Genomic DNA, 57671 nt, shown 5'->3' with positions numbered 1-57671 from the left:
CAGATAGTTGAACATCTCCGAGAGACGAATCTGAATCACTCCAAAGCTAAAAACAGACAAAACCAGCGTCACTGCCACATATAAACCAGTGACTAGCGCCATCCGAGTCACATCTGTCGTTGTCCAGCGTTTGGCTGAACGGGTATTATTTTTTTCCATGTTCTATTTCTCCTTTGCAAGATAATTTTATCTTGGTAATGACTGCGACCAAAGGATGGGAAGAAAATTCCAACTGAAGTGCCGCAGAAGGTTGTGAAAAAGCTGCCCTGCAACAAGTAATAAGAACAGTCAAATAAAAATAGCTCCTCCTATTTTTCATTTGGTTGGACTTATTACCGCAGTTGCAAGCTTTTAAACACTGTTTATATTAGAAGGTTGTGAAAAAGCTGTCTGACATCAAATGCCGGGAACAATCATCAACTTTCTTTTATCATCAACCATTTGGTTCTCTCTTTATTTCTTATCATACAGAAGCTTGAAAAAAACACAAGGTTATTTTAGCAACCAGCCACCATCGATTGGAATAATCGTTCCTTGTATATAGCTTGCTTGAGGAGAGGCAAGAAATAATGTCAGCTCCGCTACTTCTTCCGGCTGTGCCCATCGCTTGACTGGTGTTTCATTTGCCACCCACTCTGCCATCTCACCTTTCCCTTCAAAATCAGCCGCATTCATCGGCGTTTGGATGGCTCCTGGAGCAATTCCTTTTACTCGGATCCCCTGCTCTGCGTAATCCAGAGCGAGTTGTTTGGTAAAACCGACGATTGCATGTTTCGCACTTGTATAAGCGATCCCACCTCCGCCAGCAACCAAACCCGCAATTGAAGCCATGTTGATGATTGTTCCGCTTTTTCGGCGGATCATATCAGGAAGGATGATGTTTGTTAGATGATACATGCTTTTCACATTCGTTTCATAAATCAGATCCCACAGCGATTCGTCAGTTTCCATCAAGGATTTGTATGCATCTAGTATCCCCGCAGTATTCAATAAAATTGTAACTTCACCAAAATGATCCTGGCATTTCGATACCGCTTGTTGGAGTTCCTTCCTCTGTCGGACATCCCCTAGTGCGTAGGCAAAAGTTTCAGGAAATCGAAAAGAAAGTTCTTCCATTTTTCCAAATTTTTGATCTAATCCAAAAACAAAGGCATCTTGTTCCAGAAAAGCTTGGGCTTGCGCGGCGCCAATACCAGAAGCAGCTCCTGTAATAAATACGACCTGTTTAGCTAAATCTGGATAACGGTTTTTCATTCTACGATTGCCCAATCATCTGCTAAAATATCGCAAACTGTAGGAGCAAAGCTAGAAAAACCTTCATCACTTGTTTTGATCAATAAGTAAGGCGTCACCGGACAGCCATCAAATTCATCATCGGATACGAGAACAACATACAGCTCAAATCCACTCCATCCTTTACGAATAATCTTTGCACCTTTTTTCAATTCTGGTAAAATTTCTTCAAATGTCATCTTTATTCTCCTTTTTTTGTTATTGTTTTGATTGTTTTTGAATCATTTCAAATTTTTGAGATAGCTGAATGTAATCTATCAATTTTAATTCTTCGGTCACAATAAAATAGTCAAGATCCGCCCACGGTTTTCGATGAACTTTACTTGTTGAAATCAGAAGATCTACTTCTCTTCCCCGATAATCCGTTGGTAGAAAAATCAGCTGATAATCATTACGGAAAAACGTCCGTAACCCCTCCTCTAACAGTTGCTCTTCAAATAATGGAAAATCTGTCATCAAGAGGATCGTGATCTTTGGAAGCTGTGGAGTAAAGGCTCCTAATGTTTTAAACACAGTCAGATACCGTCCCATCAAAAACGCATGATTTTTAAACGCCAGATGATTAGGCTGTTTGTGTCTGCTTTCAAAAAAGCGTACTAACCATTGTTTTAATTCCTTGTTTTCAATGACTAAATGATTAATGAAGTCACTACTGTTTCCATCAATCGTTTCTTTTGCGTTAGGAAAAAGATAGGCGAAAAAATGACTACTGAACAAATAGTTTTCTGCCTCAAAGGTCAGATCTTCCGCTGGTAGCTCCTGCTCTTCTTGATAAAGAGAAAGAGCTGCTTTTGCTTCAGAAAGAGCTGCAAAAGGCGGTGTTTCTGCTTGTTGATGGAAATCAAAAATTTTCTTCCGTATCTTAGGATCACTATAATATTCTTCACGCGTCATCAGAACAAGAAATAATGCGCCTAATTCGTCTTCTACTTGAAAATAATTAGGAAATACCGGCTCCATGACTTGGCAGAATCGTTGGAACAACAGATTGTCTGCGATCAGCCGTCTTTTTTCTCATTCAATACCACATAATGCTTCTGTGATTTTCTTAAAAAAAAGGCACCTAGCATGTATTCCAAACGTCTTTTTTTGATTTCATTCAAACGAACATTGAAAAAAGCCATGATATGTTCTGCCATATTCTTTACGTCCATTTGAGAAATCGTTTCAAACGGCCAGATTTTCCCTCGAAACAACTGCCAGAATGTCATATGCAAGTAAAGTCGAATGATTTCTTCTTCGCCTTGCGCGATATATGTACCTCGTTGCAGACGAATGCCATAAGTTTGCAGTTGCTGTTTCCATTCATTGATTTTTCGATGAGCAGTGGATTCACTAATGTAATGCTTTTGCGCAAATTGGTACATCGTGTGGAATTCTTCAAAAAAATGTCGTGCAGCAGCTGGAATTTCAGCGTACTTTGCACGAGATAGATCAAAAAACGCTCATGTTCAATCGAATCGAGCGCATCATAAAAGTTATAACCAGAACGGTGATTTTTTGTAAACAAAGGGTGCGTCTTACCGCTAAACTGCTGATAGTTTTTAGACAGCTCGTTTAGGTATTTCGACACACTGCGGGCATCCAGCTGAACAACTTGCGCTAATTGTGCAGCAGTATGCCAAGCTTGATCCTCAAAACTTTCTAGGAGGAGAATCTTATAATATAGATCTTTATCAAATTGTTTAAGATACTCGGAAGACAAATACACGTCTTTCCCTCCTTTTTTATGCTAGAACGTTTTGGTTATTGTAGCATAAAATAGTGGTTTTCGCATCAAAACAAGCCAGCAAAAGGCTGAAAGAATAACGGTAGCAACAAAACGGTCAATATTCCATTTACGCATATCGCAAGCCCTGAAATGATCCCTTCTACTTCGCCAATCTCGATTGCTTTTGCTGTACCGATAGCATGAGAAGTACTTCCTAACGCCACACCGCGAGCAACGGGACTTTCAATCTTGAATAAGCGGAAAATATGAGTAGCGATCAGCGAGCCAAAAATACCTGTAGAGACAACAATTGCAAGAGTCACGGCATTCACCCCGCCCATCGTATGAGACAAATCGACAGAAATAGCCGTCGTTACAGATTTCGGTAGTAAAGAGATGACCATCTCTTTATGAAGAGAGAAAAAATAACCGATCCCTACACTAACCAAGCAATTTGCGACTATTCCTGCTAAAATCGCAGCCATTACAGGATAAAAATTTTCTTTCAGCAAACGGAAGTTTTTATAAAGCGGAATGGCAAGTGCCACTGTCGCAGGAGTAATCAGCATAGTCAAAAAATTGCCGCCGATATTATACTCTTTATAGCTGACGCCAGAAAAATGCAAAAATAAGATAATAACAACAATCGATAATACGAGAGGATTCAAAACAGGCAGTTTATATTTCCGCAAAAATTTGTCAGATAATACGTACACTCCTAAAGTCAAACTTAAGCCAAATAATGGATTCACAAAAAACTCAGTCAATTTGATTCTCCTCCATTTCGTTTACAGATACCCTGCTTGCTTTTTTCTTACGGACATAGCCTAGCAAAGCTTCTACCCCTTCTGCCGTTTTTCCCGCTGCGACCATCGTGACGATGGAACACACGACGACTGCCCCCAGTAAAATAGGCCATATCGAAGCGATATCATCGAAATATTCCAATAAACCTACACCAGCTGGAACAAATAAAATAGCTAGATTATTCAATAAAAAATCACCAGTTGCTCCGATTTTTTCAGGATCAACAAGATGCATTTCAAATGCTAAAAATAAAAAAAGAATACCTAAGATACTCCCAGGAATAGGTAAATGAGCAAAAATTCGGATACCTTCTCCTAATACAGAAAAGAAAATAATAATGAAAAACTCTTGAAAAATTTCATCAAACAACACTCCTTACGTATAGCTTTCATTTTACTAACAAACCTTTTCTGAAAGTTTCAAAACATGCTGTTTCTAAGATACAATTTTTGAGAAAAAAAACGTTTTTTTTTTGGTATATTTATAGTTAAGCTTGGTGATTTGTGGAGAACTTTTAAAAAGAGTTGGAGTTTTGCTGTTGGTCTGGTTTCTTATACGTAATGGAAATCATTTTTTTATTCACATTTGTTAAGACTGCAGAAATCCTTCCGACACGAAACACTGCACCGAGGCTTTTCGTGTTGATGTTTCTTTTTTTTTGCATTTTTATAACATTTGGAGGTATTTATGGATTACTCACTAATGACCCGTCTTGCGGCGGAAATGATTGGTACAGCATTACTAATCGTGCTAGGTAACGGTGCTGTAGCAAACGTAGATTTAAAAGGTACAAAAGGATATGGCAGCGACTGGATGCTGATTGCTGTCGGATATGGATTTGGGGTTATGATGCCGGCAATGATCTTTGGCGGAATCAGCGGTAACCACATCAACCCAGCATTTACGATCGCCTTAGCGTCTAACGGATTGTTCCCTTGGGCTGAAGTTGTTCCTTATATCATTGCACAATTGATTGGTGCAGCGATCGGACAATTGATCGTAGTGGCTTGTTACAAACCTTACTACGACCAAACAGAAGATGTAAACCATGTGTTAGGTACATTCTCAACAATCAACAGTGTTGGTTCTAAATTCAATGGTTTCGTCAATGAATTCTTTGGTTCATTCGTTTTATTCTTTGGAGCTTTAGGTATTACAAAAGCACCATTCTTCCAAGATAACCTTGGTACAGCTCACTTAGCACTTGGTTTCCTTGTATGGACATTAGTTGCTTCACTTGGTGGTCCTACAGGTCCTGGCCTGAACCCAGCTCGTGACTTTGCACCACGTCTTGTACACGCACTACTTCCATTGAAACATAAAGGTTCTTCTCAATGGGGATATGCATGGGTACCCGTTGTTGCACCTATCTGTGCTGGTGTCGTAGCAGTATTCTTATATAAATTATTATTTATGGCTTAATTAAAAGCTAAATAAAAAAACTTGGTACAGCGATTGCGTACCAAGTTTTTTTATTTTTAGAAAAAGCAGACGGACTTTCTAAAAGAAATTCTCTATTCGATCCTGTCGATGATTTCTTCAGGAAAATCGTCTATTTGCTTGTCAATTTTGCTGTCTTTGTATTTCTCTTCTTGGATAGTCAACAAAATCTTTGTAAGGTTCCCCCAGTCTACTGCTCTTGGCGGATCAAGCCAAACTACTACTTGAGACACACTTTCTTCATATAAATTGTTTCTATTCGTGATTATAACATCCGGAAAATCAGACTTTCCAGCCTCTATCACTTCCGTATTCAGATTAATATACAAACTTAAATTTTTCTTGATAAATCGATTATAGGCAGCACCATAAGAAAAATCGATAATGATTTTTACTGGCTCAGAAACCAGTTGAACGGGTATGTGATTGATCAATAACAATAAATAACTGAAAAAAAGAAAAAATTTATCTTGAAGCAACTCTTTGTGTTTTGACATTAGATCATTCATATACTCTAACAGATAGCAATAAAATGTAGGATAGTTTTGATTAAAAAAAGAAATATCTAGTGGAAATTCATCCGATTTATTAAGGGTATAATGCAAAAGTTTAAAATGTATTTTGGTTAACTCATTTTGGATCGATTTTCTCGTTTCTTTCGGTAACCGTTTGAACCGTTTTTCAAAACTTTCAATGAACCGCTCATTCAACCATTCGATTGTTTCATCTTCTTTTTTCCTCAAATACTTTTGATCTAACTTATCATGGAGATAAAGCCACGAGAGTGTCTTACAGATAAAAACAACTGATTCTGTCTCCAGTACTCCTTTTAGATAGAAAAATCCTATATCTGAGAAAAACAGCGGCTGATTGTTGGCAATATCTAAAGAATCTTCTTGTTCAGACAATAGATTGATTGCTAAAAAGTGGAATAATTTCTTTTTTTCATAAGCGGAAAGAGGATAATACCGATTTAAATTTTTTACCATTTTTTCTGTTTTTATAATTATAGGTAGCGAATACAACTTTTCAACACTTATTTCTGTTGAGTTAAAAAGATTATATAAAAAAAGGCGGATGTTTTTAGGATTTCCTGTCAACTTTCTCTTCTCAAAAAAAATTTGATACTTTTTTAGATTTCTTTTCAGCCCTTGCAATACTTTATAAGCCACAGAATAACTCACATGATGCTGTTCAGCAAAATTTTCTATTGAGATATATTTTTCCTGAAAGAAAGCCAATACCATTTTCATGGATAAAGAATCTGTTATATAGCGAGATAATAGGGCATTACTAGAACTTTTACCATTGATTTCCAAACATATCACCAATTCACTAACAGTTAGACGAAAGTTTTTCTCTAAATCGAACATTTGTAAATCATGTTTTAGCTTATCGATAGTTTTTTTCAAGAGAAATGTCGATAACGATAGTTTCTCTTGAATATCCGAGATTGATTCTGATAAATTTGAGCTTGCTTCTAAATATTTAAGTAATGAATAACTTCTATAATCTTCCTTGCTTAAAAAAAACTCATAATTCATTAGCGATCAGCTCTTTCTACGTATATTGCTGTTTCCATTCCTTCACTGCTACTATCCCTTCTTATTCGTATTTCCTACATCGTCCCAACTGTACGCTACACAAACTGGAGGATCCGTTTATTGACCATTCTTGCTGTTAGACCTATTATAATGATTATATCATTTACTTATAGGCATCTACGCTAATACAAAAGCGTTTTATACTATCGAAAAAGAACGTAAATATCACGCAATAAGGAAAATATTTATTATTTTGATCTTACTTTTCTTTCTCTTCTTTCTTTCTCAAAATAAACCAAAGGATAAGTATTAAAACGAACAACAAGAAAATCAGCGCTTCTAAGATGTAGATCCAATTATTGGCCTTTTTAATCGTCACATCCTTCGTATTCAATTCCTTGGCTTCTTTCTCGTCTATCATAAACGCTTTTTCAAATATCCATTGGTCGGTATAGTTGATGATGGTATTTTCTTTTTTCTTGAGAATTTTCCGTTTTCATTTTCATTTCCTAGAATGGTCATTGTGAGATGATATTCGCCTGGAGTTAGTGGCTGACCATTCAAAGCTGTTGGAAAAGAAAAGTTTGTATTCGGCGCAATCTGCAATCCTTCTTTTTCCTCCTGATATAAAACTTCAGAATGCCCTTTTTTTGTAATTTTTGTTTCAATAACTACCTGATTGATATAGGTTTTTTGATCATTTTGAACGTTTGCTAAAATGACATTTCTTGCATTGATTTGATCAGGTTTAACTTCATGGAGAACTAAGTTAGGAGCAACTTCATTCAGTGTCTGTCGCATTAACAAGGCAACAGTATAGGCGTATTCATTCTCAATCGATAAGCTTTGATCCTTGTTTTCTGTTTGATCCTTTTCCGTCACAATTTCTTTGAATGTGATCCCACCGGCCAATACACCATCGAATCGATCTTTTGGCATCTTAGCATGAAAAACCACGGTTTGAACGCTTTTAGGTTCCAGTGTCACTGTCTCTGGATAACTCACATAGTCGATCAGATCAAAGATTAGACTTTCGTCTTTTTCAATCTCATTTTTTCCATATTCAACCATCACGTTTGAATTAGTCGTTGCGCTATTCACAGAAATGTCGATTTTCACTTCTTTTTCCGTATCATTTCTCAATTCTGCTTTTAATTCTACTTCCTGATCTGGAACAAGTTGGAGATCGAAATAAGTTTTTCTTTTATCGATTTGATTCTCCGAAGTTATTGGCGTCACCGAAAAATTGAATGCACTAGCTGTCACTGGTAAATGGTTAAAAAGTGTCCCTATAATAACTAGGAGTGTTACAAATAATTGCTGTTTTGGTTTCAAGTAAATCGCTCCTTTCATCATATGTAAGAAAAGATGGGAACAAAAGCGTGTCTCTGCCATTTTAAGCTGTGCAGGAAATAAGTATTTATGGTTCCTGTTGTCCTTGGTGCACCATGCTTTTGTCCTCATCTTCTCTTTTTATTAATTTTCTGGAACATCTGCAAGAATCCAGGATAGTTTCCCCTCAAATGTTCCAATCCTTTGATTTTCTACAGGAATATCTATTCTGATTCCATGTTGAGATGTAGAATCTAAAATAGCAGACAAATCACTTTCGCCTTTTTGGTCACTTTCAAAAATCGTAACAGCAGATGACCCTATAACCGTTGTCTCTTCAGAAGTAACAAACGAAAGAGCTTCCGGGAGTTCAAACGTTCCATTTGTAAGAACTTTTTCTTGTTTCAGTTGTAATGTCCAACCTCCAGAAGCCCGTTCATCCATGATTTTCAATCCACCTGAGAACTGCCCAAATACACTTAATGGTTTATTGGATATTTTGTGTTGCCCAAAATCAACATACTGAGGAGCCGCTGAAAGATAAAGCTTTCCTTTTCTGTAATAAAAATAGATATCCGCTGTATTTTCGGAAAAGACACCTTCTGTATTCGCTGAATCAGAGTCAAAAACATATCCCTCAATATCAATAGGAAATTCTTTATAATTCTCTCCGATTTTTCCAGTGATTGTTTTCATTTCTGCGAGATCATTTTGACTCTCTTTCTCTTTATAGTAAACATGGACATCTATTTCCTTCAGCTTCGCAATCGTCAGACTTATATCATTTGACTGCTCAATTAACTTTGCATCCTCAAGATATTCAAAGTGCATAGTGAGTACCTTTTCGGGAATGACTTCTCGCAAATCTGTTTCCAACTCAATAATCAATGTATCTCCAAGAACAAAATAATCTCCTAGATTGAGTGTGACTCGGTTTCCTGTTATCAGGATATCTTTGGTATCAACTTGATTTCCGTTGATCAAGATACGCTCAGGAATATTTAATTCTTGTGCTAGGTCTATACTAGTCTCCAATTTCTTATCTTCAAGAAAATTCCCAGTAACTTTCAATGTATTTCTGATAGTTATCTTATCGTTTCTTTCAACTTCAGCGATGGCCCCATAATCACTATCATTGACTTTTACATCAGCTGTTGATGACACATTAGATGGAAGTTGCGTCATAGCAATAGCGTTTTCTTGAAAAAATGTACCTGTTGAAGAAGTAAATCCCCAATTTACTTGTGTAGAACCGAATTGACTGATGAGATCAGGTACAATGTGAGAAGAGCGTCCGACACCTTCCAGATCATAGGTGAGACTTCTTTGAGACGCGTCCCATTGAATGATTAATGTACGCCATGTACCATCAGAGAGAAAGGTAGGTGCTACTGTTACGCCAGTATGCTCTCCGGAATAATTGTTGTTATTTGGTTTAGGAGTGACAAAGGCGACATGCCCATGTCCCTTATTATCGGCAGTTATTTCACGATCCATTCGATCAGAAGAACCACTATTTTTATATGTGTCGAACTCAATCGAGAGTGCATTTGCGACATAAGGCTGTCCTGATCGAGTCGAATAAGAACCAATTCCCATACCTGGGGAACCGATAACTTGACTGGGATCATTAGCCATTCTAGAATCACCAGTCAATGTAAAAGTCATACCATCTCCTGCTTTATCTCGTTGATTTCCTAAATATAAATAACATTTAAATGTAAAATCTGAGCGTAAATCGATTTTATTGTTTGACCAAATAGCTCCTCTTTGAGACCTCTCTGCTGGATTCAGTTGCAATAGCTTCCCGTTTTCCAATATGGACGTGCTGGTACCGATAGGTTGTTGAAAAATCTTATCAATAGAAATAATATTGGGATCATTAGGCAGCCCCACTCGATAAGTCGGGGCATTCTCCAATGGCTGTTTGATTAACTCTTCAGATTCTTCTTTGTCAGTGGTCTCTTTACTGTCAGTAGTACTTAAATTCTCACTGCTTTCTTGGATCTGGCTGGATTCTGTTAAACGATCGAGTGTCGAAGCCTCTTTGCTTTCTTCGACTCTTCTATTATCACTGACCAACTGATTCGATTCCAAAGAATACCCTATAATCGGAAAGATATTAGTCGCTAATAGACTGCTTAAAATGAGCACGATCCTTCTCTTTTTCACTATATCTTTTCCTCCTGATCGTTGAATTCCCAGATGAACTGTTCCTGTCCAAACTAATATAGCTTGGCCTTTACCAACCTTTGTTTAGATTGTCTTCACAAAACCGTTTGACTACATGCTTATTTTCAACTGTTCTTGTAAGTAAACTAGTTATTGGGTGTATCTTCTAATGTCCAAATTAATTTAGTAGAATATTGTTGCGCTAACTTGACAGATGTACCAGGTACCGAAAGCTGTACCGCATCTTTATTTTCATTTTCATTCGCACCAAATCGATAGACCCAAGTCCCCACACCTGTTCCTGATTTAGCATTGATTGCTAACGTATTATTTCCTCCTGGTGTCAGCGTTAATTCAGAATTGACCGTTTCAGGTGTATATGTTGGGTCAACCAAAGAAACAGCTTGTCCTTTCGTAAACTTCAGCTGTGCTCCAACTAGTTCGTCCCCACTGGCAGTTTTAAATTGTTCTGGTTGGGCTACACTTAATTTCCACCCAGATAGTGTTCCTCTTTTATCTGTCACTTGGACATATGTCGGTTTTTTAGAACCATCAGTCATTTCATCAGCAGATGCATAATACGTTTTATCTGCAGTAGAAATTTTTTGAGTCCCAAATTTGAATTTTGATCCATAGTCAATCGATAATGCTCCTCCTGTTCCAGGACTTGGAGGGTCTACTGGATCGACAGGGACGTTGGGATCAGGATCTTCCGGATCAACTGGAGGAGTTATTCCCTCATCTCCTGCTTCAAATGTGATTGTTCCGTCTGTGTTATATTCCTTTGGGTATACTTCAGCTGCAGAGACGAAAGTCGTACTTACTGCCATACTGAATAACATCGTTGCCACTAATATAGTTTCTTTTTTCATCATTGCCATTCCTCTTTCTTTTTTAATAAATATACAATCGATCCATAGCACATGTTTGCTTTACGGAACTTATGAGAGAGAAGAATATCGTTCCGTATCTGCTCATATATGTCGATTAGTTGTTAGATGATTATCAGTCCGTTTTGATTCTTATTTTTCTATTGCCGCTTGATGCAATTAAAATTAAAACTATAGCTGTCATAGTCTTTAAAATCATTTGTACATCTCACACCCCCATCCATCAAATATGACTTGACTGTCAAGACTGCAATCAATAGTTATTATAAGTAAATAAAAAATACATATTATATTATTTTTTGACAGTATCAGATAAAAAAAGAATAAACGCTTGCATCTAGTACTCCCTATGTTATGAATCGATTGATCAAATAAACATTCGCTGACTATTCTTCACAGCAAAAAAGCAGCATATCCACAATAAATGGATCTACTGCTCTTACTTATCCTTATAATTAACAGGGATTTTCTTTGTCGTTGATGATATTCCATCACTCCCGTAATAATAACAGAAAAAATATTAGAACCTATTAAAATCAATAGGTGTCGCGGTTTCCTTCAATACGGTATTTAAGCTTTCGATATTTGCTCGTCCTTGTGTATTCATCCATTCAATTGCTGCCTCTTTTCCATCAAGGACATAATGTTTGATTCCATCAGCCCAAGTGGCACGACCACAAAGAACACCGTTGAAAGTAGAACCGGCATGTTTTGCAAAATGTAAGGTTTCTTGGAACAATCCAGAGGTTACACCAGCACTCAAAAAAACGTAAGGCAGAGGAGTAGATTCAGCTTGTTCTTTGAAAAAAGCTGCTGCTTCTGATTTTGTATAAATAGCTTCATCTATCCCATACCCTTCGACATATTTCATATTGACTGGCACTTCTACTTTTAGTGCATCCACCCCGTAACGTGTTTTAGAGAATTCTTTCATCATTTCAATCACTTTATGGGGTTTTTCGCGTGCATATTTTTTCGATGTTGAATCAGGAATGGTTGCATCGTAAGACAGCAATTCTAGAAAGAATGGTAACTTCTCTGCTTGGCACTCCAAACCAATTCGTTCAATAAAGGCGTGCTTTTGATGATTGATTTCTTCAGATTCATCAATATCATAATATAGCAGTGTTTTACATGCATCCGCACCAGCTTCTTTCAAGCGCTTGACTGACCAAGAAGCTAACAAATCTGGGAGGCGTCCAGGAGTGGAGGTATCATAGCCGGTTTTCTCATAAGCTAACAATAATCCTGAATTTTCGTTCTTTACATCAGCAGCAGGTAGCCCGTAGTCTGGATCTAATAAAATAGATGATGCATATTCCGTTAATTCAGAGGCAACGATTTTCTTAAATTCTACAATCTCTGTGTCTTCTGCTTCACTTCCCTTGAATTGAGCAATCATTTTCTTCAATGCACCACGTTGGTCGATTGCTAAAGCACCAATTATCCCCTCGCTACTACATAAGCGATTGATAAATCGTCGTTTTTCTTCATTCAAATTGATATCCTCCTAGACTTCTTTTATTTGTATCTGCTTAATTAATGTATGATAATTTCCTAACTCAATATAACCCGTGGTTTCTTCTTGTGCATTTAGTATTCCCAGAGCATTTCCTTGCTTCAGCACCACATCAACTGATTTTTCTTTTTCAATAGCAACCGCTAAACCAGCTAACATTGCATCACCAGAACCTACAGGGTTTACGGCTTTGATTGAAGGAATCATCACATGATAGAATCGATTCGAATTTTTAGCAAATGCACCTTTTCTACCCATCGAGACTACAACCCAGTCAATACCAGCAAATAACGGATCCGATGAAGCTACTTTCAGTTTCTTCACATCTGTAGTGATAGGCTGATCTAATAACTCCGCTAGTTCTTGTATGTTTGGCTTAATCAAATACGGTTTAGACTCTCCTTTAAGTACTGTCATCAATGCTTCGCCAGAACAATCTAACATGACCGGCTTGGGTCTGCAGACTTGTATCATTTGCTGGTAAAAATCTATCGGAAGTCCTTGAGGCAAACTACCAGAAAAACAAATAACATCAGCTTTTACTGCCAATTTTCCTAAATGATTGAGAAAGTCAGAAGCCTCTTGTGTAGAAACAATTGGTCCACTTTCTAAGATTTCCGTCTGCTGACCTTCATGTAAAATAGCGATGCAATTTCGTGTTTCGCTTTTGATGGACAAAAATTCATGAAGGATATTATCTTGTGTTAACCTCTCTTTGATTTCTTCCCCTAAAACCCCACCAATTAATCCACTCGCCATCACTTCTGCATCTAATTGTTTCAAAATGCGTGTGACATTCAATCCTTTCCCACCGACTGTTTTTTTCACATTTTTCACACGATTGACTGCATCTAAACTAAATTCTGTTAATGGATAAGAAACATCGATTGAAGGATTCATCGTAATCGTTAGAATCATTGATTAGCCTCACAATCTTGGTATTCATCGCGATTCCATTTTTCGATAAATTCATCAAAAAAATTCGGATCAATTTGATACTCATTAGCTTTTTCGATTTGTTTGATTTTAGCAATCAGTTGCTGGTTCTCATCCGTTTCTTGATATTTTGCCTGAATGAAAGCATCAAGAATATCACAAATCAAAAATTCTCCAGTAATCCGAGCGCCAAACCCGATCACATTTGCATCCAATTGTTCTTTTGCATAGATAGCTGTTGTCATATCACGCACTAATGCGCTCCGAATACCTGGAACTTTGTTTACTGCATTATTGATTCCTACCCCGGTCCCACATAAACAGACCCCTAGATCTGCTTTTCCCATCACTACTGCTTCTCCTACTTTTTTCCATAAATAGGATAATGAGTCCGTGTGAAATCATAGGTTCCCATGTCTAATACTTCATGTCCTTTTGCTTTCAAAAAATCTGATAGAGCCATTTTAGTATCTGTGACGATGTGGTCACAACCAATTGCGATTTTCATACTTTCTCCTTTTTTATGCCATTTTATTCAACATATCTACACGAACTTGATGTCTACCACCTGCGTAAGTTGCTTGTAAAAATTCCTTTACGATTGATAACGCTAACTCTTCTCCTACGATCTTCGACCCAAGAGCAATCATGCGAGAATTATTGTGCTCTCTAGTCATATAAGCGCTACGTTCGTCTGAAACTACTGCTGCAATCATCCCTTTGACTTTTGTTGCTGAGATGAAGCTTCCTACTCCGTAACTGTCTACTGTAATACCTAAACTTCCTTCATTATTCATTAGATCATTCGCGACGGCTAAAGCAGATGCTACAAAATCTTCAGAAGGTGTCTCACTTTTATCTGCTATCATAAATCCTTTTTCGATTAGATCTTTCTTGATCACTTCTTTCAGTTGCATTCCATCTTTATCCGAACCGATTACTATACGCATCTTCTTACCTCTCTTCCTTATTCAAGCAATTTGCTGTTGCTGATTTTCTTATACCAATAGGCACTTTTTTTCGCATATCGATTTTGATTTTTAAAATCGACATAAAATAAACCATAGCGTTTCTTATAGCCATTTGTCCATGAAAACACGTCCATCAATGACCATACAAAGTAACCTTCTACATTTACCCCGCGCTCAATAGCTTTTAAAATGGCTTTCAAGTGTACGAAAATATAAGCGATTCGAGAATCATCTTGCACTTGCTTGTCACATAACACATCTTTTTCGCCCATTCCATTTTCTGTTACATAGATTTTTTTATAGTTTGGATACCGTTCCTTGATAAAGACCAACATATCCTCTAGCCCTTGCGGATAAATTGGCCAATCCCAGTCTGTTGTTGGAACTTCAGGGTTATTGACTCTTTCTCCAACCCCTTTCAATGCAAAACGACTACTTCCTTTTTCTCCCGTACCGTTGTGATGGATAGTAGATTCACCAATATAAGCTTTTACGAAATGGCTAGCATAATAATTGACTCCAATAAAATCAATTTGATCAGCTGCATAAGCTAATATCTCAAATTCTTCACATGTAGTCTTCAACACTCCTTTATTTTCGCGAAGAATTTCTTCAATGTTCTCCAAAGTATCTTCAGCGTAATGTCCCCTATAAGTAGCATCTAATAAAAATTGATTTGCTAAAATATGTTCTTTTCTTGCAGAACGTGTATCTTCAAGATGATTAGTGATACCATATTTTGATTCCAAGATGTGGACAATACCGATTTCTCCTAGGTACTCCGCCTTTTTATACTTTTCAACTACTTTTGCATGAGCAACCATCATGTTATGCATAGCTTGGATTGCTTTTGGAAGATCGTATTTTATATTCGGTGGAAAATGACCAATAATGTATTGACCAGCTACTACAGACCAAGGCTCATTGAACGTGATCCAATAATTTACTTTGTTCCCATATTCTTTGAAACAAAACTCCGCAAAATCAACATAAGCAATAATCGTTTTTTGAGAAAGCCAATCGCCCTTTTCGAACAAAGATAAAGGGGTGTCAAAGTGATGCAAGGTAACAAAGGGTTCCACTCCATTAGCTATACATTCATCAATCAATTTGTGATAAAACTGGACACCGGATGGATCAAATTTTCCGACACCTGAAGGAAATATCCGTGACCAAGCAATAGAAATACGAAGACCATTGATACCGAATGTACGGCATAATTCTAGATCTTCTGGGTATTTATGATAAAAATCACTTGCTAGACTTGGATCAAACATACCTTGCTCTTTTAAATAATCATCCCAATAATTCTTCCCTCGATTTCCTTCTAATAGTGCACCTTCTGCTTGAAAAGCAGCTGTCGCAGCACCAAAAACAAAATGCTCCGGAAACTTATTCATTCTTTACCTCCTTAAATTAAATTCTTAAAAACAAAATCTACTGCTTGATTCGGCGCTTTCGCTAAAGCCACATACTCCGCTCCACTAGTAGAAACAGCTTTTGTTTTGTAATTTTTTACATCTTCTTCCAATTCTTTAAACATTGAAGCCATTTGTGGAGCTAAAACGATCAAATCAAATTCATTGATTAAATCTTTGTGTTGCCCATAAGCCATTGCTGTAGATTCAATATCGATAGCTCGAGCTTTAGCACCTTTTTTGATTGCATTAGCCAACATAGAACTTGTTGCACCATTTGCACATAGAACCAATACATTTTTTTGACCACCTTCTTCCATTAACCCTGTAGTCACTTGTTCAGCTATAGGAGGTTCTTCTGTAAAAATCGGTTCAGCCTTTACTTCCTCAAGGGTTTCTTTTGCCACTAATTCATTGTCATATGCTTTGAAAAATGGAAAATATATTAAGAAATCAACGATCAGTAATAGTATGACTAATAAAACTGCTAATCCAGCAAATCCTGTTCCTAAAATCAAACCAATTGGTCCAGGCGTTGTCCATGGCAAATTATAAATAAATCCATCCATCCCTAAAGTATCAACGAAAAACTTAAAAATCCACACATTTAAGATTGGCGCAGTCACAAAAGGAATAAAGAAAATCGGGTTCAAAACAACTGGTGCACCAAACAGGATCGGTTCATTCACACCAAATAACACAGGGATAGCAGAAGCACGACCAATCGTTTTCATTTGCTTCGACTTTGCCAAAAAAGCAAACATGAATGTTAGGATAAGCGTAGCCCCTGTACCACCTAAAGTAGCGACAAAATATTGGATCCCTTGAGAAAGAATCCGTGGTGCATGTTCACCACTTTGATAGAGCTGAAGATTCGCTTCAACATTTGTAATATAGATTGCCGCAACTGCAGGTTCTACGATAGAAGGTCCGTGGATACCGACAAACCAGAAAAAAGCCATTGCCCCAAAAATCAATGCCAGTCCTAAATATCCATCTGCAGCACTAAAAATTGGCTGGAACAATTCAATAATCTTTTCTGAGAATCCTGTTCCTGCTAAATGCCTGAACCCTAAGTCGAATAACCAAAAAAAGACAGTTGCTAACGTGATTGGGATAAGATCTTTGAATGTCTGCGAAATATTCCCTGGAACTTCTTCAGGCATTTTTACAGTGATATTGTTTTTGACACAGAAACGATAGATGTTTGGGACAATAAATCCGACTACAAAAGCTGTCAACAATCCTTTTGTTCCCATAAAATCAGAAGAGAAACCGCCTTCAATCGCATCCACGCCAATAATCACAAATCCAATAAATGCTGCGATCATCGTTGAAGTAGGATTGATTTGATTGGTTTTAGGTAGTTTATTATTAAAAGTCTCCGTCAAACTTTTTGTCACAGTAGCTGCCATAAGCAAACCTAGAATACCCATTGATCCGTTGTAAGCCTTCATTAGAATCGTTTCGATTGATGTATCCCAATGGAAACCGAAAGCATTTGGAACATAAGCAGCTAACAAAAAGAAACTTGAAAAAAGAATCACTGGTATAAGGCTGATAAAGCCATCTCTAATCGCTCTCAAGTAAGGATTATTCGAAATCTTTTCAAAATGAGGTTTCATCTTTTCGATTGTTTGTATCAGCTGTTTCATACTGCTTCTGCCCCTTACGCTTTTTTGTAGATATTGAATAAATGTCTGATCGTATCTTTCAACAACATCGTCGTCATCAAGTGATCTTGTGCATGGACCATGATAAAACCGATTTCGACTGATTCACCGTTTGCTTCAGCTGCTAACATTTGTGTTTGAGATTTATGTGCCTGCATCAAACTGGTATGAGCTTCTTCTACTAGCCGCTCTGCTTGCTCAAAATTTTTCTTTTCCGCTTCTTCAAGCGCTTCCATTAATTTGGATCGTGCTTCTCCTGCAAATGCAACTACTTCAAATCCAATCATTGCTGCTTCTTCTTTATTCATCGACTTCTCCTTTTTGTTTATTTTTGTTTGTTTTTGTTTCTTCCAAACATATCATAAAAGAAGAATCCATTCCTGTCAATAGCAGATTTACTGTTTAAAATTGACTTTATTTTCAAAATATAATATGTTTAATTCGGACATAAAAGAAGGACTTGAACGAGGGGCAAGAAAAAAATGATAAAAGAAGAACGTCAAAAGTATTTGATGGATTTATTGAGCCAATATAAATTCTTAAAAGTAAGAGACATCGTCAATGAACTTAAAATAACTGACATGACTGTTCGCAGAGACTTTCAAGAATTAGAAGATAAAGGACTGATCATTCGTGTACATGGCGGTGCAAGAATTATTGAAGACAATAAGAACGATATACTTACTGAGCTAAGCCATCGAGAAAAACAACATATCCATCTCAATGAAAAATTGGAGATTGCAAAGATCATTGCTGAGAATATATTCGAAGACGAGACTGTTTTTTTGGGTGCAGGTACAACCATCGAACTGGTCTATGAGTTTTTAACCGTGAACCATGCCAAGATTATCACGAATTCCATACATGTATTCGACAAATTCAAACATGATTCAAGATTTGAATTGATTTTGATTGGCGGTTCTTATCGGAGTAAAACTGGTGCATTTGTGGGAACGATTGCAAATGATTTTATTTCAGGAATCCATGTGATGAAAAGCTTTATCGGAGTAAATGGATTAGATACATCTGCTATCTATACTTCAAATGAAGACGAAGGATTAACTCAAAAATGTGCGTTGAATATTGCTGAACAGAGATTTATTGTTGCTGATCACCACAAAATAAATAAAAAAGATTTTTACAGTTTTTATTCTTTAAAAGACGCTGACTACCTAATCACTGACTCAATGATTACTGCGGAAGATCAAGAAATATTTGGAAAGAAGATCCCTATATTATCTTCTAAGGTACGACTTGATTTATCTTGAATAGAATGAGTTTTCCACTATTGCTTTCTCTCATGATGCCATAGATATAGAAAAACAAAAAAACTTGGTACAACATTCGTGTACCAAGTTTTTTTGTTTTTCTAGAATGGTTTATCGATCAATCATACACAGGTGTAACTGTTTCTTTCAATACGAAATGATCGTCATCGCTTGTTCAAATTCTTCTTGCAAATGTTGTGTTTGATAGGCATGAAAAGCTGGGTGATGGGCACGCAAGAGTACACGTAATTTCATAGGATCATAGCTGTCTAACAACTGTTCTTTCAAAACAAAATCACGAGTCAGTTGCCATTCATAATAATAACCGAATGGTCGACAACTATAAATTGCTCCATGGATCAACTGATCTTCGAACCGCCGATGCGTATGACCAAAAACTACTTGTTTGATATTTGAGTAATGGTCTAGTAATTTTCCGAATGATTCTGATCCTAAAAACGCATTTAATTTGTTCCAACGCTCATAAGGAGCAGATTGATACACGATAAATGCTCGTTTAGGAACGAAATGAGTGGATAGAATGACCTCAAGTTTTTTTGCTTCCAACTGGTCTAGCAAATTTTTTGCAGCTGCAAGCATTTCTGCATTGACCTCGAGATCTGTTTTCCCACGCTGGATGAATCGATCATACCAATACAAACGTTTCATTCGTACGATTGCATCGTAATCTTTCAATTCAGAAAACTGATAGTCGTACCAGCCATTCATCCCTAAAAGAACGGTCTGCTCATTTAAAGCAATATACCGTTCATTTAAAAAATGTGGGTCTGGAAAATGGTCCATCATCTGTTCATTGGGCACATCTGCCAACTCGTGATTGCCGAAATGAAAGGTCGTAGATAATCCTTTATTGACGAAAAATTCGACAACAGCTAGGCAACGATCTACTTTATTGGCCGTATCTCCGGCTAGATGAAGCCGAGTGATCTTGTGCTTTTGCAAAACTTGCCAAAGCTGCCTCAGCTCTGATTCGCGGAATTTATTGATGTCCACATGTAAGTCGCTGATGATCGCCAATTTTCCCATTTTATCCCTCTAGTCTTTTCGAACAACTTGCAAGTTGCCTTTTCTCAAGCCGCTGGGTCCTTTTAATTGTAAACTATTATAAGTTGGTTCTAAAGCAAGTGTTGATGGATCATCCATGTAAAGTATTGCACTGTCTTTGATTTTGATTGGTCCAACTGGTGTATCAGCCACTACAGAATAAAGACTTAGATCTGTTTGTGTATCTTTTTTGACAATGATCAATCGAAATGCCGTGTCTAATTGGCAACTGACTTGGCTTTCTGCAAATGGACCGTCGCCGTTTTCGATATCTAATAACAGTTGATCATCTGCTTCTAATTTATTTTTCAATACTTCTTGTGCTTCTTTTGTCACTTCTAATTTCATCTGTATCACCTCACGTCATAGAATAATCACTTTATTCATCAGATGCAACTAATTTGTCTGGTTTTAGCTGTTTTCTGTTTGTTGGAGAGCCAACCATTCGGATCTTGTGATTCCTCTTATCACTAAAGAAACCACTTCACCATTTCTTCGCTCAGCATCTGAGATCAATCCTTCTTTTTTCATATGTAACTTCTCCATTACCCGTCCCGAATTGGAATTTCTCACGTCATGGGTAGCAAAGATCCTTACAAGATCTAATTGTTCGAAACCTAGTTTCAGCAAAGCAGCGGTAGCTTCAGGCATATAGCCATTACCCCAATAGGCAGAATTTAGCGCATAACCAATTTCGGCAGTCCCGTTATGGTCATTCACACGGATATCTGTCGTTCCGATCAGTTTACCTGATTTTTTTAGTTCTATACCATATTTTCCTAAAGGGTCCTTTATAAAGGATGTAGCAATATTTGCTCTTGTTTCAGCTAATGATTGGTTTGCGGGAAAGAGGAACCGTGTCGTTACCTCATCACTTGCATATTCATATACATCCTCTGTATCTGCTAAAGTGACGGGTCGTAAAATAAGTCGTTCTGTTTCTATCCATTGATTTTCTGCCAGTACAAGGTCTGTTTTAATTTCTTCTCCCATCTAAATCCGCTTCTTTCGTTATTTTTTCTCTACTATAGCGAAGCAGGCCCCAAAAAGCAACCTGTTATTTGTCCAACCTTATCCATTCCTTAAATAACAAAATATATTCTAAAAAATAAACATCCCTTAATAACTATTGGAAAAAGAATAACTTTTTGTTCACGGATTATTAGCAACTCTTCGGTAAAGTAAACTTATCAAATAAAAAGACTTCTTTGGAGGAATCACTATGAAAGAATATATAAAAAGTATCTATTTTATCGAAGAAACACAAAACATCGAGGGTTCTTATATTGAAGTAAAAACACTTTTTGTCAATGAAGATAAAACAAAAGCATTGGATATCTATAAAAAATTAGCTGCAAAACAAACGAATAGTTTTGGATTGATATTAAGCGAGTATAAGATCAAAGCAGAAGAAAGTTATTTCTATCAATTATTAAAACGTTGGAGTAAGCTTCCCGCCGATTTTTATCGAAAAATGCAGATCATCAACTATCAACCGCTTGCTGAGACACATGCGTGAATAGAGGTTATGAAATCAGCGCTCTGACCTTAGTATTAAAGAAAAAAGATTGCCCAAACACATAAAAATCGACCTCTAAAAATTAGCTGGAAAATCTAACTTTTAGAGGTCGGTTCAATTTTTTCGATTATTATTGATTCTACTTAAATGCTTGATCCACATCTTCAATCATCAGTTTCATTGATTCTAAACCGCCCCCGCTTAAATACCAGACATCTGGTTCAAGGGAGATGATCTGCTGATTTTTACCAGCATTCGTTTGTGCTACCAGTTCATTGGCAGAAATATCATCTTTGCTATCGTCTCCACCGATAGCTTTTGTTCGGTCTACCACAAATAAGATATCCGGATTTTTTTCTAGCACATATTCATAAGAAACACTTTGACCGTGAGTGGATGCTTCGATTTGATCATCTGCTTGTTCAAAGCCAAATAAATCATGGATGAAACCAAATCTAGAACCTGATCCATAGGCTGATAATTGCCCTTCATTCACAAGTGTGACTAGTGCTTTTTTGTCAGACGCTTCTGCTTTCTTTTTCGTCTGATCGATTGCATTGGATAATTCCTCTAATTGAGTTTTGGCTTCTTCTTGCTTGCCAAAGATCTCCCCTAAAGTAGTGACATTTTGCTGGAAAGATTCCCATGGCTTTTTCGCATCTAAAGAAAGGAAAATGGTCGGAGCGATTTGACTTAGATCTTTTTGAAAATCTCTTTGCCGACCAGAAATGATGATCAGATCTGGCTGAAGTTGATTGATTTTTTCTAAGTCTGGTTCTTTGATCCCACCTGCTGATTCCACTTTTTTATAGGAGGAAAGATACTCAGGAAGGCTGCTCGTAGCTGCTCCAACTACCTTATCTCCAACACCAAGAGCATCCATCGTATCTAAAGAACCATTATCGAATACGACGACTTTTTCAGAATTCTTTGGCACCTCGATTTGATCACCATTACTGTCTTTTATCGTTAATGCCGTTTCAGCTTGCGTACTGCTTTTCTTTGTGTCTGCCTGACTGGTGTTGTTACTATTTCCACATGCTGCTAAACCAAATGATGCTAGAATCAAGATACCTACTACTAATTTTTTCATCTCTTCTCTCCTAATGTTAGTTTTAGAAATAAAGACAGAATCTGCGGCCTTCAATCTCACAAATCCGTATGTCCATTTCGTACAATTCATCCAATACATCTTTTTTTATCATTTCTTGGGTCGTTCCTTGCGTGAATAACTTCCCATCTTTCATTGCAATAATTTCGTCTGCATAACTTGCAGCAAAGTTGATATCATGAAGAACAATAACAATCGTTTTTCCGATTTTTTGTACTAAATTTTTAAAATCTGCATGATTTGAACCGCAAAATTCATATCTAGATTGTTCAAAGGTTCATCCAGTAAAATATAATCCGTGTCTTGCGCTAGCACCATTGCAATATACGCACGTTGGAGTTGACCTCCTGAAAGAGTGTCAATCGATTGATCTGCTATTTCTTCTAGCCCGAGGTGTTCCAGTGATTCCTGAACGATTTTCTGATCTTTTGTCGTCAATTTTCCTTTCGTATAAGGAAATCGTCCAAATTCTACTAATTCTTTCACGGTGATTTGGACATTTATTTCATTCGATTGTCGCAGGATCGACAATTTTTTGGCTAATTCATTGGATCTCCAAGCCTTTACTTCGTTATGGTCTAAATAGATTTCACCTGTATCTTTTGGTATCAAACGACTGATCATCGACAACACTGTTGACTTTCCAGCACCATTTGGACCGATAAAAGCAGTCAACTTCTTTTCAGGAATCGTTAACTGTACATCTTTGACCACTGATTTTCCATGGTACAGTTTATTGACCTTTTGTAAATCGATCATAGGATACTCTTCCTTTCGCGAATCAATTTTGTGACAAAATAAATTCCTCCGACAAATTCAACAACGACACTCACTGTTGTATTCCAGCCGAAAATCTGCTCTACTGCGAGCTGTCCGCCTGTCAGAAACAGCATAGCTATTAGAAAGCTTCCGATAAATAGCAGACCATGACGATAAGTAGAAAATATACGGTAACTGACATTTGCGACAATAAACCCTAAAAAAGTAACTGGACCTACAAGAGCCGTTGCTGTTCCTGTCAAAAGACTGACACAACATAAAATAAAAAATTCAAATCGATCTGTGTCTATCCCAAGGTTTACAGCTTGTTCATTCCCAAGATGGAAAACGTCTAGCACATGTCGATATCGAAATAACAGGAACCAGCAGCCGATAATGATCAAAGAAGCAGGCAAAAGATACTGGCTTTGGATATTGCCAAAACTTGCAAATAATCTCCCTTGAAGCAAATCATATTCATTTGGATCCATGATGACTTGTAAAAAGGTACTGACACTACCAAAAAGCGTGCCTAAAATCATCCCTGACATCAGTAACAAAAAAAGATTTGCTTTCATTTTTTTCAAAAGAAAGAAAAATAACAACAGACTCAACCCGACCATCAGCCCAACGTTCAATAAGAAAAAACCTGTACCTGTCTGCTGAAGCATCGTCACTCCTCCGATAAAGAAGAAAAGGACCGTTTGGACAAGGACGTATAACGACTCAAGTCCCAATACGGAAGGAGTCAAAAACTGGTTATGCGTAATTGTCTGAAAGCTGATCGTAGCACTGCTGACAGCTAGCGAGACAAGGATAAATGCAAAAATTTTCTTGCTCCTCAATACCCACGCAAAATGCCAGTTTCCATATGTATGGATCATCAAGTACACTCCTGTAACAAATAGAACAAGAACAAGCATACCAATAAAAATAGACGGCTTTTTTTTAAGCATATCGTCGCCCCCTTATCAGAAGACAAAGGAAGATAGCCCCACCGATGATTCCAACGATCACACTGACTGGTATTTCATAAGGAAAAATCAACACACGAGCGACAAGATCGCAAAATACTAAGAACAAACTACCTGCTAAAGCAGTTACGCCAATGGTTTTGTGCACTTGATCTCCATATATTCTAGAGACAAGATTCGGAATAATCACTCCGATAAAAGGAATGCTTCCCACCATGATCAACATGACTGCACTAGCCAATGAAACCAAGCCAATGCCTAAAAACTGCATCTTCTGGTAATCTATTCCCAAATTTACTGCAAACGATTCGCCCAGACCAATAATCGTAAATTGGTAAGCAAATAGCCAAACCAAGAGCAGCAATGGAACAACAGCATACAGTAACTCATAATTTCCTCGTATCACAGTCGCAAAATTCCCTTGAAGCCACGAAGTCATATTTTGTACCAACTGGAATTGATAAGCAAAAAAAGTAGCAACTGAACCAATGATATTCCCTAACATGACCCCAATCAACGGAAGCATCAATTGATTTTTCTGGGGGAACAATCGCGTAAGGGATAAAAAAAGCAATGTTCCTGCAAAAGCAAAGCAAAATGCAGTCAAGGATCGGACGATCAAGGATGCACCAGGTAGGAAAATCATGGCCACTAAAATACCTAAACGCGCACTATCCATCGTGCCCGCAGTCGTTGGTGAAACAAATTTATTTTGGGTCAAATGTTGCATAATCAACCCACAAATACTACTAGTCGCTCCCACAAGGATCAAACAAATCGTTCGCGGCAAACGAGTCGCTAGCAAAATTTGTAAACTTTGCCCATTTAACTGGAGCAATTCTGACAATTGTACATTTGATACTCCAATGAACAATGAAATACTACTTAAAATAACTAATAATGCTACTAGTCGTCCGTAGCGCATCCAATCCACCTTTCTAATTGAGAATGATTTTCATTCTTATTTTAAGTGAATCGTTGAACAAAAGCAACCGCTTTTTCATATGTTTTAGGTATTATTGGGAATATGCTATAATCGTAAGAAAGACAAAGAGAAGAAGGAGGGTATTTTTTATGGCACAAGATGATGTAAAAAGCCATTTGGATAAGGGACTTTATGGTACACCTTTAGTGAACCCTGAAGAACAGCATAAATATTTAGGGACATTCAGGGAACGTTGCTATCTTAGTATGACTGTTGCTGAAATGATCCAACCGAAAAACAAAGAAAACTTTTTAAAAGAACTCAAAAAACATCCAGATGCTTCCATACTCTTGAATGGGGCTCTACCCCTTTCTGTCCAAAACCAATATATCCAGATAGCAACGAAAAACAATAGCCGATTTACTGTAGTCAACGATTACGTCACTGCAAATCCTGAGGAATTCGGATTGCTCTTAACAGCAAAAGAAGCAGTAAATGAACCTGTGATCGATATCGAAAAAAAATACCCAGAAGAAAACTCTTCGCCATCTGAAAAAGAAAAACCAAAAAAGAAAAAAAGCTTCTGGGATCGTTTATTTTAAAACGAAAAAACACATAAATTTTTACATGCAAAAAAGCTTTTGAACAGATTGACATCAAATAGGACAATCTGTCAAAAGCTTTTTCGTTTAAAATATTTCAGGATATAACAATTTCAATACATTCATCGTCAATCTTCTGCCTTTTCCTGCAAAAGGATAAACATGCATATGCATCGCTGGATTGAAATTTGCTTCGATGATCCCGTATGCTTTTTTATCGGTTGTAGGATCGATTTCTTTATCTGGTATGATCAAATCAATACCACTGATTTTAGCTCCTAGTGCTTCTACCGCAGAAACGGCGATTTTTTTGTAAGCTTCAGAAAATTCATCAGTCATATCGATCGAATCACCGCCCGTACTGATATTTGAGTTCTCCCTTAGATAAACAATTTGATTGGCTTGGGGAACTGATTCGATCGTTAACCCTTGTTCTTTCAACATCAATTGTTCTAATTCGCCTAATTGGATCAATTCCAACGGTGCACGATGATTCGTTCCACGCAAAGGGTCACTATTTTTTTCTTCAACAAGTTCTTTCACTGTTCGGATACCGTCACCAATAACATTAGCAGGGACTCGCAACATGATGGCTTGGACTTCTCCACCGATTACAAAGAAACGATATTCCGTTCCCGGCATAAATTCTTCTACTAAAACCGAGCTGTCTTCACGAAAAGCAATCGCCAATCCTGCTTGATAATCCTCCAGATCAGCCCCTTCCTTGAAAATCGTGATACCTAATCCGTAATTTGTGGACTTAGGTTTGATCACAAATGCCTGATCGGCAAATCTTGGATAAGCTTTTACGGCTTCTTCCATGGATGAAAATTCTGCGCCTCCTGGTACTCGGAACCCAGCTTCTTTTAAAACTTTTTTCGTTACTGTTTTGTTTTCCATGATAAGTGGAACGATATAGCTGTCCTTACTTGTCATGTTTGCATTTTTCACATATTCTACATGGTCTTGGAATTGCAGACGCAAAAATTGATCCGACTCATCTAATACTTTGACTTGGACGCCTTTTTGGATGGCATCGAACATAAATATCTGAGTAGAAAGTTCCATTTCGCGAAAACCGGCCAACTGATAGGGACGTTCATGACTTTCTTTATAATATTGATGCCCCAATGCCACAGCAACTTCTTGCTGACTCGATAACTGTGCTTCTTGATAGAGTTTCGCTGCTAACGTTTGTTCAGGATAATCCATTTGAGTCAATGCTTCCTCTACTAAATAAAGAGAATCCAACCAATCCAATTCAACCAGCATTTGCTTCATCCCTTCAAGAATTTCTCTACCTTCTTGATGAAATTCTGTTTGATCTGATGGTTGTTCTAGTGCTACTTTGTTATTTCGAGTCGTACCTTCTGCCACCCATTGGTCACTGTCTTCTTTTTCTTCTGTCCATAGCATATACATCAGGAATAATTGTAAGAAACGAACTTGTTCTGGATTGATTCCCAGCCTTGCATAAGGATTCAGATCGATATTCCGCAATTCAATATAACGAACGCCTGTTGTTGCTAAATCTGCGACTTTCTTTCCACCTCGGAAACGAAGCGGTGTATAAAATTCTTTCTCCTCTGAAAGTTTCCCTTCTTCGATCATTCGCTCAATATCTGCTAAATACTGTTTCATAGAAGCATAGGAAACTTTCACATTTGGATGATTCGTATACCCCAGCGCACTGTTGCGAATACTGCGAACAGGTTCTTGCGGATGTGATTCATTTATAAAATAGTTCTTCTCACTCATCGGTGAAGCACCGAATAAATAAGTGATCATCCAGCGATAGCGCATAAAGTTTCTCGCTGTTTTCAAATAAAGTTCTGTTTTGAATTCAGAAAAATCTTGAAATTCTTCCTGATGGCTGAACAATGTTCTTAGCAACTCATCGCCAAATTCAAAATTGAAATGGATACCGCTCACCATTTGTTTTCGCTTCCCGTATTCTTTTGCTAAGTAACGTCGATACAAAACATCTTCGAAATTTTTTAATTTTGCAATAATGATTTCTTCGTCTTTTTCCGGTAAGGCAGGTGGCATACTTAATGGCCAGATCATCTCTTCTTTCGGTATAGAACGAGCAGTCACATCATAAACAGCAGCCAGATACTGAAATAATTCGGGAATAGAATCGGTAACAGGGGTGATCATTTCTGTTTGTGTTTCGCTAAAATCTGTTTGGATATAGGGGTGATAGGATCGATCGCCAAAGATTGCTGGATGATCGGTTTTTGCTAGATTTCCTGCAAGATCAACCCGCTGTCCTTCCCGTTCTATACCAAATCGAGCTTGGTCGATAAAAGGGCGCGCATTGACATGCAATAATAATTGCTTAAAATTCATCATTAAGTGACCTCCAATTCATATGAATCTAATTATAATCAAAAAGTCTAAGAAAAAGAACGAAATTGTTTGAGAACCGCTTACAAATAAGTATAAAAATGAAGGCATCAAAAACACAGCTATGTTAAAAACAATCATTCAAACAAGGAGCTGCAACTTTTGTTACAGCTCCTGCTTTTTAGACATGGGTTATTCTTCTTTTAGTAATCCTTTGAATAATCCAACGACAAAATCGTTTGGATCAAACGGCTCCAAGTCATCGATGCCTTCACCCAACCCGACCAATTTCACTGGTAAATGCAGTTCATTACGGATAGCAAGTACGATACCGCCCTTTGCTGTACCATCTAATTTTGTCAAAACAAGACCGGTCACATCTGTTGTTTCTTTGAATTGTTTTGCTTGAACCATCGCGTTTTGACCAGTTGTTGCATCTAATACAAGTAGTGTTTCTTGGGGTGCTTCTGGTAATTCCCGCTGGATTACTCGTTTTATTTTTTCTAATTCGTTCATCAAGTTCACTTTATTTTGCAGTCGGCCTGCAGTATCAACTAATAAAACATCTGCCTGCTCTGTCTTTGCTCTTTCCAAAGCATCGAATACGACAGCTGCTGGATCGCCGCCTGCATTGCCACGAACAACTTCAACACCAGCGCGTTCGCCCCAGACAACTAATTGGTCGATTGCTCCAGCACGGAAGGTATCTGCTGCTGCCATCAATACTTTTTTACCTTCGTTTTTGAACTGATGAGCAAGTTTACCAATACTTGTTGTTTTCCCTACACCATTGACGCCGACAAACAAAATAACTGTTAGTCCGTCTTCTTGGATATTTAGTTCATTTACTTCATTGATTCCTTCCGCTTCATAGAGATCCACAAGTTTCTCGATGATCGCATTTTGAACTTCTGCCGATTTTTTCGCATTTCTGAGTTTCACTTCTTGACGTAACGCTTCGGTGATTCGTATCGCTGTTTCAAAACCTACATCTGCCCCGATAAGTGTTTCTTCTAATTCTTCAAAAAAGTCTTCATCGACTGTTCGAAAATTGGCAAACAGCTCATTCATCCGTTCACCAAATGTTTTACGCGTCTTTTCTAAACCCTTGTCATACTTCTCCTGTACTTCAACTTCTTCCGTTTTCTCTTCGCCAGTAAAAGCACGCTTGATTTTATCAAAAAATCCCATTTGACTCCCCCCTAATCTAATACAAATTTTTGGATCACTTTGGCTACGCCATTTTCTTCATTGCTGACTGTCACAAAATCTGCTGCTTCTTTGACGAAAGGCACAGCATTCTCCATCGCTACGCCTAGACCAGCGTATTGGATCATCGGTAAATCATTTTCTTCATCACCGATTGCCATGATTTCTTCTTGTTTCAAACCAAGATCTTTTGCCAATAAAGAAATACCATAAGCTTTTGTGACACCTTTTGGCATAAATTCCAAAAGCATACTTCTCGTTTTGATGATCTCATACATTTCATGGAATTCTACTGGTATTTCTTTGATTTTAGGATCTAATTCTTCTTGGTCATAAGCGATTACTGCCTTATTAAGCACAAATTCATCTGTAATATCGCTTATATCCGCTGGTTGGAATTGCAGCAGCTTATTCAACACATTGTACAAGGATTGCTTTCTTGGGGCACTAGGCAGCTGTAAAACCACATTGTCAGACAAAACATCTAGTGGCAGATCCAATTGCTGAGCCAATTTGTATAAGCGTTGGATATCTGATACTTCCATCACTTTCTTTTCCATGATTTCACCAGTATCGTTTTTTTGTACTAAACCGCCGTTGAAAGTGATGCTGTAATCACCCTCATCTACCAGCCCTAATTCTTGCAGATAATGCGCCATCGCCGCTAAGGGGCGTCCTGTACATAGAACGATCTTGACCCCTTGCTGTTTTGCTTGTGCTAATGCTTGTTTATTCTCATCTGAAATCAGCTTTTGTTCATTTAATAATGTACCATCCAAATCGATTGCTACTAATTTGATCATTTTCGTTCCTACACTTTCGTTTCGTTGATTTTCGCCTCTTCATTGATATCTTCCATCCGTACAGAAACGATTTTTGATACACCGGATTCTTGCATCGTCACTCCGTACAGTACATCTGCTGCGACCATCGTTCCTTTGCGGTGTGTGACTACGATAAATTGTATGTCATCTTGGAAGTCGCTTAAGTAACGACCAAAACGTTTTACATTTGCTTCATCTAACGCTGCTTCTACCTCATCTAAGATACAAAACGGAACAGGACAGACACGGATAATAGAAAAGAGCAGCGCAATGGCTGTAAGTGCTCGTTCTCCTCCGGAAAGCAAACTTAAACTTTGCAGTTTCTTGCCAGGAGGTTGTACTTCAATCTCAATACCTGTTTTCAGCAGATCAGTTGGTTCTGTCAGTACTAATTCAGCTTTACCGCCGCCAAACATATTGGGAAAGACAATTTTGAATTCTTGACGGATAGCTTCAAATACTTCTTTGAATCTTGTCCGCACTTCATCATCCATCTCATCCATCGTTTCAAACAACTGGTTTTTCGCTGCTAACAGATCATCTCGCTGTGTCGCTAAGAAGGTATGTCTTTCACTGACTTGTTCGTATTGTTCGATTGAATTTAAGTTTACTGGCCCCAGTTTTTCAATTTGTTCTTTTAAGGAGGCAACCTTTATTCTGCTGTCTTCAATATTGGTTGTTTCTTGATAGTCGTGGGAAGCTTTCTCAAATGTCAGCTGATATTCTGACTGCAGATAGGTCAAATGATTATCTAAAATCATTTCAGCTCGGTCTTTTTGGACTTCTAATTTGGATTGTTCCGACAGTCGTGCTTTTTGCTCACGATTACGCTCTGCCAAGACTGCTTCAAGCTCATCGATCTCCCTTTGCCTTCTATCTCGCTGCTCTTTGGCTTTTGCCAACTCGGCTTTTAATGTTTCTCGCTGAGCAGATAATTCGTTAATTTGTTTTTCCAAACTTTCTTCTGTGACTTCATGATCAGAAAAGTCTGCTGTCAATGTCGCCAACTGTTTTTCTATCGCTTCTTGGCGTTCGATTGCCTCTGCTTTTTGGACTCGGGCACCGCGGAGCTGGATCTGCAGATGATTAAACTGCTCTTTCAAGACAGCAAGATCTGCTTGTTCTTGTGCTTTTTGACTTTGCACTTGTGCTCTTCTGGCTTCCATCTGGTCACTTTCTTGACTTAAAGATTTGATTTCTTCGTCGATTTGTTGACGTTGCGTTTCAAGATCTGTTTGTTTGTCTTTCAACTCGTTCGTTTGTTTTTCGTAATCTTCGATAAACTGCTGTAGCTCACGTGTCTCAAAAGTTGAGATTTGCTTTTCTTTTTCAAAACGTTCAAGTTCGTTTATGATGTTTTGCAGCTGATTTGTCGCTTCTTGTTCTTCAAAACGTAATTGTTCGCCTCGTGTACGCAAAACTTCTTGTTCTTCGGCTAAACGAGCTGTTTCTTGTTGCAGCTCCTGAACTTTCTTTTCTTGCACTTGAAGTTGTTTATCTGCTTCTTCGAATTCACTAGTCAACTGTTTCAATTCTTGGTTTTGTACAAACAAACTGCCTTGGTTTCCTCGTTTGTTCGCTCCACCTGTCATGGATCCTCCGGCATTCATCACGTCACCTTCTAAGGAAACCACTCGGTATTGATAGCGGATCGTTTGTGCGATCGCATTGGCACTAGTTAAGTCTTTTGCTAAAAGGATCGTTCCTAACAGGTTTTGAACCACTGTTTGGATTTGATCAGGATAAGCAACTTGTTCACTGGCAATCCCTATAAACCCTTCTATAGCTGCCGCTTGTGTCAATATATGAGCTGGTAACTGTCTTGGTTTGATTGTCGTCAGCGGAAGGAATGTTGCTCTTCCTCCTCTTTGCTGTTTCAAATACGTGATGGCTTGCCGAGCATCTTTTTCATTTTCAACGATAACATGTTGAGCTGCTCCACCTAAAGCTGTTTCGATGGCTAACGTGAAATCTGCAGGGACGTCGATCAGTTCAGCTACTGCTCCGACAATACCGGAAAGCTGCTGTTTATGCTGCAAGACCAATCGAACGCCTTGGTAAAAACCAAAATAGTTTTCTTGGATCTCTTGAAGGCTTTTCTGACGAGCACGCAGCTGCTGGACTTGATTCATCAATTGATACATTTTAGGCTGTTCTTTTGCTAATGCTTCTTGGAACTTTTTCCCGTTTCGTTGGATCATTTCTAACTTCTCTTTTGTTTCAGTTAAAGATGATTTTAGCTGCGCCTGCTTTTGTATAAATTCTTCTTTCTGTAAGATCAATCGGTCTACTGATGCTTCTACTTCCGATTGCTTGGCTAACGTCTGCTTGCTTTTTGCTGTTTCTTGTACATATTGACGTTCCAGATACTTCAGTTCGTTTCCTACAGCTGCTTGTTCTTGCATTAAATCAACATATTGATCTCTTAATTCTGCCAATAATTCTTTCGTTGATTTTTGGTATTTTTCTAATTCTTGCTGTGTTTTTATGAGATTTGCTTCAGCTTTTTGGATCTCTGTTTCTTTTTCTGCTGCTTCTTTCATCAAGCTTTCTTGAAGCTTTTCAAAATGTTTAACCTTTTTTTGTGCTTCTGCTAATGAAGTTTGATATTCTTGCGAGCTTTTTTGTGTATGCTTTGTCCGCTCCTGCAAAACATCTTTTTGTCCTTCTGTCTGCTTCAGTTTTTCCGAAAGATCTAATAATACTTGCTGATTTTTTTCGATCAGACGGTCGGCTTGCGCATTTTCTTTACGCTGCTTCGCCAAAATGGATTCTTGTTCTTGGATCGACTCAGATAGTTTACCTAATTCTAGATTGAATTTCGCAAGCTGTGCTTGTTTGTTGTCCCAATCTTTTTTTGCTGTCTTGATTTCAGCAACCATCAAAGAAACATCGGTTTGAGTCAGTGTTTCTTTTAGCTGTAAAAACTCCTTTGCTGCCTCACTCTGGGCGGCCAAAGGAGTTAACTGTTCTTCCAATTCATGGATGATGTCTTGGACGCGGCTGAGGTTGTCTTCTGTTTCAAAAAGCTTTTGTTCTGCTTTCTTTTTCCGCTGCTTGTATTTCAACACACCAGCTGCTTCTTCAAAGATCCCACGACGGTCTTCCGGTTTACTACTGAAAATCGCTTCTACTTTTCCTTGAGAAATGATTGAGAATGATTCTTTTCCTAATCCAGAATCTAAGAACAATTCTTGGATATCTTTTAATCTGCAGCTTTGTTTATTGATGAAAAACTCGCTTTCCCCAGTCCGTCGATAACGGCGGGTTACACTGATCTCATTGTACTCCAATGGCAGATAATGATCACTATTGTCTAAAATCACTGTGACTTCTGCAATATTCAGCTGCTTTCGGGTATCGGAACCGGCAAAGATGATATCCGGCATTTTTCCGCCTCGCAAACTTTTAGCAGATTGTTCTCCTAATACCCAGCGGATAGCTTCTGTAATATTGCTTTTTCCGCTGCCATTTGGTCCAACCACTGCTGTGACGCTGTTTTCAAAATCAATGACTGTCTTGTCTGCAAATGATTTAAAACCGGCTATTTCAATTCGTTTCAAATACAAAGCTTTCCCTCACTTACTTTTACAGTGCTGCTAATGCATTTTCCGCCGCAGCTTGTTCTGCTAATTTTTTCGATTTTCCTTGTCCAGTGCCAATCAATTGATCATCTACATAAACTTCGATCCAAAATACTCGTTCATGAGCTGGACCTTCTTCATTGATCAATCGGTATTCGATCGATACATCACCTGATTTTTGTAAGACTTCTTGCAATTTTGTTTTATGATCCATCTCATGTGAAAAAGCACCTGCTTTGACTTTAGGAAAAATCACTTTTTCGATGAACGCATGGGTCGTGTCGAATCCTTGGTCAAGATATAACGCGCCTAAAAAAGCTTCGAATAGGTCGCAAAGCAATGCTGGTCGCGTACGTCCTCCTGAATTCTCCTCTCCCTTGCCCAACAGAACATATTGATCAAAGTGACATTCTTTGGCAAATTTCGATAAGCTGTCTTCGCGAACGATCGCTGCTCGTGTTTTTGTCAATTTTCCTTCTGGCAAATGAGGATATAAACGGAATAAATACTGAGAAACCATCAATTCTAAAACGGCATCTCCCAAAAATTCAAGTCGTTCATTATCCGATAATTGCAGATTGCGATGCTCATTCACATAGGATGAATGGGTAAAAGCTTGTTCAAGCAAATTTAGATCGTGAAAAACGATGTTATAATTTTCTTTTAGTTCTTTTGTCAGCTGGTTGTCCATTTTCCACATTCCTTTTATGGATATTTTTTCGATACTTCCTTATTATACTGGTTTTTTGTTAAATTTGAAATGGTTCGGGTAAAAGGTAAGTAAAGCTTTAATAATCCTAGTGATTGACGAGAGGTTGTGAAAAAGCCGTTTAGTTCGGAGTATTAGAGAAATAAACAAAAAGACAGCTTCTCATATTTTGCCGTTTCTTGAACGAATACCGTGGAATAGCTGATTGAACACTGTTCATACAAAAAAAGGATGTGACACGACTATTGTCACATTCCTTTTTTGTACAATCCCTTATTCTCGTATGTTTTAAATGACTTCTTGGACGGGTCCTAGCTGAACCTCTGAAACATGAATGCTCAATAGAAGAAACACCGTTAGTAACACTTGAAAAAGGAGCGAAATGAACACACACCATTTTATCCATCGTGGGTGAATCTTTGGCTGATGACTTTTCAATAAAACGATTGAAAAAAACAGTCCAATCACTGGTAAACTATCAGACAAAACCAACAGAATGAACACATAAATAAGGTTTATTGGATTGATTTCTTCCATTCATTCATGTCCAACACATGATCGAATTCTGCTGCCAATGTTGGATCATGGGTGACCACAAGGACCGTAGCTCCTTTTGCATTCAGTTCTTGTAATGCTTGAAGGACGATTCCTTTGTTCTTTTGATCAAGAGAGGCTGTTGGCTCATCTGCAAAGATGATCTTTGGTTCTTTCAAAAATAAACGAGCAAGAGCAACTCGCTGCTGTTCTCCTCCGCTTAAGAGAAATATTTTTTTGTCTATCAAATGGTCTACCTGAAATTTTTCGAGGGATTCTTTGATTTTCTGCTCCTCTTTTGAGACCAAGGTCAAGTAATCGTCTGGTACATTTCCTGCTGATTTTCTTCACCACTCGCTGCTTCGATGATGATCGATGAATGGATTTCTGGAATCGCTGATTTGATCATTTCGGTTCCAACAAAAGAAATAGCATATAAAAAACTGGTGACTGTGAATAGAAAAAAGAAGCGATAGATTTTTTTCATCGTTTAGAAGAAAGAAGCGGTTGGATCAGCCGCACTAACGGCATTGATTGGTGCGATCCAGCTGCTCAAGGCAATAAGTGTACATGAACTTGCTATCATCTTTTTCACATTTCTCTTCATTTGTATCCGCTCCCTTTTTTGAGTGCCTAAAGTGTCTCACGAGTGACTATTGAAACATACTTGAACAAGCAAAGGCGACAGTCGTTCGGTCCCCCTTTTTTTATTTTAAAAAGAGATAAGTGTGAACCTTCTCTTTTATTAACTACGCGAAAAATTCCCATCAATTTAAAATAACAATAATTTTTATTCAATTTAAATTAAATAACACACATTTTATACATTTTCCTTCTTTAAAATCTATTTAAATTATATATAATAACACATTTATGTTCAACGTGTTTTTAAAATAAAGTTTTAAAAAACTACATTTATTTTTATTTGCTATCAAAAATAACGATAATTAAAAAAACCGAAAAAGGACATCGCCCTTTTTCGGTCATTTTTATTGATTATGAACGTGAATCTGCTGTAACAGAAACATTTGCCCATGGGTTTGGTACATCATAAGACCAATCCCAGTCTTTGACGCGGTCGTTCACTGGCAATACTTCGTTACGGAACAACGTTGGAATCGCAAATGCTTCTTCAAACGCATACTGTTGCCATTTTTGATAGGCTTCTTTCAAATAGTCTTCATCAAATGCTTGGCTTGAACTGATATCGTTGATCAATTTTGTATTTTCTTCTGATTCATAACGAGTGTAGTTGAATGCTGCATTCGGTCCCCATAGTCCACTTGGATTTGGATCAGTTCCTGTATTCCAAGCAGCTTGGTAAACATCGATTTCAGGATCATCGTTTTCTAATTTATCGTAGAAAGAGTTGAATTCAATCAGACGACCTGTTGTGTATTGGACATCCAAACCGATTTCTTTCCATTGTTGGATATAGTAATCTGCCAATGGTTGCGCTGTTTCTCCACCAGACATCGAAGCAAAGTTGATGGTTAATTTGTTTCCATCTTTGTCTTCTCTTAACCCATCGTCGTCCACATCTTTGTAGCCGGCATCATCCAATAGTTTTTTCGCTTTGTCTAAATCTTGCGTGAATCCTTTCAACTCATCATCATGATAAGATTGGAATACTGGAGGGATCAATGAAGTGGCATTGCTTCTTAATCCTGCATAGAAACGTTCGCCTACTGCATCATTGTCTAAAGCATAGCCCATTGCTTGACGTAATGATTTATCTGCCATTTTTGAATCCGGGTTGTATTCTACACTCTTTGTTTCCGCGTTCCATTTACCTAGTTTAAATCCTAGATAAGTATAAGATGTTTGTTCACGACCTAAATTTGTATAGCCGGAAATTTCTTTATACGTATCATATGTGTCTGTTGGCATTTGGAAAATCATATCGTATAATTTAGAGTTCAATGCTTCAGTTGCACTGGCTGTTGGTACAGATTTCATCGTGATTTTTTTCAGTTTAGGCGTACCATTCCAGTAATGCTCATTTGGCAAGTATTCCACAGATTCTCCAGCTACGATGTTGCTCATGTAGTACGGTCCGAAAGTTACTGGGTTTTTACGTACTTGATCGCTAGATTCCATATCTTTGATTGCTATACCTTCCAATGTATGTTTCGGTGCTGCATAAGACCAAATCCCGCCACCAGCTTGCAGCATGCTTGGGTTTACATCTTTATATTCGATCTCAACTGTTTTGTCATCCACTTTTTTGATACCAGAGATCGTATCGGCACTTCCATCATGATACTCTTCCATCCCTACGATATTACGGAACGTATCGTCGTATCGGATACCAGTGTAATCTTTATGACCGATGATCTCATATGGGAAAATCACGTCATCAGCTGTTACGTCTTCACCATCTGACCATTTGACATTGTCTTTTATTTTGATTGTTGCTTTCTTCGTATCTTGATCTAGGTCAAGCGTAGCTGCTCCATCATCGGTGATTCGGAAATCATCGTTACTTGCAAATAACGCTTCATGAGAAGGAGCCATGAAAGCTGCATCAAAAGAATCTTGATAAAACTCCCACTGGAACAATCCTTTGAACTGACTGTCCGTTGCGACCGCAGCTTCTAATTCACCGTCTTCGATTGCATCATCATTGTTTTTTGTTGCGATTGGAAAAGTTAATTCCTCTTTGTTATTGCTGTTGCCTCCAGAGTTATTTCCAGAAGTATCTGTACCTCCGCCCCCGCATGCTGCAAGAACAACAGCAGACATCAGCGTTGCAAATCCAAAAATCGTTTTCTTCATTCCTATTTCCCCCTTCGCTTCTATAACTAGCCTAACCGTTGGCGTGCATCTGCAGAACGCTTGAATGCCTGTCCAACATAATTGATACTCAACATCAAAACTAAAATGAGGATTGATGCGGGTAACCAGATCCATTGCCGATTCACTAAGACTTCTCCATTACTTGCATAACCGATCAGTGTACCTAAACTAGGTACATTTGCCGGCAAACCGAAACCTAAGAAAGTCAAAGTTGTCTCGATACCGATGTTTGCCGCAAAGTTCATTGTCAAGTTCGTAATGATCAATGAACTTAGATTCGGCATAATTTCGCGGAACATGATTTTAAAATCACTTGTTCCCATTGTTTTTGAGGCACTGACATAATCTCTTCTTGCTTCAGATAATGTCTTGCTTCGGAATAATCGGGCTTTAGCTACCCAATAAAATGCACTCATGATGAAAATAAAGGACCAGACATTGTATCTGGAAATAATCGAAACGAAGACGATGATGATCAACATAATCGGTAGAATCATGATAAAATCAACAATTCGCATCAAGATGTTGTCAATGATCCCTCCGTAGTAGCCAGAGATGATCCCTAATCCAACCCCGATGATCGAAGTAAGGATCGTGATCGCAAATCCGATCGTGACAGAGTTTCTAGCACCTATGATCAATTGACCTAATACATCACGTCCGCCTTCATCTGCTCCCAGAATGAACTTTTGTCCTTGTGTCGAAACTGCTCCTGGGGCAGCATATTTGTCAAAAATACTAACATACATCACTTTATCTTGATCGGTCAGCATCGCACCGATAAAAATCACTAATAATAAAACCACTAGCAAACCTAATGAAAAAATAGCGATTTTATCTTTTTTAAATTCTCGAGCAATCATTCGTATCCCCATAGGAGGGATACTTTCTTGAACTGCTGTATTGTTTTTTTCACTCATCGATCCATTCTCCTTTCTGATTGGTTTTATTGAATCCGAATACGCGGGTCAACGATACTCATAATAATATCTGACAGTAACGTCCCCACTAGCGTCGCGATTCCTAAAATCAATACTAAGGATGTGATCACGGTGTAGTCTCGTTGACCAATAGAGTCAATAAATAGTTTCCCGACTCCTGGATAGCCAAAAATCTTTTCGATAACTACAGAACCAGCAATCAACGAAGTGATTTCATACCCCATTTGCGAAGCCATCGGCAACGCTGCATTCCGGAAGATATGTCTACTGAATACTTTATTCGTCGGTACCCCTTTGGAACGGGCTGTTCTGACAAAATCAAGCGACTTCGAATCGATTACTTCGCTTCGCAGATATTGGATCGTAACGGCAGTCGCCAGAAATGCTTGGGTAATCGATGGTAGCAGAATATATTTCAAGCGATCTATCCACTGAGTGATAAATCCCCCTTGCAAACCTAGTGTTTGAGAACCGCTTGTTGGGAACCAGCCTAAACGATAACCAAAAACAAACAGCATGATCAAGCCGAAGATGAATAACGGAACAGCAAAACTAAAGAAGTTATAAATCACGACGATCTTATCCAAGATCGAATTTTGATACCGGCCTGCTAGCATCCCTAGAGGCACAGCAATCAAATAAGTAAGGACAACTGTCAAGATCGATAGATATAACGTGTTGATGATCCGTTCACCGATTAGGTCAGCAACAGAGCGTTTGTATAAGAAACTTTGACCAAAATCGCCTTGCAAAGCATTTCCGATCCAACGGAAGTACTGGACATACCATGGGTCATTCAATCCAGCTGATTGTCGCATTTGTTCGATCACTGCCGGATCTTGGTTTGGGTTGATCAAACCAGTAAATGGATCCCCTGGCATCGCTTGGGCTAATAAGAAGATCAGAACACTTAAAATAATAACTTGCGGGATCATCAATAAAACACGTCGCAGAATCGTTTTCCACATTAGCTCGCACCTCCATCTTTCAACGCCACTTTATGTGTAGTTGTGATCGTACGCAAATCGTAGACTCGGCCAGTCGCATCATAGTATTCTCTTTGGTTTTGGATATACTCTTGTTCTACTTTTCGGCGATTTTCTTTGTGGCTTTCCCGATTTTCTACATCGATTTGCGGAATTGCTGAAAGCAGACGTTTCGTATAGATGTGGCGCGGGTCATTATAAATGTCCTCTCTTGTACCGATTTCTACAAATCGACCTTTGTACATAATTGCGATATTGTCGCACATATGTTTTACTACACCTAAATCATGAGAAATAAATAAATAGCTGAGACCGTATTCTTGCTGGATCCGTTTCATGAAATTCAATACTTGTGCTTGAACAGATAGATCTAGAGCAGATACCGGTTCATCGGCCACGATTAATTTTGGATTAGTAGCAACAGCGCGGGCTACTCCTAGACGTTGGCGTTGTCCCCCTGAAAATTCATGAGGATATTTGTAAAGTGCATCTTCCGGCATCCCAACGATATCTAGCAATCCTTTTACCTTCTTCTTTTCTTCTTGATCGCTTAACCGTTCAAAATTTCGGATAGGTTCTGCAATGATATCCAATACTCGTTTTTTAGGATTCAAACTAGACATTGAATCTTGGAAAATCATTTGTACGTCTTTGTTATAACCCATTTTTTTTCGGTTGCTTCGCTTCGTTACATCTTTTCCTTCATACATGATTTGTCCAGCTGTCGTCTTTTCTAAACCAACGACTGCTTTTCCTGTAGTGGATTTTCCGGAACCGGACTCTCCCACCAAACCATACGTCTTTCCTTTTTCGATAATAAAATCCACACCATCTACAGCATATACATGATCCGTTACTCGATTGAAGAATCCACTGCGAATAGGGTAATGAACTTTCAGGTCTTTGATCGTGATTAATTCTGTCATCTACACCTCTCCTTTTTCGTCTCTAAAGTGGAAATGCTTGTAGCAAGAGCAACGTACCAAATGGTTCGGAGCGACTTCATGAAGGATAGGATCTTCTTCGTGGTCACTTGCTGGTATCCACGGAATACGTGGAGCAAATCGGCACCCTTTACGAGGCATGTTTTTCAGAGAAGGAACCACACCTTCGATCACATGGAGTTCTGCATCATGATTTCCTTCTTGAGGTATAGAGTTCAATAAAGAGCGCGTATAAGGATGTTTCGGATGATCAAACAGTTCTTTTACACCCGCTACTTCAACAAACTGTCCGCCATACATCACTGCCACTCGATCAGCCATTTCTGCTACGACTCCTAAATCATGAGTGATCAGGATGATTCCTGTTTTTGTTTCTTCCTGAAGATCTTTCAGTAAATCAAGAATCTGTGCTTGGATGGTTACATCTAGGGCTGTTGTCGGTTCATCTGCAATGACGATTGGAGGTTTGCAGGCGATTGCGATCGCGATGATGACACGTTGTCTCATACCGCCTGATAATTCATGGGGATATTGACGTCCAACTCTTGCTGGATTAGGAATCCCTACTTGTTCTAGTAATTCCAGTGCGCGAGCTTGACGCTGTTCTGCATTCATCTTTGTGTGATAGGAAAGTCCTTCTTTGATCTGGTCTTCGATTCTCATGAGAGGATTTAATGCAGACAACGGATCTTGGAAAATCATTCCGATATCATTTCCGCGGATTTTATTATAAAGCGTTTCGTTCAGTTCGATTAAATTCAGATCGTTATATAAAATTTCACCTGTAATTTTTGTGTTATTAGGATCAAGTAATCCCATAATCGTAGTAGCTAATGTACTTTTCCCGCACCCAGATTCCCCAACGATTGCTAAGATCTCGTTTTTGTCTAAAGTAAATGAAACATCATCTACTGCATCATAATAGTCATCTTTGAGTCGGAAGCCTGTATGTAGGTTCTGAACTTCTAATAATTGATTATCTGACAATCGAATACCCCTCTCTGCTTCCTAAACGGAAGTTTTTCTTAGTAAAGAAAGAACATTACACATAATAAAGCGTTTTATAACAAAGGTTATTCTTATCTTTGTGTAATGAATTATTAATAATTATATAGAAAACCGCTTTACTTTGCAACATAATTTCTAATTATCGCCAGAATTATCAGAAAAATGTCTTTTCCGTGTCAGAAAGATTAAAAAAAGAAGGATAAAAAGTTGCATATAACTTTTTATCCTTCTTTGCTTTTATTGAAATTATTTGAGATGGCTGCTGATATAATCTACTGCACCGCCAACTGTTTCAATTTGTTCAGCGTCTTCATCTGAAATTTCTGTACCGAATTCATCTTCAAGTTCTAAAACGAACTCCATAATACTAATTGAATCAGCTTTTAAATCATCTTTGATGTTCAATTCATCCGACACTTTATCGGTATCTATCTCAAAATGATTTGAAATAATTTTCGCTACTTTGTTAAATACTTCTTCGCGAGTCAACTTTTTCACCTCCAAGAATCATACACTTGTCAATTACCTACACCATGGCTAATTTTACTGACATTTTTCAGGATTGTCCACCTTTTTTTAACGAACCGGATTGCCTCAGCTATCTGAATATTATTCTTCGCTTTTTTCAAATTGTTCGACTAACTGCCCTACTACATTTGTTTCAAGCATCGTGTGGATTTGGCGGATCGTATAGCGGACAGCATCAGGACCTGTTGCTCCGTGGGTTTTAATGACTGGTGCTTTCAAGCCAAACAAAACAGCTCCGCCATGTTTGGAATAATCCATTTCAGATTTTAAAGAACGCAAGCCGTCTTTTAAAAGCATGGCGCCCATTTTCCCTTTGATCCCTTCGTTTAGAATAGCGGATTTTAATAGATCCATCATATTCATTGCCGTTCCTTCAATGGATTTCAAAACAGCATTGCCTGTAAATCCATCTGTGACTACTACGTCAGCCACCCCATTGAGCAACTCGCGCGCTTCTACATTTCCAATGAAATTCAAACTGGTTTCATTCTGAAGAAGTTCATAGGCTTTTTTCGTCACTTCACTACCTTTTGTGGCTTCTGTTCCGTTGTTTAAAAGAGCAACGCGGGGACGTCCGATCCCTCGGACTTTACGTGCATAGAAAGAACCTAAAATACCGTATTGCAACAAATGTTCTGGTTTATTTTCTGCGTTAGCGCCAAGATCCAGCATATCGAAACCGGCACCTTCTTTTCCTACTACTGGCAAGGTAGACATCAAGCCAGGGCGTTCGATATTTTTGATACGTCCTACGATGAACAAACCCGCTGCTAGCAGCGCACCTGTATTCCCTGCTGAAAATATAGCATCCGCTTCGCCGTTTTTCACTGCTTGTGCAGCAAGGACCATTGAAGCAGTCTTTTTCCGTCGGATCGCTTTTACTGGCTCATCATCACTATTGATTTTTTCGTCTGTATGGATAATCGTGATGTTTTTTTCATTTGTTAAGTATTTCTTGATTTCTGCTTCTTTTCCGTAAAGTAAGAATTCTACTTCTGGAAAATCTTGCTGAGCTAAAGCCACGCCTTCTACAATTGCTTGAGGTGCGTGATCTCCGCCCATTGCATCTACGGCAATTTTCATTGTTCCCACTCCTTTTTCCATCATCATTATAAAGTATAGCATAGTCTGCTAATCGAAATAACGATTATCCTGATTTTCTATCTGGAGGCTTTGTGCTAGAGGCTGATACTCAGGCAGCATCTGCCAATTCTTTATCTGCCAAAGAGCTGCAGCCTCTTCTCTGGCTACCTCCAAAACATTTCCATCCGTCACCAAGTCAGCAATCGCAAATTGAGGTAAACCAGATTGTCGGAAGCCGAATACTTCACCGGGACCGCGTAATTCCAGATCTTTTTCACTTAGTACAAAACCATTGGTGGTCTCTGTCATGATTTTCATCCGTTCCACGCCTAGTTCATTTTTGGGATTAGCAACTAAGATACAGTAGGAAGCATCACTTCCGCGTCCAACACGTCCACGAAGCTGATGCAGCTGTGCCAAACCAAATCGATCCGCATCCATAATCAGCATGACGGTTGCGTTTGGCACGTTTACCCCTACTTCTATTACCGTAGTAGAAACTAATATCTGCATCTGGTTATCTTTGAAAGCTTCCATGATCACTTCTTTTTCCTGATTCTTCATTTTACCATGTAACAAGCCAACTTCATATTTTGGCGCAAATAGTTCACGAAGTTTTTCATAGATTTCCACTGCGTTTTTTACGTCTAATGCTTCTGATTCTTCGATCAGTGGACAGATGACATACATTTGATGTCCTCTTGCCAGTTCTTTCCTTGTCCAATCCAGTACACTGTCTAATTGAGGCGTTCTTACCCAGCGTGTTTCAATAGGGATACGCCCAGCTGGAAGTTCATCAATGATCGATACATCCATTTCACCGTACGCTGTGATAGCTAGCGTTCTAGGGATCGGAGTGGCTGTCATAAACAAGACATCAGGTCGCCAGCCTTTTTCACGAAGGACTTTCCGCTGATTCACACCAAAACGGTGCTGTTCATCCGTAATAACTAGACCTAAATTCTGAAATTCAACTCCATCTTGGATCAATGCATGTGTACCGATCACGACGTTGATTTCTCCTCGTTCTAGTTTTTCAAGGAGTTCACGTCGTTCTTTTGTTTTCGTTGACCCTGTAAGCAATGCGACCGTTACTTCATTGGGATCAAACAGCTGTTGCAAACTTTCCATGTGCTGTTGTGCCAAGATTTCGGTAGGCACCATCAACGCACCTTGGAAACCCGCTGTAACGGTGGCATATAATGCAATTGCGGCAACCACTGTTTTTCCGCTACCTACATCTCCCTGCAAAAGTCGCTGCATATGTTGAGGACTGCGAAGATCCCGACAGATTTCATTCGTTACTCGTTTTTGGGCATTTGTCAGTTCAAAAGGTAGCTTTTGAGTAAATTCTTTTAATTTTTGGACATCATAAAGGATCTCCAAGCCATTTGTTTCTGCTTTTTCTGCTTTTTTCAATCCTTGAAGACGCATTTGAAATAAAAAGAATTCTTCAAAAACGACACGTCGTTTGGCTTGGTGATTTTCTTCGTGGTTTTTCGGAAAGTGCATACTTCTTACAGCGGAAGCTCGGTCAAGTAGTCGATATTTCTCCACAAGGTTGTTCGGCAGGTTTTCTTCGATCAATGTGCCGTATTCTTGGAACCCTTTTTTGATTAGGTCAACTAATGTCGTTTGACGAATCGATTTATTGACGTGATATATCGGCGAAAAGTCATCCATTGTTTGAGAACCTAAAATCTTCATCCCGTTCAAGGCTTTACGCTTTGCATCCCATTTACCGTATACGGCGATTTCCTCCGATAAAATGACTTTTTCTTTTAGATAAGGTTGATTAAAAAAAGAAACGTTGAACACATCATGTTCTTGCATCATACGAAATTGCAATCGGCTTTTTTTATAACCAAATCGATTCATCACAGGAGGAGAGACTACGATTCCTTTCAAAGTAACCTTTTCTTGATCTTGGATCTCGTTTAGATTTCTTTCCTGAATATCTTCGTAGCGAAAAGGATAATAAGTCAGTAAGTCTTCAATCGTTTGGATACCCAAGCTGGCAAGACTAGCTGCTCTTTTTTCTCCGACTCCTGCCAGCATAGTGATTGGATCATCTAAAGAACGCATATATTTTTTCCTCCCTCCTTTAACAAAAAAAGGACTTGGTCAGTGATCATACCTGATCACTAACCGAAGGCCTTTTATGAATGAATACTGTGTTAGAAAGATATTCTGTCACAGGAATTATTCAGCAGAAAATAGATAAGGATAGACAGGCTGATCTCCTTGGTGGATCTCGATTTCCAAATCAGGATGTTTTTCTGTTAGTTTCTCAGCAAATTCATTTGCTTGTTCAACTGTTCCTTCATCACCTGCTAAGATCGTTACGATCTCTGTGTCCTCATTGATCATTTGTTCTAGTGTACTTAACGCTGTTGCTGTGATATCTGGGTTAGAGATCATGATTTTTCCATCAATCATGCCTAAAAAGTCGCCTTCTTTGATCTCTACACCGTCGATTGAGGTATCTCTGATTGCGTGAGTGACTTGACCACTTACGACGCTAGACAACATTTCTGTCATCGTTTCTTTGTTTTCTTCTAAAGAAGCTTGATCATTGAATGAAAGCATAGCCGTCAATCCTTGAGAAATCGTTCTTGAAGGAACGACTGCTACTGGGATATCTGCTACTTCTGCCGCTTGATCAGCTGCCATGAAGATGTTTTTGTTGTTCGGTAAGACAATCACTTTATCTGCGTTCACTTCTTGGATCGCTTTAACGATGTCTTCCGTACTTGGGTTCATTGTTTGCCCACCACTGATAACATAATTAGCGCCTAAACTTTCAAACAGCTCTTGGACGCCTTTACCAGCAGCGATTGCTACGATACCATACGGGATACGTGGTGTTTCTTTTTTCGCAAACTCGTTCACTTCTTCATCATGTTCCAAAATCGTCTCATGCTGCAAGCGCATGTTGTCGACTTTGATTTTGACTAATGAACCGAATTTTTGTCCATAGTTCAAGACTTCTCCTGGGTTTTCTGTATGCACGTGAACTTTGATGATCTCGTCATCATTGACCACAAGTAAAGAATCTCCAATACCATCTAAATAGTTACGGAATTCTTCGTAGTCGAACGTGCTATCAACAGTAGGTCCTTCACCGATTTTCACCATGATTTCTGTACAATAACCAAAATGGATATCTTCTGTCGCCATTTGTCCTTGGACACTGCGATGGTGCTCTGCATTGACCATATCATCCATTTCTGCTGGAGAAGGTTCATATGTTTCATCCGCTTGGAATTCTCCATTCAATGCGCTTAAAAAGCCCTCATAAACAAACAGCAATCCTTGTCCTCCACTGTCTACAACACCGACTTCTTTTAGGACTGGAAGCAAGTCTGGGGTTTTAGCTAAAGCACGCTTTGCTCCTTTTACAACAGCTGTCATCACTTCAACGACATCGTCTGTACTCATAGCTTTCTTTTCTCCAGCTTTTGCTGCTTCTCTAGCTACTGTCAAAATCGTTCCTTCTACTGGTTTCATTACTGCTTTATACGCAGTTTCAACACCATGAGTGAATGCTGCAGCAAGATCAGAAGCATTTAATGAGACAACATCTGGAATTTGCTTAGAAAATCCTCGGAACAATTGAGACAAAATAACGCCGGAATTTCCGCGCGCACCCATCAACAATCCTTTTGAAAGCATTGCTGCTAATTCTCCTACTTTTTCTGAGGTTGAATCTACTACTGCCTTCGCTCCACTAGTCATAGATAGATTCATATTTGTTCCCGTATCACCATCTGGCACAGGGAATACATTTAATGAATTGACGTATTCTGCATTTACTTGCAGACGATTCGCACCAGCCTGCACCATTTCCTGGAACTGGCTTGCACTTATTTCTGTTACACTCACCTAGATAATCCTCCTTCAGATCGACTGCTGAGTTATCAGCCAGTCTCCTGCCTAGTCTGGCAGTACACGAACACCTTGTACAAAGACATTAACCGAATTGGCAGCTACACCTAATAATGCCTCTAGATTGTATTTCACTTTTTCTTGGACGTTGCGAGAAACTTCAGAGATTTTCGTACCATAGCTGATAATCGTATAAACATCTACAGCAATACCATTATCTTCTTGGCGGACAACTACTCCTCTTGAGTAATTTTCTTTACGCAAAATCTCAGTAATATTATCTTTAATTTGATTTTTGCTGGCCATTCCTACAACACCGAACACATCTGTCGCGGCGCCACCAACAACTGTTGCAATTACATCATTGGTAATTTCAATGGTTCCAGCTGACGTTTGAATTTTTACAGCCATGAATGAGCCTCCTTAACGGGTAAAATACTCCCATTTTTCTTCTATCATATTTTATCATAGCGCAACTTGAAATAAAAGGCAGTTACCCAAAGTACTCAAAAACCTTGCAAAATTTCAGGTATAACCCTGTTTAATTTACAATTATTCTTCACAAATGTCAATTGTATCCATGAAAATGTACTTGCAAATTTCCAATCTATATGATATGTTAGTCTGGTATGAGCTGAATTATTCTATTGCTCCAAATCAAGGCAAAGGAGGAAATTACCATGGCAAAAGTTTGTTACTTTACAGGTCGCAAGACAAAAAGTGGAAACAACCGTTCACACGCTATGAACTCAACAAAACGTACTGTTAAACCTAACTTACAAAAAGTTCGCGTTATGGTCGACGGAAAACCTAAAAAAGTTTGGGTGTCAACTCGTGCTTTGAAATCAGGAAAAGTTGAACGCGTTTAATTGAATGATACTTGGACCGTTCAGATAGTGAACGGTTTTTTATTTAATAAAAATTTTGGCGGGTGGAATTTTTGATTCCTCCCCTTTTTTTGTGTTTATTTTTGTTATACGAACAAATTGTGAAGTTATTTATTCCCAAATTTTATTTTTTTATGAAAACTAGACTCTTTTTAAGCAGAGAAAAACAAGGATATGATAAACTAAATACAACTTCATAGAAATTTGGTGGAAAATAAATATGAAAAAAAACTTAAAGTCATTCTTTAGAGAAAACGGACGCTACGCAGCAGCTAGTTTCCTGATTCCGTTTTTGATTTTAGCACTTGTTTATTTAAGTATCGGGATCTATCCCGGGAGCAGCAGAAGTATTTTGGCAAGTGATGCCTTTTCACAATTTTCTAATTTTCATGCAAGCTTCCGAAATGTCCTTCTTGGAAAGCAAAGTATTTTCTATACATGGAATGCTTCTCTGGGCTTGAATTATCTATCTTTGATTTCTTATTATCTCGGCGGGATCTTCACGCCACTGGTTTTCTTCTTTCCAAACCAGATGATGCCAGATGCACTTTATGTTCTGACTTTGCTTAAAGTCGGCTGTGCCGGATTAGCTTTTTGGTTTCTTGCACGCACGTTCAAGATTCCTCGCTGGGGGCATGTTGCACTTAGCGTCAGTTACGCATTGATCTCATTCATTACTGCACATTCGGAGATCATCATGTGGCTGGATGCATTTGTTTATCTTCCATTAGTGATTTTGGGGATTCATCGTGTCATGGATCTGAAACGGCCGAAACTTTTATTCATCAGCTATTTGCTCTTGTTTCTATCCAGTTTTTATATGGGCTTCATGATTGGTGTCTTTTCTTTCTTATATTTTATTGCCCGTCTATTGACAAACTGGTCAGAATACAAAAAATCGATTGTTCCTTATGGGATCACTTCTTTACTGGCAGGCGGCGCTTCAATGATCATTGTATTGCCAGCAGTACTGGATCTTCGCTCAAATGGCGAAGCATTGAGTCAAATCACTACGTTGAAAACAGAAGCGACTTCTTATCTGGATCTGATCATGAAAAACATGATTGGTGTTTATGACACCACAAAATACGGTTCGATTCCGTTCATTTACGCAGGTCTACTTCCGTTGGTCCTTTGCTTGTTTTATTTTGCCAGTCGGAAAGTACCGTTGAAAAATAAGTTTTTGTACGGTGGTCTTTTCGCCATACTTATCGCAAGTTTTTATCTTGTCCCATTGAATTTGTTCTGGCATGGTATGCATGCACCGAATATGTTTTTATTCCGTTATGCCTATCTGTTCTCTTTCTTAGTTCTCCTGCTTGCAGGAAAAGGATGGGAAAAGATAGAACAAGACGATCGTGGGCTGTTGTTAGGAATCATTTTGGTCGTAGCTGCTCTCTTTGCGGTGGCATGGGGCATCAAACCTGAAGGAAGCTACACCTATGTGACGATGACCTCCTTTGTATTGACAGTTGTTTTCTTAGGGATCTATGCTTTTGCTGTGGGATTTTATCAGCATAAAAAACTTTCTTTCAATCATCTAAGTATATTGTTGGTATTGATCATGTCTGCTGAGGCTCTAGTCAATACGAACAGCATGATCCATGGTATCCTTGATGATTGGAATTATGCTTCCCGCAGTTTGTATACGGATCCTTCTCCTGACTTGAAAGCTCTTGTAAATGAAACAAAAGAAGATTCTGACTCGTTTTACCGCTTAGAAAATCTGGATCCGGTATCGCCAAACGATTCGATCAACTACGGTTACAGTGGCATCAGCTTGTTTTCTTCTATAAGAAATCGTAATTCTTCCTCTTATCTGGATACATTAGGGTTCCGTTCAAGAGGGACAAATTTGAATATCCGTTACAATAATAATACTTTGCTGATGGATGGCTTTACAGGAATCAAATACAACATTTCTAAGAACGAAAGCACGTTCAGCAAATATGGCTTCCGCCAAGCTGGTCAAAGCGGCGACTATACACTGTATCAGAATGTCAATGCATTGCCACTGGCATTTACCGCACCGTTATCCGTTAATGATATTGAGCAGCCCGTAACAGATAATTTAACTAGTCAGACAAACTTGATCAATACATTATCTGGTCTAAATGAACAGTATTTTACATTCTATACGCCTACTTTGAAGAATCAGTTAAATACGACAATCACAAAAACAACGACTGGTGTGACTTATTCAGAGACGGCAGACAATCAACCGAAAGAGCTCACATGGGAAGTCCATGTACCTGCAAATACACAAGCTTACTTAAGTTTGTTCCCAACCAATTTTGCACAATTAGAAAGTTCTAGTGCAACGATTACTGTCAATGGTACATCGAGGAAAACGCAAATCAATATTTCTGGACAATACTATGATCTTGGCTATTATCCCCAAGAGACAACGGTGACATTTACTGCAAGTTTTTATGGGACGAAAGAAGTAAGTTTCATGGAGCCGAAAGTCGTTGGTCTAGATGTTGTAGCCTATCAAGCCGCAATGAATCAGATCAAAGAAAAAGGTGTCGAAATGGAAGCCTCTGGCAGAAAAGCTTCTGGAACTGTAGATACCGCAGAAGATTCTATGTTGGTGACGACTATTCCTTACGACAAAGGATGGAAAGCCGAGATCGATGGGAAGCCAGTCAAAGTCAGCAACTTCAAAAACGCATTCTTGATGCTAAAAGTTCCAGCAGGTAAACACACGGTTACTTTCAGCTACTTGCCTGAAGGATTTATAATAGGTGCAATCCTTTTTGTACTATGCATTGCATTGTTTATTCTCTATGTCTGGTACCTTGACCGCAATCAACCCTTCTATGGCACGATTGATCCAACAATAGAAGAAAAACCGCGAAATACACACAGAAGAAGACGAAGAAAATAAAGAAACGATGGAACCTGTTCAGACTGTCTGCCAAGGGCAATCAAAACAACGTTCCATCGTTTTTAGTTACAAAAAAGTAGTGTGGCAAAAAGAAGGTTCACTTATCCATGCTTCGTTCACAAGTTGTGATATTCATCAAACGTGAGAAGCTGTTTTTTGAAATTGTTTCTTGTGACTCAGAGCTAAATGGCAGGCTCACAACCTCTTCCTTAAACAGTGTTCAATCAGCTGTCCTTCGGTATTAGCTCAACAAATGGCAAAATATGAGAAACAATTTTGTTTTGGCTGTTCTTATTACTTGATGCAGAACCGCTTTTTCACAACCTCTTATTCATATTTCACTTCATACAAATAAAGTCCTTCAGGGTGTGCTGTAGGTCCTGCTGCATTACGATCTTTTTCGCAATAATATCTGGGATACTATCTTCAGGCAATCGGCCATTGCCAATTTTCAAAAGCGTTCCTACTAAGATCCGTATCATCTTATACAAGAAGCCATTTCCCCTAAAAGTAAACAACAATTCGTCTTTTGTTTCATTAACCTCCATCTTAGCCTCGTAGATCGTACGTACTTTATCCTCTATCGAGCTTCCTGATGCACAAAAAGAGGTGAAATCGTGGGTCCCTAATAAATCAGGAAGTGCCCGCTGAATTTTTTCCAAATCAAGGGGGTAAGGAAAATAACTTGCATAATGGCGTCGAAAAGGACTGCGTGGTTTCCCTATATCCACTCGAAATTGATAAGTTTTTTCTTTGACCAAATATCTTGCATGGAATTCTTCTGAAACGATTTCTACTTGTCTTACAGCGATATCCTCTGGTGACTGGGTATCTAACGCAAAACGCATTCGTTCTAACGGGCGTTCTTCTGGATAATCAAAATGGATCACTTGCCCGATTGCATGTACTCCGGCATCTGTCCTTCCCGAACCAAAGACCGTGATTTCTTTCCCATTTGCCATTTTTTGTAATGTTTTTTCTACTTCTTCTTGAACAGTACGTCCATTTGGCTGTTTCTGGAACCCATTGAAATTTGTTCCGTCGTATGCAATGATTGCTTTGTAACGTACCATGGTTTTCTCTCCTTTGTTTCTAAAAAGTTGTCTAGAAATAGTGGTTTTTCCAGATAATGTTGTTTGTTCTTTTTTTCAAATAAAAGAAAGAGGCCTGTGACATTAGTCTGCCACAGACCCTAATGTTTCTTGTCATACACTGCTCGCATACTTTCTTGCAAATAGATTAGCAAGAAAAGGATAGATAGCGGTCCACTGAACGTTTATCCTCTTAAAAAGATCAGCAGCACGGTTAATAATATAAAAGCAATGATAACCATCGTGTCTCTATTATGCCAATGCAAGACACGATATTTCGTTCTTCCTTCCCCGCCCTTGTAGCCCCTTGCTTCCATAGCGGTCGCAAGATCTTCCGCTCGGTTGAAACTGCTGACAAATAAAGGAATCAGCAAAGGAATGACTGCTTTCATTTTCTGAACTAGATTGCCTTCACCAAAGTCAACACCACGCGCGCGCTGAGCGTTCATGATCTTTTCTGTTTCATCCATCAATGTAGGCACAAAACGAAGAGCAATCGACAGCATCAAAGAAATTTCGTGGACTGGGAACTGTACGGCTTTCAATGGACGAAGCAAGTACTCAATCGCATCAGATAATTCCAAAGGCGGTGTAGTAAGCGTGAGTAGCGTCGACATAAAAATAATCAACACGAATCGGCAGAAAATAAAGAGACCGTTCATCACACCAAATTCAGTGATATGGAAAACACCCCAACTCCAATAAGTTTCTCCTCCGCTGGTGAACAAGATTTGCAAAGCTACAGTAAAGAGGATCAGCCAAATCAATGGGCGAATACCTCGGATAAAAAATTTCAAGTCTACTTTTGATAAGAAGACAGAAAATAATGTGAAAACTGCCAATACAAGATATGTTTCCCAATTATTTGCTAAAAAAATGATACCAATAAAATAAAAACTGGCTAATAATTTGGCTCGGGGATCCAATCGATGGATCAAGGAATTTCCTGGCATATAACGACCAAATATCAATTTATTCATCATGGGCATTTCCTCCAGCAGAATGGACGATGGCGTCTGCTAATTCTTCAGCTGTCAAAGGTAAGGTAGTGAAGTCCATCCCTTTAGCCATTAATTCTTCTGCAAATTCTGTGGCAGTAGGTACGCCTAACTGTTTTTCTTTTAGCCATTTGATGTTTTGAAAAACCTCTTGAGGCTGCCCGCTATTAACGATTCGCCCCTTCTCCAGTACATAGACATAGTCTGCAAAATTGGCTACATCATCCATTAAATGCGTCACTAAAACAATAGTAATCTGTTGTTCCTTATGAAGACGCCAAAACATCTCCATCATTTCTTTTCTGCCCTGAGGATCAAGCCCTGCCGTTGGTTCGTCCAATACAAGTACTTCAGGCTTCATGGCAAGCACACCAGCGATTGCTACTCTACGCATTTGCCCTCCTGATAGTTCAAATGGTGAACGGTCCAAATAGCTTTCATCCAGTCCAACTTGTTCTAACGTTTCTTTTGCTAGTATCAGCGCTTCTTCTTCACTGACACCAAAGTTTTTAGGACCGAAGGCAATATCTTTTGCCACCGTTTCTTCGAATAGCTGTGCTTCTGGAAACTGAAAGACGATGCCGACTTTTTTTCGGATCGGCTTTAGATTTTTATTATCCGTATCTGGCTGAATGTCGCGTTCTCCAATATGGACGGTACCGCTTGTTGGCTTAACAAGCGCATTCAAATGTTGGAGTAAAGTTGATTTCCCGCTTCCGGTATGCCCTACTAATGCTGTATAACTGTTTTCTTTGATCGTCATATTGATGTCAAATAAGGCTCGCTGTTCAAATGGTGTATTCGGCTGATAAGTGAAGTCTACTTGTTCAAAACGGATGTCCATAACCAATCCACCATCCTTTCTTCTGTCATATATTCACTTGGCACATCTATCCCGCGTTCTTTCAGTGCACGCTTCAGTTTTTCAGGAAATGGTAGATCTAGACCTAAATCAATCAGTTCGGGTCCCGCAGAAAAGATTTCTTTTGGTGTACCTTCACGGACAAGTTCTCCTTGCCTCATCACTAATATCCGATTGGCATTAGCTGCTTCATCAATATCGTGAGTGATAGATATAACGGTCAATTGACTTTCTTCTTTGATCTTCTTGATCGTAGAAATCACTTCTTCACGACCTTCTGGATCTAGCATACTTGTTGCTTCATCTAAAATAATGATATCAGGTCGTAAGGCAACCACGCCGGCAATAGCAACACGTTGTTTTTGTCCTCCTGATAAACGTGCAGGCTCGCGTGTAGCAAACTCAGCCATTCTAACTTTCTCAAGTGCATCTTTCACACGTATCAGCATTTCTTCTCTGGGAATCCCTTGATTTTCAAGACCAAACGCAACGTCATCTTCTACTGTCGAACCAACGAACTGATTGTCTGGATTTTGAAAAACCATTCCAACCATTTGCCGGATCGTCCAAATGTTTTCTTCATCCAATACTTGATTTCCGACTTTCACGACCCCTGATTCTGGCAGAAGTAGCCCATTGATTGTTTTGGCAAGTGTCGATTTTCCTGAACCATTGTGTCCAATAATAGCGATCCACTCACCTTTATCAATTGTAAAGGAGACATCTTTCAATGCGGGGCGAAGATCATCTGGCTGGTATTTATAATTTATTTTCTCTAATTCAATAATTGGCTCCATGATTACTCCTTCTTCATCCTAAAGTTCCTACTAACACTATCAAAAAAAGACAAAATTTTCAATTATTTCTCGCTTAAAATGTTTTTTTATGCCTTCAAGCAGAGATGTCATGACAGTTAATTGAAGGTATAAAAAAACACTTTATGATGAGTGCTTACTCCCCAAGCGATATTCGCTTGAGGAGCAGCGCTGAGCTAGACTCGGAAAAATATCTTCCAACATCATAACACTCTAAAAGAATCATCTATAAAGTGATGTTATTAGTGTGATTTTAGACAAGTTCTAAGACAACCATTGGTGCACCATCACCGCGTCTTGGTTCTGTCTTCAAAATGCGTGTGTATCCGCCTTGACGTTCTGCGTAACGAGGTGCAATATCGTTGAATAGTTTTTGTAAAGCTGATTCAATGACGATGTCCTCATTTTCTTCACGCACGCTGGCAACTTCATTACGTACGAAAGCCGCAGCTTGACGACGTGCATGCAAATCTCCGCGTTTACCTAAAGTGATCATTTTTTCTGCAGTTGAGCGAACTTCTTTCGCACGAGCTTCAGTAGTCACAATACGTTCGTTGATTAATAAATCAGTTGTTAAATCACGCAACATCGCTTTACGTTGGCTAGATGTGCGTCCTAGTTTACGATAACTCACGTTGGTTTCCCTCCTTCGTAAAAGGTTTTAATCTTCTTTACGTAAACCTAAACCTAAGTCGTGCAATTTTGCTTTAACTTCTTCTAATGACTTACGTCCTAAATTACGGACTTTGATCATTTCAGGCTCAGATTTATTTGTAAGTTCTTGTACAGTATTGATTCCTGCACGTTTCAAACAATTGTAAGAGCGAACAGACAAGTCTAACTCTTCGATTGTCATTTCCAACATTTTTTCTTTTTGTGTTTCTTCTTTTTCGACCATGATTTCAGCATTTTTTGCTTCATCAGTTAAGTTCACAAAAATATCCAAATGTTCAGTCATGATTTTCGCAGATAAACTCATTGCTTCCAACGGTTCGATTGAACCATCTGTCCAAATCTCCATCGTCAATTTATCAAAATCTTCACGGTGTCCAACACGTGTGTTCTCAACTTGATAGTTCACACGACGAACAGGTGTGTAGATTGAATCGACTGGAAGAACGCCAATTGGCATATCTTCTTTTTTATTTTCATCTGCTTGAACATAACCACGTCCAGGTTTCACTGTTAAGCGAGCATGGAACGTAGCTCCTTCAGAGACACTACAGATGTACATATCTTTGTTAAGAATTTCTACATCACTATCAACGATAATATCGCCAGCAGTTACTGTAGCAGGTCCGGTAATATCGATTTCAAGGGTTTTTTCTTCTTGGCCATACATTTTCAGCGCTAAGCCTTTAATGTTCAAGATGATTTGAGTGACGTCTTCTCTAACACCTTTGATGGTAGAGAATTCATGCAGTACACCATCGATTTGAATATTAGTGATGGCAGCACCTGGCAAAGAAGATAATAAAATACGACGTAGGGAATTCCCTAAAGTAGTCCCATACCCTCTTTCAAGAGGTTCAACGATGAACTTGCCATAATCTTTTTCTTCATCAATTTTTGCGATTCTTGGTTTTTCGAACTCAATCATTCTTATCTTTACCCCTTTCAAAACGAAAAGTGTCTTGTTCAATGACGTTACTGATAAAACTCAAAATGAGCGGCACTCATTAAACACGACGGCGTTTTGGAGGGCGGGCACCATTATGAGGAACTGGAGTCACGTCACGAATTGCAGTCACTTCTAAACCTGTAGCTTGTAATGAACGAATTGCTGCTTCACGTCCAGAACCAGGTCCTTTAACTGTTACTTCAACAGTCTTTAATCCGTGTTCCATTGCTGCTTTTGTAGCAGTTTCTGCTGCCATTTGAGCGGCAAAAGGAGTTGATTTTTTGCTTCCTTTGAAACCTAATGAACCAGCTGATGACCACGCTAATGCATTTCCGTGAGTATCAGTGATCATGATGATAGTGTTATTGAATGTAGAATGGATATGTGCAATACCTGCTTCTATATTCTTCTTCACACGGCGTTTACGATTCACTTTTTTTGCTGCCATGAAGTTTTAACCTCCTTCACTTAAGAATTATTTTTTCTTGCCAGCGATAGCGCGAGCTGGGCCTTTACGAGTACGTGCATTGTTTTTCGTGTTTTGTCCACGAACAGGCAATCCACGGCGATGACGGATTCCACGGTAAGAACCGATTTCCATCAAACGTTTGATGTTCAAGTTCACTTCACGACGAAGATCCCCTTCAACTTTTAATTTATCTACTTCCGCACGGATAGCATCTGTTTGTTCATTCGTTAATTCACGAACGCGAACATCTTCAGATACACCAGCATCAGCTAAGATCTTTTTAGCAGTAGTGTTACCAATACCATAGATATAAGTAAGTGAAACTACCACACGTTTATCACGAGGAATATCTACTCCTGCAATACGAGCCATATTTATAGCACCTCCAATTATCCTTGACGTTGTTTATGTTTTGGATTTGCTGGGCAAATCACCATAACGCGTCCTTTACGACGAATTACTTTACAATGTTCGCACATTGGTTTTACTGATGGTCTTACTTTCATGATAATACCTCCTGTAGTTTTACGGAGTACAATTATTTAAAGCGATAAGTAATACGGCCACGGTTAAGATCGTATGGAGACAATTCAACCGTTACTTTGTCACCAGGTAAGATACGGATGTAATGCATACGAATTTTACCTGAAACAGTAGCAAGAACTTGGTGTCCGTTTTCTAGTTCAACTTTAAACATTGCATTCGGCAAAGTTTCGACGACTG

General features: G+C 38.6%; 51 protein-coding genes and 5 pseudogenes (2 of these 56 cut by a window edge). 6 read left to right on the top strand and 50 right to left on the bottom strand.

The window, feature by feature from the left end:
* From FTX43_RS05295 to FTX43_RS05270, 6 genes and pseudogenes are all read right to left on the bottom strand, one after another.
* Window positions 1-159: the 5' end (the start) of a QueT transporter family protein gene (locus FTX43_RS05295; protein WP_047929625.1), read on the bottom strand. The gene continues 351 nt to the left of window position 1, outside the view; the window shows 159 of its 510 coding nt (coding positions 1-159); it begins with the start codon at window positions 157-159; its stop codon lies off the left edge, out of view.
* 333 nt (window positions 160-492) lie between these two features.
* Window positions 493-1254, bottom strand: coding sequence for a 3-oxoacyl-ACP reductase (locus FTX43_RS05290; protein WP_047929624.1), 762 nt, complete (start codon window positions 1252-1254; stop codon window positions 493-495).
* On the bottom strand, window positions 1251-1472 hold the full coding sequence (locus tag FTX43_RS05285; RefSeq protein ID WP_002290506.1) for a DUF2829 domain-containing protein: 222 nt from the start codon (window positions 1470-1472) through the stop codon (window positions 1251-1253). Before FTX43_RS05285 ends, FTX43_RS05290 begins: the two co-directional genes overlap by 4 nt.
* Window positions 1473-1491: 19 nt before the next feature.
* Window positions 1492-3070, bottom strand: a pseudogene (locus tag FTX43_RS05280) (helix-turn-helix domain-containing protein).
* The gene (locus FTX43_RS05275; protein WP_002290504.1) at window positions 3070-3771 is read right to left on the bottom strand and encodes an LrgB family protein; all 702 of its coding nucleotides are present in this window, start codon (window positions 3769-3771) and stop codon (window positions 3070-3072) included. Before FTX43_RS05275 ends, FTX43_RS05280 begins: the two are co-directional and overlap by 1 nt.
* Window positions 3764-4180 (bottom strand): CidA/LrgA family protein, encoded by a 417-nt coding sequence (locus FTX43_RS05270; protein ID WP_261801553.1) that lies wholly within the window; start codon window positions 4178-4180, stop codon window positions 3764-3766. Before FTX43_RS05270 ends, FTX43_RS05275 begins: the two co-directional genes overlap by 8 nt.
* Window positions 4181-4498: 318 nt before the next feature.
* On the opposite strand from FTX43_RS05270, the gene FTX43_RS05265 reads away from it, so the two are divergent.
* The gene (locus tag FTX43_RS05265) at window positions 4499-5233 is read left to right on the top strand and encodes an MIP/aquaporin family protein (protein ID WP_002290500.1); all 735 of its coding nucleotides are present in this window, start codon (window positions 4499-4501) and stop codon (window positions 5231-5233) included.
* A 92-nt stretch (window positions 5234-5325) separates the two neighbouring features.
* On the opposite strand, the gene FTX43_RS15130 is transcribed toward FTX43_RS05265, so the two are convergent.
* The 11 genes and pseudogenes from FTX43_RS15130 to FTX43_RS05210 form a co-directional block, all read right to left on the bottom strand.
* Window positions 5326-6624, bottom strand: a complete 1299-nt coding sequence (locus tag FTX43_RS15130) for a helix-turn-helix domain-containing protein (RefSeq protein ID WP_047927092.1) — start codon at window positions 6622-6624, stop codon at window positions 5326-5328.
* 430 nt (window positions 6625-7054) lie between these two features.
* A pseudogene (locus FTX43_RS05255) lies at window positions 7055-8151 on the bottom strand (DUF916 and DUF3324 domain-containing protein).
* A 120-nt stretch (window positions 8152-8271) separates the two neighbouring features.
* Window positions 8272-10299 (bottom strand): lectin-like domain-containing protein, encoded by a 2028-nt coding sequence (locus FTX43_RS05250; RefSeq protein WP_123856549.1) that lies wholly within the window; start codon window positions 10297-10299, stop codon window positions 8272-8274.
* 146 nt (window positions 10300-10445) lie between these two features.
* A complete protein-coding gene (locus FTX43_RS05245; protein WP_002320687.1) occupies window positions 10446-11174 on the bottom strand; it encodes a WxL domain-containing protein in 729 nt (242 codons plus the stop codon).
* 535 nt (window positions 11175-11709) lie between these two features.
* Window positions 11710-12687 carry a tagatose-bisphosphate aldolase gene (gene lacD / locus FTX43_RS05240; RefSeq protein WP_002309810.1) on the bottom strand — a complete coding sequence of 326 codons (978 nt, stop codon included), beginning with the start codon at window positions 12685-12687 and terminating at the stop codon, window positions 11710-11712.
* Window positions 12688-12699: 12 nt separating this feature from the next.
* A complete protein-coding gene (gene lacC / locus FTX43_RS05235) occupies window positions 12700-13626 on the bottom strand; it encodes a tagatose-6-phosphate kinase (RefSeq protein ID WP_147606819.1) in 927 nt (308 codons plus the stop codon).
* Window positions 13623-14152 (bottom strand): annotated as a pseudogene (gene lacB, locus FTX43_RS05230) (galactose-6-phosphate isomerase subunit LacB). Before lacB ends, lacC begins: the two are co-directional and overlap by 4 nt.
* A 13-nt stretch (window positions 14153-14165) precedes the next feature.
* Window positions 14166-14594 (bottom strand): galactose-6-phosphate isomerase subunit LacA, encoded by a 429-nt coding sequence (gene lacA, locus FTX43_RS05225; RefSeq protein ID WP_002309813.1) that lies wholly within the window; start codon window positions 14592-14594, stop codon window positions 14166-14168.
* 17 nt (window positions 14595-14611) lie between these two features.
* Window positions 14612-16015 carry a 6-phospho-beta-galactosidase gene (gene lacG, locus FTX43_RS05220; protein WP_002348057.1) on the bottom strand — a complete coding sequence of 468 codons (1404 nt, stop codon included), beginning with the start codon at window positions 16013-16015 and terminating at the stop codon, window positions 14612-14614.
* Between the two features lie 11 nt (window positions 16016-16026).
* Complete coding sequence (locus tag FTX43_RS05215) at window positions 16027-17688, bottom strand: lactose-specific PTS transporter subunit EIIC (RefSeq protein ID WP_002344745.1); 1662 nt, start codon at window positions 17686-17688, stop codon at window positions 16027-16029.
* 14 nt (window positions 17689-17702) lie between these two features.
* A complete protein-coding gene (locus FTX43_RS05210; RefSeq protein WP_002309816.1) occupies window positions 17703-18014 on the bottom strand; it encodes a PTS lactose/cellobiose transporter subunit IIA in 312 nt (103 codons plus the stop codon).
* Window positions 18015-18188: 174 nt separating this feature from the next.
* Between FTX43_RS05210 and FTX43_RS05205 the strand changes: the two genes are divergently transcribed.
* Window positions 18189-18974, top strand: coding sequence for a DeoR/GlpR family DNA-binding transcription regulator (locus FTX43_RS05205; protein ID WP_002329750.1), 786 nt, complete (start codon window positions 18189-18191; stop codon window positions 18972-18974).
* Between the two features lie 147 nt (window positions 18975-19121).
* Here the strand turns inward: FTX43_RS05205 and FTX43_RS05200 are convergent, their stop codons facing one another.
* The 3 genes from FTX43_RS05200 to FTX43_RS05190 form a co-directional block, all read right to left on the bottom strand.
* On the bottom strand, window positions 19122-20021 hold the full coding sequence (locus FTX43_RS05200) for a metallophosphoesterase (RefSeq protein WP_147606818.1): 900 nt from the start codon (window positions 20019-20021) through the stop codon (window positions 19122-19124).
* Between the two features lie 9 nt (window positions 20022-20030).
* Entirely contained in the window at window positions 20031-20387 is a 357-nt protein-coding gene (locus tag FTX43_RS05195; RefSeq protein WP_002287910.1) for an iron-sulfur cluster biosynthesis family protein, read from the bottom strand.
* A 63-nt stretch (window positions 20388-20450) separates the two neighbouring features.
* A complete protein-coding gene (locus FTX43_RS05190; RefSeq protein ID WP_002312367.1) occupies window positions 20451-21032 on the bottom strand; it encodes a GNAT family N-acetyltransferase in 582 nt (193 codons plus the stop codon).
* A 229-nt stretch (window positions 21033-21261) separates the two neighbouring features.
* On the opposite strand from FTX43_RS05190, the gene FTX43_RS05185 reads away from it, so the two are divergent.
* A complete protein-coding gene (locus FTX43_RS05185) occupies window positions 21262-21558 on the top strand; it encodes a hypothetical protein (protein WP_002290488.1) in 297 nt (98 codons plus the stop codon).
* 139 nt (window positions 21559-21697) lie between these two features.
* Here FTX43_RS05185 and FTX43_RS05180 read toward each other — a convergent pair whose 3' ends face one another.
* The 4 genes and pseudogenes from FTX43_RS05180 to FTX43_RS05165 all read right to left on the bottom strand — a co-directional run bounded on the left by FTX43_RS05180 (window position 21698) and on the right by FTX43_RS05165 (window position 25327).
* On the bottom strand, window positions 21698-22651 hold the full coding sequence (locus FTX43_RS05180) for a siderophore ABC transporter substrate-binding protein (protein WP_002309820.1): 954 nt from the start codon (window positions 22649-22651) through the stop codon (window positions 21698-21700).
* A gap of 22 nt (window positions 22652-22673) precedes the next feature.
* Window positions 22674-23428: pseudogene (locus tag FTX43_RS05175) on the bottom strand (ABC transporter ATP-binding protein).
* The gene (locus FTX43_RS05170) at window positions 23425-24384 is read right to left on the bottom strand and encodes an iron chelate uptake ABC transporter family permease subunit (RefSeq protein ID WP_002309822.1); all 960 of its coding nucleotides are present in this window, start codon (window positions 24382-24384) and stop codon (window positions 23425-23427) included. The pseudogene FTX43_RS05175 and the gene FTX43_RS05170 overlap by 4 nt, the downstream one beginning before the upstream one ends.
* Window positions 24377-25327: an ABC transporter permease gene (locus FTX43_RS05165; protein WP_002309823.1), complete on the bottom strand. Its 951-nt coding sequence runs from the start codon at window positions 25325-25327 to the stop codon at window positions 24377-24379. The genes FTX43_RS05170 and FTX43_RS05165 overlap by 8 nt, the downstream gene beginning before the upstream one ends.
* A 149-nt stretch (window positions 25328-25476) precedes the next feature.
* Here FTX43_RS05165 and FTX43_RS05160 point away from each other — a divergent pair, with 149 nt between their 5' ends.
* A complete protein-coding gene (locus tag FTX43_RS05160; RefSeq protein ID WP_002345490.1) occupies window positions 25477-25929 on the top strand; it encodes a YueI family protein in 453 nt (150 codons plus the stop codon).
* Between the two features lie 87 nt (window positions 25930-26016).
* On the opposite strand, the gene gshAB is transcribed toward FTX43_RS05160, so the two are convergent.
* The 16 genes from gshAB to FTX43_RS05075 all read right to left on the bottom strand — a co-directional run bounded on the left by gshAB (window position 26017) and on the right by FTX43_RS05075 (window position 47726).
* Complete coding sequence (gene gshAB / locus FTX43_RS05155) at window positions 26017-28284, bottom strand: bifunctional glutamate--cysteine ligase GshA/glutathione synthetase GshB (protein ID WP_002313943.1); 2268 nt, start codon at window positions 28282-28284, stop codon at window positions 26017-26019.
* A 186-nt stretch (window positions 28285-28470) separates the two neighbouring features.
* Window positions 28471-29469 (bottom strand): signal recognition particle-docking protein FtsY, encoded by a 999-nt coding sequence (ftsY, locus tag FTX43_RS05150; protein ID WP_002287900.1) that lies wholly within the window; start codon window positions 29467-29469, stop codon window positions 28471-28473.
* Window positions 29470-29480: 11 nt separating this feature from the next.
* The gene (locus FTX43_RS05145) at window positions 29481-30290 is read right to left on the bottom strand and encodes a Cof-type HAD-IIB family hydrolase (RefSeq protein ID WP_002313942.1); all 810 of its coding nucleotides are present in this window, start codon (window positions 30288-30290) and stop codon (window positions 29481-29483) included.
* A gap of 8 nt (window positions 30291-30298) precedes the next feature.
* A complete protein-coding gene (gene smc, locus FTX43_RS05140) occupies window positions 30299-33880 on the bottom strand; it encodes a chromosome segregation protein SMC (RefSeq protein WP_081185612.1) in 3582 nt (1193 codons plus the stop codon).
* 19 nt (window positions 33881-33899) lie between these two features.
* Window positions 33900-34586, bottom strand: coding sequence for a ribonuclease III (gene rnc, locus FTX43_RS05135; protein ID WP_002287896.1), 687 nt, complete (start codon window positions 34584-34586; stop codon window positions 33900-33902).
* Between the two features lie 533 nt (window positions 34587-35119).
* Entirely contained in the window at window positions 35120-35386 is a 267-nt protein-coding gene (locus FTX43_RS05125; protein WP_240829493.1) for an ATP-binding cassette domain-containing protein, read from the bottom strand.
* 748 nt (window positions 35387-36134) lie between these two features.
* Complete coding sequence (locus FTX43_RS05120) at window positions 36135-37916, bottom strand: oligopeptide ABC transporter substrate-binding protein (protein ID WP_002290476.1); 1782 nt, start codon at window positions 37914-37916, stop codon at window positions 36135-36137.
* 26 nt (window positions 37917-37942) lie between these two features.
* Window positions 37943-38857, bottom strand: a complete 915-nt coding sequence (locus FTX43_RS05115) for an ABC transporter permease (RefSeq protein ID WP_002290475.1) — start codon at window positions 38855-38857, stop codon at window positions 37943-37945.
* 26 nt (window positions 38858-38883) lie between these two features.
* A complete protein-coding gene (gene opp4B, locus FTX43_RS05110) occupies window positions 38884-39846 on the bottom strand; it encodes an oligopeptide ABC transporter permease (RefSeq protein WP_002290474.1) in 963 nt (320 codons plus the stop codon).
* A complete protein-coding gene (locus FTX43_RS05105; RefSeq protein ID WP_002309831.1) occupies window positions 39846-40790 on the bottom strand; it encodes an ABC transporter ATP-binding protein in 945 nt (314 codons plus the stop codon). The genes opp4B and FTX43_RS05105 overlap by 1 nt, the downstream gene beginning before the upstream one ends.
* Entirely contained in the window at window positions 40791-41795 is a 1005-nt protein-coding gene (locus FTX43_RS05100; protein WP_002309832.1) for an ABC transporter ATP-binding protein, read from the bottom strand.
* 267 nt (window positions 41796-42062) lie between these two features.
* Window positions 42063-42305 (bottom strand): acyl carrier protein, encoded by a 243-nt coding sequence (gene acpP, locus FTX43_RS05095; protein ID WP_002290470.1) that lies wholly within the window; start codon window positions 42303-42305, stop codon window positions 42063-42065.
* Between the two features lie 120 nt (window positions 42306-42425).
* The gene (gene plsX / locus FTX43_RS05090) at window positions 42426-43427 is read right to left on the bottom strand and encodes a phosphate acyltransferase PlsX (protein WP_002290467.1); all 1002 of its coding nucleotides are present in this window, start codon (window positions 43425-43427) and stop codon (window positions 42426-42428) included.
* Window positions 43428-43475: 48 nt separating this feature from the next.
* The gene (gene recG / locus FTX43_RS05085; protein ID WP_002336161.1) at window positions 43476-45512 is read right to left on the bottom strand and encodes an ATP-dependent DNA helicase RecG; all 2037 of its coding nucleotides are present in this window, start codon (window positions 45510-45512) and stop codon (window positions 43476-43478) included.
* A 117-nt stretch (window positions 45513-45629) separates the two neighbouring features.
* Window positions 45630-47312 (bottom strand): DAK2 domain-containing protein, encoded by a 1683-nt coding sequence (locus tag FTX43_RS05080; protein ID WP_073490521.1) that lies wholly within the window; start codon window positions 47310-47312, stop codon window positions 45630-45632.
* A 51-nt stretch (window positions 47313-47363) separates the two neighbouring features.
* Window positions 47364-47726: an Asp23/Gls24 family envelope stress response protein gene (locus FTX43_RS05075; protein WP_002290464.1), complete on the bottom strand. Its 363-nt coding sequence runs from the start codon at window positions 47724-47726 to the stop codon at window positions 47364-47366.
* 269 nt (window positions 47727-47995) lie between these two features.
* Between FTX43_RS05075 and rpmB the strand changes: the two genes are divergently transcribed.
* Complete coding sequence (rpmB, locus tag FTX43_RS05065) at window positions 47996-48184, top strand: 50S ribosomal protein L28 (RefSeq protein ID WP_002290463.1); 189 nt, start codon at window positions 47996-47998, stop codon at window positions 48182-48184.
* A gap of 238 nt (window positions 48185-48422) precedes the next feature.
* Window positions 48423-51092 (top strand): YfhO family protein, encoded by a 2670-nt coding sequence (locus tag FTX43_RS05060; RefSeq protein ID WP_073490522.1) that lies wholly within the window; start codon window positions 48423-48425, stop codon window positions 51090-51092.
* Between the two features lie 327 nt (window positions 51093-51419).
* Here the strand turns inward: FTX43_RS05060 and truA are convergent.
* From truA to infA, 10 genes and pseudogenes are all read right to left on the bottom strand, one after another.
* Window positions 51420-52165 (bottom strand): annotated as a pseudogene (truA, locus tag FTX43_RS05055) (tRNA pseudouridine(38-40) synthase TruA).
* A gap of 203 nt (window positions 52166-52368) precedes the next feature.
* A complete protein-coding gene (locus tag FTX43_RS05050; RefSeq protein WP_073490523.1) occupies window positions 52369-53166 on the bottom strand; it encodes an energy-coupling factor transporter transmembrane protein EcfT in 798 nt (265 codons plus the stop codon).
* Window positions 53156-54025, bottom strand: a complete 870-nt coding sequence (locus tag FTX43_RS05045) for an energy-coupling factor ABC transporter ATP-binding protein (protein WP_002290457.1) — start codon at window positions 54023-54025, stop codon at window positions 53156-53158. Before FTX43_RS05045 ends, FTX43_RS05050 begins: the two co-directional genes overlap by 11 nt.
* On the bottom strand, window positions 54001-54840 hold the full coding sequence (locus FTX43_RS05040) for an energy-coupling factor ABC transporter ATP-binding protein (protein WP_073490524.1): 840 nt from the start codon (window positions 54838-54840) through the stop codon (window positions 54001-54003). Before FTX43_RS05040 ends, FTX43_RS05045 begins: the two co-directional genes overlap by 25 nt.
* 271 nt (window positions 54841-55111) lie before the next feature.
* A complete protein-coding gene (gene rplQ, locus FTX43_RS05035; protein WP_002288716.1) occupies window positions 55112-55492 on the bottom strand; it encodes a 50S ribosomal protein L17 in 381 nt (126 codons plus the stop codon).
* 27 nt (window positions 55493-55519) lie between these two features.
* Entirely contained in the window at window positions 55520-56458 is a 939-nt protein-coding gene (locus FTX43_RS05030) for a DNA-directed RNA polymerase subunit alpha (protein WP_002288715.1), read from the bottom strand.
* A gap of 79 nt (window positions 56459-56537) precedes the next feature.
* Window positions 56538-56927, bottom strand: a complete 390-nt coding sequence (rpsK, locus tag FTX43_RS05025; protein WP_002288714.1) for a 30S ribosomal protein S11 — start codon at window positions 56925-56927, stop codon at window positions 56538-56540.
* 27 nt (window positions 56928-56954) lie between these two features.
* On the bottom strand, window positions 56955-57320 hold the full coding sequence (rpsM, locus tag FTX43_RS05020; RefSeq protein ID WP_002288713.1) for a 30S ribosomal protein S13: 366 nt from the start codon (window positions 57318-57320) through the stop codon (window positions 56955-56957).
* Between the two features lie 17 nt (window positions 57321-57337).
* Window positions 57338-57454: a 50S ribosomal protein L36 gene (gene rpmJ / locus FTX43_RS05015; RefSeq protein ID WP_002288710.1), complete on the bottom strand. Its 117-nt coding sequence runs from the start codon at window positions 57452-57454 to the stop codon at window positions 57338-57340.
* A 32-nt stretch (window positions 57455-57486) separates the two neighbouring features.
* A protein-coding gene (gene infA / locus FTX43_RS05010) for a translation initiation factor IF-1 (protein WP_002288695.1) crosses the window boundary here: on the bottom strand, window positions 57487-57671 show its 3' portion. Its footprint extends 34 nt past the window's final position; only the last 185 of its 219 coding nucleotides appear in the window; the start codon falls outside the window, past its right edge — the gene reads right to left on this strand; the stop codon is at window positions 57487-57489.

The organism is Enterococcus sp. DA9, assembly GCF_008000875.1.
GTDB classification, from domain to species: Bacteria; Bacillota; Bacilli; order Lactobacillales; family Enterococcaceae; genus Enterococcus_B; species Enterococcus_B lactis.
The sequence above is the reverse complement of the archived record's forward strand: the minus strand, read 5'-3'. Positions and strand labels throughout refer to the sequence as shown.

Bases quoted from the DNA above. Each gene is read 5' to 3' on its own strand.
- FTX43_RS05060 (WP_073490522.1), top strand. From the start codon at position 48,423: ATGAAAAAAAACTTAAAGTCATTCTTTAGAGAAAACGGACGCTACGCA.
- FTX43_RS05185 (WP_002290488.1), top strand. From the start codon at position 21,262: ATGAAAGAATATATAAAAAGTATCTATTTTATCGAAGAAACACAAAAC.
- FTX43_RS05045 (WP_002290457.1), bottom strand. From the start codon at position 54,025: ATGGACATCCGTTTTGAACAAGTAGACTTCACTTATCAGCCGAATACA.
- FTX43_RS05120 (WP_002290476.1), bottom strand. From the start codon at position 37,916: ATGAAGAAAACGATTTTTGGATTTGCAACGCTGATGTCTGCTGTTGTT.
- FTX43_RS05190 (WP_002312367.1), bottom strand. From the start codon at position 21,032: ATGGGAGAAGAAATTAAAACAGACCTTGTACTGGCAGAAAATCAATGG.
- rpmJ (WP_002288710.1), bottom strand. From the start codon at position 57,454: ATGAAAGTAAGACCATCAGTAAAACCAATGTGCGAACATTGTAAAGTA.
- ftsY (WP_002287900.1), bottom strand. From the start codon at position 29,469: ATGGGATTTTTTGATAAAATCAAGCGTGCTTTTACTGGCGAAGAGAAA.
- lacC (WP_147606819.1), bottom strand. From the start codon at position 13,626: ATGATTCTAACGATTACGATGAATCCTTCAATCGATGTTTCTTATCCA.
- lacG (WP_002348057.1), bottom strand. From the start codon at position 16,015: ATGAATAAGTTTCCGGAGCATTTTGTTTTTGGTGCTGCGACAGCTGCT.
- FTX43_RS05145 (WP_002313942.1), bottom strand. From the start codon at position 30,290: ATGATCAAATTAGTAGCAATCGATTTGGATGGTACATTATTAAATGAA.
- FTX43_RS05210 (WP_002309816.1), bottom strand. From the start codon at position 18,014: ATGAATAAAGAAGAAGCAGCAATGATTGGATTTGAAGTAGTTGCATTT.
- FTX43_RS05205 (WP_002329750.1), top strand. From the start codon at position 18,189: ATGATAAAAGAAGAACGTCAAAAGTATTTGATGGATTTATTGAGCCAA.
- FTX43_RS05105 (WP_002309831.1), bottom strand. From the start codon at position 40,790: ATGACAGAATTAATCACGATCAAAGACCTGAAAGTTCATTACCCTATT.
- FTX43_RS15130 (WP_047927092.1), bottom strand. From the start codon at position 6,624: ATGTTCGATTTAGAGAAAAACTTTCGTCTAACTGTTAGTGAATTGGTG.
- recG (WP_002336161.1), bottom strand. From the start codon at position 45,512: ATGCGTTCTTTAGATGATCCAATCACTATGCTGGCAGGAGTCGGAGAA.
- gshAB (WP_002313943.1), bottom strand. From the start codon at position 28,284: ATGATGAATTTTAAGCAATTATTATTGCATGTCAATGCGCGCCCTTTT.
- FTX43_RS05290 (WP_047929624.1), bottom strand. From the start codon at position 1,254: ATGAAAAACCGTTATCCAGATTTAGCTAAACAGGTCGTATTTATTACA.
- FTX43_RS05115 (WP_002290475.1), bottom strand. From the start codon at position 38,857: ATGAGTGAAAAAAACAATACAGCAGTTCAAGAAAGTATCCCTCCTATG.
- FTX43_RS05075 (WP_002290464.1), bottom strand. From the start codon at position 47,726: ATGGCTGTAAAAATTCAAACGTCAGCTGGAACCATTGAAATTACCAAT.
- FTX43_RS05245 (WP_002320687.1), bottom strand. From the start codon at position 11,174: ATGATGAAAAAAGAAACTATATTAGTGGCAACGATGTTATTCAGTATG.
- FTX43_RS05165 (WP_002309823.1), bottom strand. From the start codon at position 25,327: ATGCGCTACGGACGACTAGTAGCATTATTAGTTATTTTAAGTAGTATT.
- rpsM (WP_002288713.1), bottom strand. From the start codon at position 57,320: ATGGCTCGTATTGCAGGAGTAGATATTCCTCGTGATAAACGTGTGGTA.
- plsX (WP_002290467.1), bottom strand. From the start codon at position 43,427: ATGAAAATTGCCGTAGATGCAATGGGCGGAGATCACGCACCTCAAGCA.
- FTX43_RS05180 (WP_002309820.1), bottom strand. From the start codon at position 22,651: ATGAAAAAATTAGTAGTAGGTATCTTGATTCTAGCATCATTTGGTTTA.
- FTX43_RS05215 (WP_002344745.1), bottom strand. From the start codon at position 17,688: ATGAAACAGCTGATACAAACAATCGAAAAGATGAAACCTCATTTTGAA.
- opp4B (WP_002290474.1), bottom strand. From the start codon at position 39,846: ATGTGGAAAACGATTCTGCGACGTGTTTTATTGATGATCCCGCAAGTT.
- FTX43_RS05265 (WP_002290500.1), top strand. From the start codon at position 4,499: ATGGATTACTCACTAATGACCCGTCTTGCGGCGGAAATGATTGGTACA.
- lacA (WP_002309813.1), bottom strand. From the start codon at position 14,594: ATGCGTATAGTAATCGGTTCGGATAAAGATGGAATGCAACTGAAAGAA.
- rpsK (WP_002288714.1), bottom strand. From the start codon at position 56,927: ATGGCAGCAAAAAAAGTGAATCGTAAACGCCGTGTGAAGAAGAATATA.
- FTX43_RS05050 (WP_073490523.1), bottom strand. From the start codon at position 53,166: ATGATGAATAAATTGATATTTGGTCGTTATATGCCAGGAAATTCCTTG.
- rnc (WP_002287896.1), bottom strand. From the start codon at position 34,586: ATGGACAACCAGCTGACAAAAGAACTAAAAGAAAATTATAACATCGTT.
- FTX43_RS05170 (WP_002309822.1), bottom strand. From the start codon at position 24,384: ATGCTTAAAAAAAAGCCGTCTATTTTTATTGGTATGCTTGTTCTTGTT.
- FTX43_RS05200 (WP_147606818.1), bottom strand. From the start codon at position 20,021: ATGGGAAAATTGGCGATCATCAGCGACTTACATGTGGACATCAATAAA.
- FTX43_RS05195 (WP_002287910.1), bottom strand. From the start codon at position 20,387: ATGAAATTAGAAGTGACAAAAGAAGCACAAGAAGTATTGAAAAATAAA.
- FTX43_RS05030 (WP_002288715.1), bottom strand. From the start codon at position 56,458: ATGATTGAGTTCGAAAAACCAAGAATCGCAAAAATTGATGAAGAAAAA.
- FTX43_RS05040 (WP_073490524.1), bottom strand. From the start codon at position 54,840: ATGGAGCCAATTATTGAATTAGAGAAAATAAATTATAAATACCAGCCA.
- rpmB (WP_002290463.1), top strand. From the start codon at position 47,996: ATGGCAAAAGTTTGTTACTTTACAGGTCGCAAGACAAAAAGTGGAAAC.
- FTX43_RS05285 (WP_002290506.1), bottom strand. From the start codon at position 1,472: ATGACATTTGAAGAAATTTTACCAGAATTGAAAAAAGGTGCAAAGATT.
- FTX43_RS05160 (WP_002345490.1), top strand. From the start codon at position 25,477: ATGGCACAAGATGATGTAAAAAGCCATTTGGATAAGGGACTTTATGGT.